This window comes from Halomonas alkalisoli, from assembly GCF_021412585.1.
In the GTDB taxonomy this organism is placed as follows: Bacteria; Pseudomonadota; Gammaproteobacteria; order Pseudomonadales; family Halomonadaceae; genus Halomonas; species Halomonas alkalisoli.
In genome coordinates, this window is the sequence record NZ_JAKCMI010000044.1 from 286,517 (window position 1) to 328,977 (window position 42,461).

At 63.3% G+C, this 42,461-nt stretch carries 41 protein-coding genes (1 of these 41 cut by a window edge); 21 read left to right on the top strand and 20 right to left on the bottom strand.

Features of this window, described 5'->3' with window-relative positions:
- The 11 genes from LY622_RS21345 to LY622_RS21395 form a co-directional block, all read right to left on the bottom strand.
- Positions 1 to 83, bottom strand: partial view of a sulfite exporter TauE/SafE family protein gene (locus tag LY622_RS21345; RefSeq protein WP_234292732.1) — the beginning only. Its footprint begins 685 nt before the window's first position; 83 of the gene's 768 nt are visible here — the first part of the coding sequence; it begins with the start codon at positions 81 to 83; its stop codon lies beyond the left edge, outside the window.
- Positions 84 to 305: 222 nt separating this feature from the next.
- Positions 306 to 1,721 (bottom strand): MmgE/PrpD family protein, encoded by a 1,416-nt coding sequence (locus LY622_RS21350; RefSeq protein WP_234292733.1) that lies wholly within the window; start codon positions 1,719 to 1,721, stop codon positions 306 to 308.
- A 79-nt stretch (positions 1,722 to 1,800) separates the two neighbouring features.
- Entirely contained in the window at positions 1,801 to 3,189 is a 1,389-nt protein-coding gene (locus tag LY622_RS21355; protein ID WP_234292734.1) for an MmgE/PrpD family protein, read from the bottom strand.
- 74 nt (positions 3,190 to 3,263) lie between these two features.
- Positions 3,264 to 4,703, bottom strand: a complete 1,440-nt coding sequence (locus LY622_RS21360) for an MmgE/PrpD family protein (protein WP_234292735.1) — start codon at positions 4,701 to 4,703, stop codon at positions 3,264 to 3,266.
- Entirely contained in the window at positions 4,700 to 5,491 is a 792-nt protein-coding gene (locus tag LY622_RS21365; RefSeq protein WP_234292736.1) for a phosphosulfolactate synthase, read from the bottom strand. Before LY622_RS21365 ends, LY622_RS21360 begins: the two co-directional genes overlap by 4 nt.
- Positions 5,491 to 5,685, bottom strand: coding sequence for a hypothetical protein (locus tag LY622_RS21370; RefSeq protein ID WP_234253735.1), 195 nt, complete (start codon positions 5,683 to 5,685; stop codon positions 5,491 to 5,493). The genes LY622_RS21365 and LY622_RS21370 overlap by 1 nt, the downstream gene beginning before the upstream one ends.
- Before the next feature lie 24 nt (positions 5,686 to 5,709).
- Positions 5,710 to 7,170: an amidase gene (locus tag LY622_RS21375; protein ID WP_234292737.1), complete on the bottom strand. Its 1,461-nt coding sequence runs from the start codon at positions 7,168 to 7,170 to the stop codon at positions 5,710 to 5,712.
- Between the two features lie 86 nt (positions 7,171 to 7,256).
- Entirely contained in the window at positions 7,257 to 8,771 is a 1,515-nt protein-coding gene (locus LY622_RS21380; RefSeq protein ID WP_234292738.1) for a tripartite tricarboxylate transporter permease, read from the bottom strand.
- Between the two features lie 12 nt (positions 8,772 to 8,783).
- The gene (locus LY622_RS21385; protein ID WP_234292739.1) at positions 8,784 to 9,290 is read right to left on the bottom strand and encodes a tripartite tricarboxylate transporter TctB family protein; all 507 of its coding nucleotides are present in this window, start codon (positions 9,288 to 9,290) and stop codon (positions 8,784 to 8,786) included.
- Between the two features lie 84 nt (positions 9,291 to 9,374).
- Positions 9,375 to 10,397 (bottom strand): Bug family tripartite tricarboxylate transporter substrate binding protein, encoded by a 1,023-nt coding sequence (locus LY622_RS21390; protein ID WP_234292740.1) that lies wholly within the window; start codon positions 10,395 to 10,397, stop codon positions 9,375 to 9,377.
- Between the two features lie 164 nt (positions 10,398 to 10,561).
- On the bottom strand, positions 10,562 to 11,332 hold the full coding sequence (locus tag LY622_RS21395) for an SDR family NAD(P)-dependent oxidoreductase (protein ID WP_234292741.1): 771 nt from the start codon (positions 11,330 to 11,332) through the stop codon (positions 10,562 to 10,564).
- Between the two features lie 340 nt (positions 11,333 to 11,672).
- On the opposite strand from LY622_RS21395, the gene LY622_RS21400 reads away from it, so the two are divergent.
- The 7 genes from LY622_RS21400 (at position 11,673) to LY622_RS21430 (ending at position 18,475) form a co-directional block, all read left to right on the top strand.
- A complete protein-coding gene (locus tag LY622_RS21400; protein ID WP_234292742.1) occupies positions 11,673 to 12,722 on the top strand; it encodes an AbrB family transcriptional regulator in 1,050 nt (349 codons plus the stop codon).
- Between the two features lie 123 nt (positions 12,723 to 12,845).
- Positions 12,846 to 14,231, top strand: coding sequence for a molecular chaperone (gene yegD / locus LY622_RS21405; RefSeq protein WP_234292743.1), 1,386 nt, complete (start codon positions 12,846 to 12,848; stop codon positions 14,229 to 14,231).
- 2 nt (positions 14,232 to 14,233) lie between these two features.
- The gene (locus tag LY622_RS21410; protein ID WP_234292744.1) at positions 14,234 to 14,641 is read left to right on the top strand and encodes a hypothetical protein; all 408 of its coding nucleotides are present in this window, start codon (positions 14,234 to 14,236) and stop codon (positions 14,639 to 14,641) included.
- 237 nt (positions 14,642 to 14,878) lie between these two features.
- On the top strand, positions 14,879 to 15,106 hold the full coding sequence (locus LY622_RS21415; RefSeq protein ID WP_234292745.1) for a hypothetical protein: 228 nt from the start codon (positions 14,879 to 14,881) through the stop codon (positions 15,104 to 15,106).
- Complete coding sequence (locus tag LY622_RS21420) at positions 15,093 to 16,601, top strand: amidase (RefSeq protein ID WP_234292746.1); 1,509 nt, start codon at positions 15,093 to 15,095, stop codon at positions 16,599 to 16,601. The genes LY622_RS21415 and LY622_RS21420 overlap by 14 nt, the downstream gene beginning before the upstream one ends.
- A 35-nt stretch (positions 16,602 to 16,636) precedes the next feature.
- Complete coding sequence (locus LY622_RS21425) at positions 16,637 to 17,431, top strand: methyltransferase domain-containing protein (RefSeq protein ID WP_234292747.1); 795 nt, start codon at positions 16,637 to 16,639, stop codon at positions 17,429 to 17,431.
- A 15-nt stretch (positions 17,432 to 17,446) separates the two neighbouring features.
- Positions 17,447 to 18,475 (top strand): methyltransferase, encoded by a 1,029-nt coding sequence (locus LY622_RS21430; RefSeq protein WP_234292748.1) that lies wholly within the window; start codon positions 17,447 to 17,449, stop codon positions 18,473 to 18,475.
- Between the two features lie 24 nt (positions 18,476 to 18,499).
- On the opposite strand, the gene LY622_RS21435 is transcribed toward LY622_RS21430, so the two are convergent.
- The 3 genes from LY622_RS21435 to greB are packed head-to-tail and all read right to left on the bottom strand — an operon-like array spanning position 18,500 to position 19,534.
- The gene (locus tag LY622_RS21435) at positions 18,500 to 18,754 is read right to left on the bottom strand and encodes a DUF2442 domain-containing protein (RefSeq protein WP_234279007.1); all 255 of its coding nucleotides are present in this window, start codon (positions 18,752 to 18,754) and stop codon (positions 18,500 to 18,502) included.
- A complete protein-coding gene (locus LY622_RS21440; protein ID WP_114477305.1) occupies positions 18,723 to 18,980 on the bottom strand; it encodes a DUF4160 domain-containing protein in 258 nt (85 codons plus the stop codon). Before LY622_RS21440 ends, LY622_RS21435 begins: the two co-directional genes overlap by 32 nt.
- Positions 18,981 to 18,994: 14 nt before the next feature.
- Positions 18,995 to 19,534: a transcription elongation factor GreB gene (greB, locus tag LY622_RS21445; protein WP_234292749.1), complete on the bottom strand. Its 540-nt coding sequence runs from the start codon at positions 19,532 to 19,534 to the stop codon at positions 18,995 to 18,997.
- A gap of 158 nt (positions 19,535 to 19,692) precedes the next feature.
- Here greB and LY622_RS21450 point away from each other — a divergent pair, with 158 nt between their 5' ends.
- The 11 genes from LY622_RS21450 to LY622_RS21495 all read left to right on the top strand — a co-directional run bounded on the left by LY622_RS21450 (position 19,693) and on the right by LY622_RS21495 (position 29,941).
- Positions 19,693 to 20,328 carry a tetratricopeptide repeat protein gene (locus tag LY622_RS21450; RefSeq protein ID WP_234292750.1) on the top strand — a complete coding sequence of 212 codons (636 nt, stop codon included), beginning with the start codon at positions 19,693 to 19,695 and terminating at the stop codon, positions 20,326 to 20,328.
- Between the two features lie 156 nt (positions 20,329 to 20,484).
- Positions 20,485 to 21,147: an NUDIX domain-containing protein gene (locus LY622_RS21455; RefSeq protein WP_234292751.1), complete on the top strand. Its 663-nt coding sequence runs from the start codon at positions 20,485 to 20,487 to the stop codon at positions 21,145 to 21,147.
- A 1-nt stretch (position 21,148) separates the two neighbouring features.
- Positions 21,149 to 21,595, top strand: coding sequence for a DUF1249 domain-containing protein (locus tag LY622_RS21460; protein WP_234292752.1), 447 nt, complete (start codon positions 21,149 to 21,151; stop codon positions 21,593 to 21,595).
- A gap of 33 nt (positions 21,596 to 21,628) precedes the next feature.
- Positions 21,629 to 22,351 (top strand): phosphodiesterase, encoded by a 723-nt coding sequence (locus tag LY622_RS21465; RefSeq protein WP_234292753.1) that lies wholly within the window; start codon positions 21,629 to 21,631, stop codon positions 22,349 to 22,351.
- 126 nt (positions 22,352 to 22,477) lie between these two features.
- Positions 22,478 to 23,452: a sulfate adenylyltransferase subunit CysD gene (gene cysD, locus LY622_RS21470; protein ID WP_234292754.1), complete on the top strand. Its 975-nt coding sequence runs from the start codon at positions 22,478 to 22,480 to the stop codon at positions 23,450 to 23,452.
- Entirely contained in the window at positions 23,452 to 24,894 is a 1,443-nt protein-coding gene (gene cysN, locus LY622_RS21475) for a sulfate adenylyltransferase subunit CysN (protein WP_234292755.1), read from the top strand. The genes cysD and cysN overlap by 1 nt, the downstream gene beginning before the upstream one ends.
- Positions 24,895 to 25,035: 141 nt before the next feature.
- Positions 25,036 to 26,406, top strand: a complete 1,371-nt coding sequence (gene chrA / locus LY622_RS21480) for a chromate efflux transporter (RefSeq protein WP_234292756.1) — start codon at positions 25,036 to 25,038, stop codon at positions 26,404 to 26,406.
- 273 nt (positions 26,407 to 26,679) lie between these two features.
- Positions 26,680 to 27,792, top strand: coding sequence for an App1 family protein phosphatidate phosphatase (locus LY622_RS21485; protein ID WP_234292757.1), 1,113 nt, complete (start codon positions 26,680 to 26,682; stop codon positions 27,790 to 27,792).
- A 103-nt stretch (positions 27,793 to 27,895) separates the two neighbouring features.
- Positions 27,896 to 28,570: a zinc metallopeptidase gene (locus tag LY622_RS21490; protein ID WP_234292758.1), complete on the top strand. Its 675-nt coding sequence runs from the start codon at positions 27,896 to 27,898 to the stop codon at positions 28,568 to 28,570.
- Between the two features lie 80 nt (positions 28,571 to 28,650).
- Entirely contained in the window at positions 28,651 to 29,037 is a 387-nt protein-coding gene (locus LY622_RS22520; protein ID WP_255762674.1) for an erythromycin esterase family protein, read from the top strand.
- Positions 29,015 to 29,941, top strand: a complete 927-nt coding sequence (locus LY622_RS21495; RefSeq protein WP_255762675.1) for an erythromycin esterase family protein — start codon at positions 29,015 to 29,017, stop codon at positions 29,939 to 29,941. The genes LY622_RS22520 and LY622_RS21495 overlap by 23 nt, the downstream gene beginning before the upstream one ends.
- A 119-nt stretch (positions 29,942 to 30,060) precedes the next feature.
- Here LY622_RS21495 and LY622_RS21500 read toward each other — a convergent pair whose 3' ends face one another.
- The 6 genes from LY622_RS21500 to LY622_RS21525 all read right to left on the bottom strand — a co-directional run bounded on the left by LY622_RS21500 (position 30,061) and on the right by LY622_RS21525 (position 38,643).
- Entirely contained in the window at positions 30,061 to 30,732 is a 672-nt protein-coding gene (locus LY622_RS21500; protein ID WP_234292759.1) for a haloacid dehalogenase type II, read from the bottom strand.
- 221 nt (positions 30,733 to 30,953) lie between these two features.
- Positions 30,954 to 32,405 (bottom strand): NAD-dependent succinate-semialdehyde dehydrogenase, encoded by a 1,452-nt coding sequence (locus LY622_RS21505; RefSeq protein ID WP_234292760.1) that lies wholly within the window; start codon positions 32,403 to 32,405, stop codon positions 30,954 to 30,956.
- A gap of 39 nt (positions 32,406 to 32,444) precedes the next feature.
- Positions 32,445 to 33,377: a 2-hydroxyacid dehydrogenase gene (locus tag LY622_RS21510; RefSeq protein ID WP_234292761.1), complete on the bottom strand. Its 933-nt coding sequence runs from the start codon at positions 33,375 to 33,377 to the stop codon at positions 32,445 to 32,447.
- A gap of 68 nt (positions 33,378 to 33,445) precedes the next feature.
- Positions 33,446 to 34,534, bottom strand: a complete 1,089-nt coding sequence (locus LY622_RS21515; protein WP_234292762.1) for a 2Fe-2S iron-sulfur cluster-binding protein — start codon at positions 34,532 to 34,534, stop codon at positions 33,446 to 33,448.
- A gap of 58 nt (positions 34,535 to 34,592) precedes the next feature.
- The gene (locus LY622_RS21520; RefSeq protein WP_234292763.1) at positions 34,593 to 37,157 is read right to left on the bottom strand and encodes a heavy metal translocating P-type ATPase; all 2,565 of its coding nucleotides are present in this window, start codon (positions 37,155 to 37,157) and stop codon (positions 34,593 to 34,595) included.
- A 79-nt stretch (positions 37,158 to 37,236) separates the two neighbouring features.
- Entirely contained in the window at positions 37,237 to 38,643 is a 1,407-nt protein-coding gene (locus LY622_RS21525) for an aminotransferase class III-fold pyridoxal phosphate-dependent enzyme (protein ID WP_234292764.1), read from the bottom strand.
- Between the two features lie 273 nt (positions 38,644 to 38,916).
- Between LY622_RS21525 and LY622_RS21530 the strand changes: the two genes are divergently transcribed.
- From LY622_RS21530 to LY622_RS21540, 3 genes are all read left to right on the top strand, one after another.
- On the top strand, positions 38,917 to 40,392 hold the full coding sequence (locus LY622_RS21530) for an ABC transporter substrate-binding protein (RefSeq protein WP_234289695.1): 1,476 nt from the start codon (positions 38,917 to 38,919) through the stop codon (positions 40,390 to 40,392).
- 109 nt (positions 40,393 to 40,501) lie between these two features.
- Positions 40,502 to 41,449: an ABC transporter permease gene (locus LY622_RS21535; RefSeq protein WP_234289696.1), complete on the top strand. Its 948-nt coding sequence runs from the start codon at positions 40,502 to 40,504 to the stop codon at positions 41,447 to 41,449.
- 43 nt (positions 41,450 to 41,492) lie between these two features.
- Positions 41,493 to 42,359 carry an ABC transporter permease gene (locus tag LY622_RS21540; protein WP_234289697.1) on the top strand — a complete coding sequence of 289 codons (867 nt, stop codon included), beginning with the start codon at positions 41,493 to 41,495 and terminating at the stop codon, positions 42,357 to 42,359.
- Positions 42,360 to 42,461: the final 102 nt, after the last annotated feature.

Below are 42,461 nucleotides of genomic sequence, written 5' to 3' on the forward strand. Positions count from 1 at the left end.
CCCAGGGTGCCGGCGACCAGTGCCGCGAGCAGGATGGCGATCAGTTCGCCGGCGCTGAAAGCTCCCAGGGCGAGAAAGTCCAAGCGAAAGGTACTCCGATCCGTTCAGGTGATGCCGGCGATCGATGCCTGGCCCATGATCGGGTTAGTGCAACCCCGAACTAGTACTGCCCGCGAGTCGCGGGCAGTTGACGGCTGAGCGTCACTCGGTGGTCAGCTCATTCATGTTGCTGGCCGGGTGGGTCATGCGCATTGCGTTCCCCTCCGGATCATTGCTCGGGGACGGTCTGCCATGGGGAGCGCGCCTCATGCCTCGTTGGCGACATTGGCCATCCAGTCGGTGAGGGCCGCGCTGTCGGCCAGCGTATCCACCGCCCAGATGGATGCGATGAGGGCCTTCTGGCTCTCTTCGTCCAACAGGCCCTGGGCGCAGACGCGGAATTTCTCCTCGACCTCACCATTCGTCATGGGGTTGCTCGGGCCGCCGCGATAGCGTTCATCGGCCCACTTCTCGAACGTCTTGCCATCCTTGGTCTGCAGCACGATGCGCGAGCGAATGCGGTCGAAGCCCATGGCCTCGATCTCGGGATCGAGATGGAGACTGATGCGCTTCTGCATGTCCTGCATGGGATCGCTGCTGACGAACTCATCGGTGAACTCCTTGGCGCCGGCTTGGCGACGCAGCACCAGCATGGCCAGCAGGGCATTCATGCAGAACTTGGCCTGGAGATGATTTTTGGCGATGGGGTAACGGATTGGTTCGAGGATATTGTTGGCTGCGTAGAAGTCGATCTTCTCAACCTGCTCCGGCTGAATATCGTGTTCGAGTACCAGGTTGCGCATGGCATCCATGGACTGATGGGTGACGATGCCGGAGGGGTAAGGTTTGATGCTGACGCCGGGCGAGACGATGGTGAAGGTCTTGCCGAAGCCTTGGCTCAGTTTCTCTTCGGAGTAGCCGCCACCCAGCACCTGGAGGAAGCCCCAGCGCCCATCGAGGGCGGTCGGGTCGGCGGTGAAGCCGCGCTTGGCCAGCATGGCCGCCGTCACCCCGTTCTCGGCGGCACGGCCCACATGCAGCGGCTTGGTCATGGTACCGAAGTTACAGCGGATGCCGGCGGCGAAGCTGGCGGCGATGCCCAGCGCATTGGCGAGCTGTTCGTCGGTCAACTCCAGTAGCTTGGCGGCGGCGGCGCAAGCGCCGAAGGTACCAACCGTACCGCTAGTGTGGTGACCGCGGCGGTAGTGGTCCGGCAGCATCCATTCGGAGATCTTGGACTCCACTTCGACGCCGGTCTGGAAGGCCAGCATCAGGGCTTCACCGGAGACGCCGCCCAGTTGCTGGGCCACGACCAGAGCGGCGGTCAGCGGTGGCACAGAGGGGTGGGTGAGCAGGCCGTACACGTGGCGTGGGTCATGGCTGACCTGGGTGTCATCCCAGTCGTGGGCATGGCCCGAGGTGCCCAGGATGCGGGCGGCAGCTGGGGTAGGAATACGCTGTCCCTCACCGGCCAGCAGTAGGGCGTCTTCTCGCCCCCCCTGGTAGACGGCTTCCTCCATCAGGATGTGCACCGAATGCTCGGTGGCGCCAGCGGCATATAGCCCCATGGTATCCAACATGCAGCGTTTGCCGATTTCCAGGGCTTCGGCGGGAAGGTCTGCAAAGGTCACGTTCTGGATGAACTGTACGGCATCCCGGGTGATGTTGGTTTCCGTGGTCATGGTTTAACTCCTTGCAGATGATGTGGCCATCCTGAGCCGCTGCATTCGGCGTCAGGGGGCATGCCGGAGTGGGCGTCGGTTACTTACCCAGCAGCTTGGCGGAGAAGGGGACGGCACTGCCGAACAGCTCGTCGGCAAAGGTCGACAGGGCGGCTGCGTCGGGGCCGGACCAGTTGCCGAACGTCAGGTTGGCCTGGCATTTGGCGAGCAGGTCATCTCGACTCATGGGTTCGTGCAGGCCGCCACGCAACTGGCCCTGGAACTCGGATACGGTTTCGCCGTTCTTGAGCCGTGCGGCAACATGGCCGGTGTAGTTACTGGGGTACTCGTTATCGGGGTCGACTTCGAAGCGCACTTTGGCAGCCAGCTCCAGCACCTCGGGATCACGGATAGATGTCTCGGTGAACTCGGCCAGGCCGGCATCGCCATAGCAGAACCCTGCTGCCACCGTATAGGGACCGCTGAACTTGGCCGCGTAGGGGGTTGGCGGGCGCTGCTTGTGGGCTAGCGGCTCCCAGAGACGGTGAACCGTACCTTCCCCGACCTGGCAGACGATTTCCTCGACGTCGGCGGCCTTGATATCGCGACGTGCCAGGCGCACGGCACAATCGATGTACGGCTGGGTCATGGTGCCACAGGCATAGGGTTTGAAGGCGACATTGGCGGCCTCCCAGTGCTGGCCCAAGCCGTCGACCAGGAGCGTGAGATCGGGCTCGATGGACGGGGCAAAGGCCTTGTAGAGGCCGTGCACGCCCTCGAAGACGCTGACCGGTCCATGAAAGCCGGCCCCGCCCATCGCCGCTGCCCGAATCCCGGATTGGGCGGCCCAGCCGGCATGCATGCGCTTGGTCCAGGAGCCGTCGGCGAGGTATTCGATGATGCCGGCCGACATGCTGGCCGAGACGCCCAGGGTATTCTTGAGCTGTTCGGCATCATGGCCCCGGGCGACACCGACGCCGATTGCCGCGGCCACGGTGCCCAGCACCGAGGTGGGATGGAAGCCGGCGGCATGAACCCCCTTCTTGGCGATCGCTCCCAGTCGGCACATCACTTCGATGGCCACCGCCATGCCCAGGGCAACCCGGCCCTCGGACAGGCCATAAGCCTCGCCGGCGGCGAAGAGGGCCGGGACCACGACGACCCCGGAATGCACTGGGCAGCCTTCATAGGTGTTGTCGAAGTCTTCGCCATGGCCGGTAGTGCCGTTGATCAGGGCGGCATCGTAGGGGCTGCGCGGCGTGTCGCTACCGAAGACGGTGCAATTGCCGGGTGTGTCGGCGGCTTGACTTACCGCCCGACCGTAATCGGTATCGAGCGAGGCGATGGCGAGCGCGACGGTATCCAGGACCGTGTTGGCTACGGCGCTGCGAACCGTGTCGGGAACAGCGTGTTCATCCAGATTGGCGGCCCACTCTGCCAATTGCTCGGATAGGGAGCGTGGAGCGCTCGCCGTCGATACTTTCGTCATGTTGGGCTCCATAATGATAATTTATATAAAATAAAAGAAAACATACCATAAGGCAACGAATACCACAGCCTTCGTCAACCCCTGAAGGTCGCTAAGCCTGTAAGATCACCTGCTTTAGGAAGTTCTTGCAGGTAGTCCAGCAGTTGCTCGCCGCGTTCGGCGGGCCAGCCGCCGTAGGCGACGTTGGCGCGATATTTGGCGATGATTGCCTCGAGGGTCAGCGGCTCGTGGACGCCGCCACGCATATGCGGCTGGTCCAGGGCGATCTGCTCGCCATTCTTGAGCCGCACCCGCAGGTGCCCGGAGTAGTTGCGTGGGTATTCGTTGGCCGGATCGATCTGGTAGGAGATCTTACGCGCGAGTGCCAGGATTCGCGGGTCCTTGGCCTTGGCGTCCGTGAACTGCTCGAGCCCGGCATCGCGCTCGAAAAAACCGACGGCCATGCAGTAGGGCATGCTGAACTTGGCGGCATAGCCGGAGGGGGGGGCATGTTTGGCGGCCAGGGGCTCCCAAAGCCGGTGGACCAGCCCCTCGCCCGTCGGGCACAGGATCGAGTCGATCTCGTCCGCGTCGACGCCCTGTTCGGCGAGGCGGATCATGCAGTCGATATAAGGGTGGATCATGGTGCCGCAGGCATAAGGCTTGAAGGCAATGCGTTCCATATAGAATGTTTTACCGAGGCCTTCCGCCACATGCCGGTAGTCCGGTGTCGCTGTGGGAGCGAAAGCACGGAAGAAGCTGTGCTCACCTTCCAGGATGGTGCGCGGCGCGAAAAACCCCTGCTGGGCTATCACTGCGGCGCGCACTCCGGATTGGGCGGCCCAGCCGGGATGAAGGCGCTTGGTCCAGGCCCCATCGGTCAGAAACTCGATGATGCCGGAAGAGAAGCTGCCGGCCACACCCATGGCCATTGCCAGCTGGCGGCGGTCGAGGCCGAGGGCGGTGCCGGCCCCCATGGCAGCGCCCAGCGCACCGATAACTCCCACTGGGTGAAAGCAGGCCTTGTGCATGTGGCCGGCCGCCACATGGTTGAGACGACAGACGGCCTCGGTGCCGGCGATGATCCCGGTGAGCACGCGCTCGCCGGACAGTTGGAAGCGCTCGCCCACCGCCAGCACGGCCGGTATGACCATGGCCCCTACACGGATAGGGGCACCCTCGAGAGTATCGTCGAAGTCCTCGCCATGGGTGGCGGTGCCATTGACGACTGCCGCGCCGGCGGTATCGAAGCCTCGCGCATGGCCGAAGGCCGTGCAGGGGCCGTCGCTGTCCCAGCCGGCGACCAGTTGTTGCACATACGGCTGCTGGCGTGCGGACACACACAGCCCGGCCATGTCGATGAGGTCCTTGGTCGCCACGGCCTTGGCCGTCTCCGGGAGGTTATTCAACGTCCACTGGCTAAAGGCCTCGGCCATCTGTTCAGATAGTGTCGGCCCCTCATGTTCTATGTGCTCCGCCATAGTTCCTCCCGTGGTATCGCTGTTGATTTGGGGTGTCGCCGTCGAGGCGGTCATAGACCGGACATGAGGCCGAAAACGCCACGCTTGCGCATCCCGCGGCGCCGGGACTCCAGGTCGAGGACCTGGTCGCTGTCCACGTCAAGGTTCACGCGCGCGCCGAAGGTGGTCAGGAACCAGGAGCGCAGGTCAGACTCCTTGGCCTGGAAGATGAGTGACTCCAGGCCGAATTCACCCACCAGGTCCTGGATCAGTGACTCGTTGACTTCCTCGACGCCTTCATTGAGGCCCTCGGCCTGGATCAGCACGCGGTGGGCACCGGCCGCCAGGCAAGCCTGGACCTCGGCGGCCACCAGGCGCTTGCTGCCGGCCCAGGACACTCCGCCCTTGCGCCCGCATTCGGCGATCACTTCCAGGCCGACCTCGCGCGCCTGGGCAATGAACTCGTATTTCTCGCGGATACCCATGGCGACCTGGGCGTTGGAGATCTCCACCCCCCAGCCGCCGAGATCGTGAATGGCCTGGTAGTAGTTGCCGGCCATCCCCTGCACGATCGCCAGTTCGGAGATCTCGCCGGCGAAGAAGGTCGGGATGTCATGGCGCGCGTAGCTCGCCAGCTTGGCGTGCAGCACCTCCGGGTCCAGCAGGCGTGCCACGCCCATGGCCAGCTTGGCGATGTCGATGTAGTCCGCCGCCAGCTCCAGCAGGTCATCCTGGGCGTGGCGTCCCAGGCCGCGGTCGGCGACGATGGTCAGACCGTCCTGGCGGGGCTTGGCGATGCGGCCGGGGAGGCGTACCACGCTCAGTGCCTTGCCTTCCAGGTGATCCACGAGCGGTGTGGCCATCAGAACTCCTCACGTGGGAAGACGGGGGGGATCGGGTCGACGGCATTCATCTGGTCACCGAGCTCGGCCTCGATCTGCTCCATGGCGGTCAGCCAGGTGGAGAGGCGAGTCGCGATATTGCTGAGTTCATCGTCGGGAATCGTCAGACCCTGTAGCTGTGCCATGACTTTGACTTGTTCGATGCTGAGGTTCATAGGTATCTCCAGTTCGCTATCGGTTCAGGCGACGCCCTTGAGCGTGGTGTCGAGGGCTGGATGGTGACGATGCCACGCGGAGGCTTGTTGGAAGGCATGGCCTACTCGGAACACGGTCGCCTCATCGAAGGGTCGCCCGGCAATCTGCAGGGCCAGGGGGAGGCCTTCGCTTGAGAAGCCGGCCGGCACTGAGAGCGCCGGTACGTTCGACAGGCTGAAGGGGTAGTGGCAGATGCGTCGCTCGATCAATCGGGCTACCACGTCCTGCTGGTCGCCATCGACCCGCTCCTGGGTGGCCTCGATGAGCTTGGGCGGCGTCACGTTGGTGGGGGTGATCAGGGCATCGTAGCGGCGCAGCGCATCCAGGACCTGTCGTCTCACCAGCACCCGGGCGCGCATGGCGCGATTGTAAACGCTGGCCGGTATCAAGCTTGCGGCGGCCAGCCGGGTGCGCGTGCCGACATCGAAGCGTTGGTAGCGGTCGCGAAGGTAGTTGGCCAGGAAGTAGGCTCCGACATCGGCATCGGCGCTCAACAGCTGCAAGGGAACCGCCCATTTCGCCAGCGGCAGGGAGACTTCCTCGACCACGGCGCCTTGTTCACGCAAGGTCTGGATGGCTTGTACCATGGCCTCGCGCACCTCGGGGTGGGTGGCCTCGCCCCAGGCGATCTCCTTGACCACCGCCAGCTTCAGCCCCTTCAGGTCGCGGCCTAGCCGGGCGCTGAAGTCCGGCACTTCGCGGGGTATGCACAGCGGATCCTTGGGATCATGCCCGGCAATGGCCTGCAGCACCGCGGCGCAATCTTCGACGCTGCGGGTCAGGGGGCCGAAGGTGTCGCTGGTATAAGCGGCCATCACACCCCCGTGACGGCTGACGCGGCCATGGGTGGGACGCAGCCCCACCACGCCGTTGCAGGAGGCCGGGCCGCGCACCGAGCCGCCGGTGTCCTCGCCGATGGAAAAACTGCACTGGCCCGCCGCCGTGGCTATGCCGGATCCGGTGGAGGAGCTAGAGGCCGTATGCGCGGGGTTCCAGGGGTTGCGGGGTTGGCCGTAGGGGAACTCGATGGTGCCGCCCTTGCCGAACTCGTGCAGGTTCTGCTTGCCGATCAGCACGGCACCGGCATCGCGCAGGCGGGTGATGATGGTGGCGTCATGGGGGGGCTGCATCTCTTCCGGATCCAGCACCTTGGTGCCCAGGGTGGTGGGCAGCCCCAGGGCATGCATCTGGTCCTTGACGCCATACGGCAGGCCATGGAGGGGGCCGCGGTAGTGGCCCTGGGCAATTTCCTGTTCCGCCTGGCGTGCCTGTTTCATGGCGAACTCGCGGTCGACAGTGATCCAGGCGCGTAGAGTGTCGTCATAGCACTCGATGCGATCCAGGTAGGTTTCCAGCAGCTCGACCGGTGACAGCTGGCCGGATTCAATCAGGCGGGCCTGCTCGGTGGCTGTCAGATAGTGAAGCTCGTTGTTTGGCGTGGACATGCTATCTCCTTGTTTCTGGTGTCAGGCGTGGTGGTAACAGGTGCCGTCAGTGCTCCCTGCTGCAACCTCGCGTTGAAATGTTCTGGCTAAGCGCTGCGGTTGCGAGTGCGCCACGCGGTGAACTTGCGCATGATCAGCGGCTGCAGCAGCGACAGCACCAGCAGGATCGCGAAGGCCATGGCCACCGGCCGGCCCAGGAAAAAGGCGAGTTCACCACCACCGCTGATCTGCCAGGTACGTATCAGTTCGCTCTCGACCATTCGTCCCAGCAGCAGGCCGACGACGCAGGCGGCGACAGGGTAGCCGTAGCGCTTCATCAACCAGCCCAGCCCAGCGAAGACGAACAGGGTGATCGGGCCGGCGTGATCGCCGGTTACCGCGAAGGAACCGATCAATGCTAGGACCAACACCGAGGGGATCAGGATAGTCAGCGGCACGCGAACGATGTTGCCGGCGACGGCCAGAAAACCTAGCCCGACGACCAGGAGTAGGGCGGCCTGGATGAAATTGCCGAAGATGATGGTGTAGACGATGTCCATGTTCTGGTTGATGAACTGAGGGCCGCCGGTGACGTTGTGCATGGCAAAGGCCGCGAGCAGCATGGCTGTGCCACCGCCACCGGGTAGGCCCAAGGCCAGCATGGTAACCATCGAGCCACCCTCCGAGCTGCTGTTGGCGGACTCGGCGGCCATGACTCCCTTGGGGTTGCCCTTGCCGTAGCTGTCGGGGTCCTTGTCAGTGCGCTTGGCCTGGGCGTAAGCGATCAGGTTGCCTACCGAGGAGCCCACTCCGGGGATGGCGCCGACGAAGACACCGATCAGGGTGCCGCGCAGCTGGAAGAACGGATAGCGCAGCACCGACAGGAAGCCTGACAGCACACGTCGGTAGTCGGCACGGCGTGCCGCCTTGTCCTTGATCAGGAATTGGCTGCCGACCAAGGTGAAGAGCTGGCTGGCGGCGAACATGCCCATCATGGCCGGTACCACGGGGATGCCGTCGAGCAGGAAAGGAATGTCCATGGTGCCGCGAACATAGCCACTAGTATTCATGCCGACGGTACCTAGTAGCAGCCCAAAGCCACCGGCGATCAAACCGCGGGACAATCGCTTGCCGCCCAGGGCGGCGATCATCGTCAGGCCCCACAGGGCGACCAGCAGCATCTCCGCCGGGCCTAGACGGATGACCCAGTTCCCCAGGGGCGCGACCACGAATAGCAGGATGATGTAGCCCACCAGTACGCCCAGAACAGAACTCATCAGCGCCAGGCCCAGAGCTTCGTTGTGCAGGCCCTTGCGAGCCATGGGGTAACCATCGAAGGTGGTGGCCACCGAGGAGGTGGTGCCGGGGATGCCCATGAGTATCGAGGTCACCGCCCCACCATAGCCACCACCGGTGAAGATGGCGGTGAGAAACATCACCGCCGGAAGGAAATCCATGTACAGGGTCAGGGGCAGGCAGATGGCCATGGCCATGGTGTTGGAAACACCGGCGATGGACCCGGCGATCAAGCCGATCAACAGGCCCGGGATGATCACCAGCCAGATATTGATGTCGCTGCCTAGCAGCGATATGGCGCCCAGGATAGCCGAGGAATCAAGCATGATGTGGCACTCTCAGAACAGCAGGGTCGGCAGGGGGTACGGCAGCAGCCTGGAGGCCCCCCCCACCACTACCGCGGTAAAGCTGGCGGCGTAGATCGGGACGAAGAGCCAGCCGCGAACGCCCAGCAACAACAGGGCGAAGATCATAAAGAGCAGGGTGGCGACGTCCAGTCCGATCAGGGGGTAGGACATCACCAGGGCCCCGACACCCAGTAACAGCAGGAAAGCGTGCAGCAGGTCCATGGGGGACTGCTCCTGCTCCAGCTCGTCCCGTTCGTGATTAGGAAGCTGAGTAGCACGCTTCTGCACAGGATGTTTTCGAAATCGGATACATTGCGTTACTACCAGCAGGCACAGTCCCAGTAGCAGCATTGCGAGTGGAACCACCAGGATGATGTTGTTGATGTTCCGGGAAACCTGCAGGGTATCGGCGAGATAGAAACCGGTTACCCCGGCAATCACGATAACCAGGGCTAGGTGTCCATACTCGACATCGATCTTCCAGGGGCCAAGGCGCATAGCGGCACCTCTCGGGGAGTGGGGTAGTGACTCGGGTAGTAACTAAGCAGAGAGACGCAGCCATGGCTGCGTCTCTTGCCTCACTTAGTTGGGCCGTACCAGTTCGAGAAGTTCCGGATCGCTGATCGCCTCGTGTTGGCGCAGCATCAATTCGCGGGATTCGTCCGGTCCAACCCAGTCGATCCCCAGGTCTTGACCCTCATGGTCCTCGATGGCCTCGGGGTTTTCGGACACCTTCTGGAAGGCTTCGACGATCTTGGCGTAGCGCTCAGGGTAGGTCTCCATCAGTTCGGTATGGACGAAGTAACCCTGTATATGCCCAGACACGATGCGGGGATACTCGATCCCTTCTGCTTCCGCCACCTCGAGGACATGGGGGGCATCCCAGACCTGGGAGGGTTCTTCGGAGAAGACCATTAGCGGCCGGAACTCGCCCTTGCGCGCCTGCATGCCCTGGTCGCCGATCGCTCCGACGTCGAACTGACCGCCGATGATGCCATTGCGCACCGGGCCACCGCTGTCATAGGTGACGACCCTCACATCGTCACGGTTTACCCCGATGGCCTCCAGGAAAATGGCCAGATTGATCATGTCCGTTGAAGTGGGCTGCACACCGATGCTGACGGTGCCGGGATTCTCGCGGATCTCGGCGATTAGTTCATCGATGTTGGAGAAGCGGCTGTCATTTGAGGTGGCGATGATGGAGGTGCCGATATCACTCAGATTCACCGGCTGAAAATCCTCGATCTCGAAGTCAGCCCCCTGGACCAGCTGGTTGACGGTCATGTAGGGGAAGGCCGTGGTGCGCATCAGGGTGTAGCCGTCGGCAGGCTGCTGGTGGAAATAGACGTGGCCCAGCATGTTACCGCCGCCAGGACGGTTGACTACCTGGATGGGTTGGCCCAGTTCTTCGGCCAGGTACCGCGAGATCAGGCGCGCGGCTCGGTCATTGGTGCCGCCGGTTCCCGCCGGGACGACCATGGTGAGCGGTCTGTCGGGGAACTCATCCGCGCTCACACTGTTGGCGCCGATGACCATGGCGCTTGCCATGGCGACTGCGGTGGCAAGCTTGCTCATTCTACGGGTGCGGTTGAATTTCAATTTCATCAGTACCCTCTCCTCTCGGGTGTGGCTGGCGGGCAGCCATCGATTGTCGTTGTGTGAGATCAGGCGTTTTGTTTGTATATTATATATAAGATACAAATTTTCAGCTGTCAAACTGATACTGCTAGTAATTCGTCGACTGCAGCCGATTGTTCATCTGTCGGCACTCAGTTGAGGTAGGTTCCCCCATTGACGTGCACAGTCTGGCCAGTCATGAAACGGCCATCCGGTCCGCACAGCATCTGCACGACCCCGGCAATCTCCGCGGCCGTACCACGACGCCCTAGCAGTGGCTTATGTATCGCATGATGCTTGGGCTTGGCGGCCACGGTGGAGGTGTCGCGTTTTGTCTCCACCATGCCTGGAGATACCAGGTTGGCGGTGACACCGTAGTCGGCCAGGTCCCAGGCCAGTGCCTTTGTGAGCCCCATCAGCCCGGCCTTGCCGGTGACTACATGAACCCTGTCGCTGCCACCGGAGCTGCCTGTCATGCCGCCGATGTTGACAATGGCGCCTGCGCTGCTCTTGATCAGGTGCGGAGTGGCCGCCCTGGCGCACAGGAAGGCGCCGTCGAGGATGATGGCCAGGATCTCCTTCCAGTCCTCCAAGCTCACGGTCTGCAGCTTGGCTTCCCGTCTCACCGCGGCATTGTTGACCAGGATGTCCAGGCCCCCAAATGTCTCGATTGCGCAACCGATCAGGCGCTCGACATCGCTTTCGTTGGTGACGTCGGCCAGGCAGCCGACTGCCTGGCCGCCGCTGTCATGAATCTCCTGGACGACCTGCTCGACCTGCTCACGGCTAGAGCGGGCGTTGACCACGACGGCGGCGCCCTCTGCAGCCAGGCGGACGGCAATGGCTTTCCCGATGTTCCTGGCGCTGCCGGTGACAATGGCAACGCGACCTTCCAGGGGGCGTTGTCCAGTTGACTGTGTCATTTTCTTCTCCTGGGTTGCGTAGGGGCCGCACGCGGTCTTGTGCAGGCGGCGGGATGGCGGGGGAGGTTCGACGGGGCGCAGGCCTCATTTGCCTCTCGCTTAATTTTATATATTATATAACTTTAAGAATGCAAGCCTTGGATTGACCACTTGCGCCGAAGGGGCGCGAAGGTGGCATGGGGCAGAGGCCTGATGGCTTCGAGGGCCGGCCGCTGCCTGTGTGGCGGGGTGAGGTCAATCAAGCAGCTCAAAGGGTTGCGACTGGAAAGGGTGAAAACCTTGGATACTCAATGGCTTCCAAATGCAAATCTGAATGCCTCGGCTTCCGGTGGGCGTTGACATGGGAAACCTGCAGAGAGGATGGCTGCGCACGCTTGGCATCGGGGGGATTGGAGGTGCGCTCTTCATGGTGCTGGGGCTGCCGGTGCCCTGGTTGCTCGGGGCCTTGTTTGCGGGCATCGTAGCCATGTTCCTGGGCGTGTGCTGGGAATCCCCGTGGCATGGACGGGCTCTCGGGCAGGTGCTGGTCGGCAGTACCCTTGGCTTTGCCTTTACTCAGGACGTGCTGGCGCAAGTGGTCGCCATGGCGGGCCCGATACTGCTGGGTGCCAGCCTTTCCATACTTTCGGGACTGGTGACGGCGGTTGTACTGAGGAGGACGCTGGTTGGCGACTGGGCAACGGCTTACTTCGCGTCGATGCCGGCAGGGCTTGCCGAGATGTCTCTGCTGGGCGCGCGTCATGGTGGCAATCCTGTGATCATCATTACCTGCCATGTGCTGCGTGTGGTGAGTATCGTCTGTCTCGTCCCCCTGGGCTTCGTCCTCTTATATGGCGGCGATTGGCAGGATATGACCATCGTTCGGCCCAATGGTGTCTCCCACCCCGGGTGGCTGCCCATCACCGTTGCAGGGGCCGTGCTGGTTGCCCTACTGTTCCAGCGCCTGCGCATCCCCAATGCACTGATTCTGGGCAGTATCTGTTTTGGTGCCAGCGTGCAGCTGATGGACATTCCGCTGCCGGCGATTCCCGAGGCATTGTTTGCCTTCGGGCAGGTGCTGCTGGGAGCCACCCTGGCCATGGAGTTTACCCGTGAGCGCATGTCGGCCCTGCAGACATATGCCTTACCGGCGGTCAGTGTCACGGCACTATTGATGTCGATGAGCCTGACAATTGCCCTGTATCTGAGCTGGCTATTCGATCTGGATGGGATCACATCGGTGATTGCCATGTCACCTGCCGGGTCGGTGGAAATGGCGGTCACCGCGGTATCGCTAGGTGCCGAATTCCAGCTGGTTATTGCCTTTCACCTTGCCAGGGTATTCATGATCAACGGCTTGATGGGGCCGATTTTTAGCGTCGTGCATTATTGGATCGCGCGGCGTGATTGAGGCGCTGAGAGGGGGCGGGGGCGTGCAAGCGAGCGGTGTGGCCCGCGGCAATGAGGCCGTCATCGACACCCGAAACTATTGCGAAAAGATTGGAAATGAGAGGGTAACGGGATGTATGCGGGTATGGATTTTGGCACTTCAAGCTGTGCCGTCGCCATTTGGCATCATGACGCACCCGAGTTGATTCCATTGGAGGATCACGGCACGCACATGCTTTCGGCCTTGCATTCGAGCAAGGGAGCCCTTCCCGTCCCCCATTTTGACCGGCAGGAAGTGCTGAGCGGGATAGGGGAAGCTGCCGATCGGCAGCGGGCCGAGGCAATTCAACGCGGGCTGATGCGTCGAGAGATGGCCGAGCGGGTCAGGCGACAGCAGGGTGATAATGCACCGCTGTACTTCGACCCCGACATCGTCTTCGGTCAGGCGGCATTGGCCAATTACCTGTTCGATCCCCAGCATGGGTTCTATGCGAAGTCACCGAAGTCGTTCCTGGGCGCCGACCTGCAAGGCCGGCACCTGGGCCTATTCACCGAGATCATCACGCGCCTGATGGCGCATATCAAGCAGCGGGCCGAGGTGTCTGCCGGGCAACCCCTCGACCGGGTCGTGGTGGGGCGCCCCGTCAATTTTCACGGTACCCGTGGGGAGCGGGGTAACCGGCAAGCCGTGCAGATTCTGGAGCAGGCCGCCACCGCGGCAGGCTTCGTCGAGACCGCCTTTCTCTACGAGCCGATAGCGGCGGCACTGGACTATGAGCGCACCCTGGAGAGGGATCGGATCGTCCTGGTGCTCGATGCCGGGGCCGGCACCACCGATTGCTCGATGATAAAGGTCGGCCCCAGCTACCGTCATCTCCGGGACCGGGCGTCGAGTTTGCTCGGCTCTTCCGGTACCCGTATCGGCGGTATCGATTTCGATATCAAGCTGGCGATGAATGCCTTGATGCCCAGTTTCGGCAAGGACGTGCTTCTCAACAATGGCCTGCCGTTCCCTAACCACTTTCTGTGGGATGCCCTGACGGTTAACGATATCAATGCCCAGGCGCGGTTCTATGCCAAGACGACGCCGCTCGAGCTGCAGGGGTATTGCAATATCTGCGCGGACAAGCAGAAGGTTGGGCGTCTGATCCGGTTGCGCGAAGAGCGTCTCAGCCATAGCGTGGTGCGTCACGCGGAACTGGCCAAGATCGCCCTGTCCGAGGCGGAGGGGGTCACCAGCCACCTGAGTGATATCGAGCGGGACTTGTCAGTGGCTGTCACCCGCAGTCAGCTGCGCGATGCGGTCGAGCTCGAACTCAGGAAGTTTGTCTCCTTGATGCGCGAAGTGGTGACTCAAGCGGGTGTTCGCCCCGATACTATCTATGTGACAGGTGGGACGGCCAAGTCACCCGTTGTGGCGGAGATGATCCGTCTCCATTTCGGAGGAACGGAGGTGGTCACTGGGGACTTTTTTGGTAGTGTGACATCCGGGTTGGCCACTTGGTCGCACCGGATGTTTGGCAAGGGGTAGGCATGGCAAGCTTGGATGATTTTCTGGAGGAGATGCAGGCTCAGGTCAGCCTGTCGGCGGCGGAGCGGCGTCGTCTGGCCGCGTTGTGGCCCGACGCCGAGCGTGCTGCCCGGGTTTGCCTTGCGAGGATGCCGGGTATCGGGGTGCTCTCCTTTTCACGTCGCGCCAAGGCCTTTCTTTTCGTCAGCCGGGCGCTCGATGATTATGTGGAAAAGGGAGAGTTGGATCAGGAGCAGGCGCAACTGGCACTGACGATCATGCGATTACAAAGCCGACGCTTTCGAAAAGCTGAGTCGATGTTTTCTGCTCGTGCATCTAGGTTCAGCCAGAATGAGTTGGCGTCCTTGCCCGAAACAGCACGGATTTTTCTGAAGGCCATGTGGCGCCATGATGGTCATCGCAGTGACTAGGAGCCTGTCGGACTTAACGCTGATCTACTGCGAGATCCGGTCTTTCGGCCAATTTCATTCGATCTGATTCGTTAAATAGCGGGCTATTCACCTCATCAGATCGATAAACTTGTCTCGAAATCCAAATCTCTCGTGACGATTGGTCAAATCCGACAGACTCCTAGGTGACCGTTATGATTCCCTACGACGATCACTTGCAAGCTTGCCCGGCATGCTCGATACCCAAGAGGTTATGCCTTGGAGGCGCCAGCAGCTGATCTACCGGGTCATCGCCTGGAGTTGATGTACGTCGTGCTGACCTGGGTCTTCGCTTCCTGGAGCCTGCCGCTGATCATCATGGCGATCACCCCCTTCTCGCTGATCGGGGCGCTGCTCTCCTGGCTGGAGCATGGCCGGGAGCGGTGGGCAGGGCGATACGCGCCACCCGTGACGACAAACGAGGAGAGTCCACATGGAAGTCGATGAGTACCGCCGTCATGACGGCCTGGGTCTGGCGGCGCTGATTCGCAGCGGTGAAGTGAGCCAGGGTGAGGTCTTCGAGGCGGCCTGTGCTGGCATCGAGGCCGACAACCCCAGCCTGGCGGCAGTGGTTCGCACCCGCTTCGAGCGGGCCCGGGCCGAGGGCCAGCAGGTTGACCCCGCGGCACCCTTTGCCGGGGTGCCGACCCTGGCCAAGGATCTGCTGATGGCGCTGGAAGGCGAGCCGCTGGCCTTCGGCAGTGCGTCTCTTGCCGACTGGAAAGCCCCGGTGGATTCGACCCTGGTCACCCGCCTGCGCGAGGCGGGTCTCTCCATCCTCGGTCAGACCGCCACGCCGGAGCTGGGGCTGATGGGCATCACCGAGCCGCGGGCCTTTCCCCATCCGCGCAATCCCTGGAATGCGGCACATTCCCCCGGTGGCTCCAGCGGCGGGGCGGCAGCGTCCGTGGCCGCTGGGCTGGTGCCGCTGGCCATGGCCGGCGACGGCGGCGGGTCGATTCGCATCCCCGCCAGCTACTGCGGCTTGTTTGGCCTCAAGCCTTCCCGGGGCAGGGTGCCGCTGGGCCCGATGCATGCCGAAGTGTGGCAGGGGGCGGTGGTGGAGCATGCCGTGACCTGCAGCGTGCGAGATAGCGCGGCGTTGCTCGATGCCACCAACGGCATGGACGAGGGTGCCCCCTATCCGGTGAGGCGCGAACAGGGCTTCCTGGCGGCACTGGCGCGGCCACCGGGGCCGCTGCGGGTGGCGGTCTCGCTGGGTGAGCCGCTGGGCAAGCCGATGGGTACCGTACTCGATCCCCAGGTGCGCCTGGCAGTGGAAGAGGCGGCCCGAACCCTCGAAGGGCTTGGGCATCACGTCGAGTGGGTGGAGCCGCCGGTGGATGGCGAGCGGCTGGCCGATAGCTACCTGACGCTCTACCTGGGCCATCTCACCGCCGATCTGGCCTGGATCAGCCAGCAGACCGACGTCGCCGTTTCCCGGCTCGACATCGAGCCATCGACCCGGGCCATCGCTCGGCTCGGCAGCTGCCTGCCGGTGCGGGACTATGAGCTGGCCAAGCGCTACTGGAACGAGGCGGCTCGCGCCATGGGCGACTTTCATCGGCGCTACGACATGCTGCTGATGCCGGTGGCCGCCGCGCCGGCGCCACGCCTGGGCGAGCTCTACCCGCCACCGGCCCGGGAGCGGCTGATGTCGCTGCTGGCGATTCCCGGCATCGCCAGGCTGGCGCTCAAGGCGGGTATGCTCAAGCGCCTGGCGCGAGACGCCTTGGCCCGCACCCCCTTCACCCAGCTGGCCAACCTCACCGGCCAGCCGGCCATGTCGCTGCCGCTGCATGTCACCCCGGCTGGCTTGCCGGTGGGGGTGCAAGTGATTGGTGCCATGGGTGACGAGCGACGGCTGCTGGCGCTGGCGGCCCAGGTCGAGGCCGAGGTGCAATGGCAACGGCACCTGCCCAGGCCGCTCGAAGGCAGGTAGAATGCCCGCCATATTCCGCCGTTGCCGAGCCCTGCATGCCTGATCGCGTTTCTCCCTTCTCGTCGGCCGGCGATCGCCACTTCGATGGACTGGCCGAAAAGTTTGCCGGTAGCCTCTATGGTGGCCCCCGCGGTGCGCTGCGCCTGGCCCTGCTCGATCGCCTGCTGCCGGAAATGCTCCATCTCGATGACCAGCCGGTGCTCGACGTGGGTGGTGGCCTGGGTCAGCTCTCCGGCTGGTTTGCCCTGCGGGGCCATGCGGTCACCCTGGTCGAGCCGGCCGCCGACATGCTCGATCATGCCCGCCAGGCACTGGCCGGGCAGCCGATCACCTTCGTGGAGGCATCGCTGCAGGCGCTATCGCAGCGTGCGGAGGGGCCCTGGTCGCTGATCGCCTGTCATGCGGTGCTGGAGTGGCTGCACGATCCCCGGGCGGCGCTGGCCACCCTGGCAGGACAGCTGGCGCCGGGAGGGCAGCTGTCGCTGATGGTGTTCAACCGCGATGCGCTGCGGATGTCCAACGTGGTCAAGGGCAATCTCGAGAAGGCGCTGGACGACCGCCTCGAGGGCACCGGCAAGCGCCAGCGGTTGACGCCGATCTCGCCGCTGACCCACGGCCAGATCGAGGCCTGGAGCGCCGAGAACGGCCTGGCCATCGAGGCAGTGGCGGGCATTCGTGTCTTTCACGACTACCTGCGCCACCCGCCGACCACGGAGTCCGACTGGACCCGGCTGGTGGCGCTCGAACAGCGCTACTGCCGCACGGAACCCCACTGGCGGCTGGGCCGCTACCTGCTCTATACGCTGGTTCGTACCGATACCGCCACCTGATCAAGGAGATCCTCGATGCCTGCCGAGACCCCGGTCTGCCAGTTGCTCGAACGCCAGGACGCCGACTACCGAGCTTGGCTGTGGGTAGCGCCACCCCGCGACGCCTGGCTCGAGGGTGGTGAGGGTGGGGCGGGGGAGGGCAGCGTGCTCAGCGCCGACCATGCGGTGCTGCAAGCCTGGCGGGCCCGAGGCCTTGCGGCCAACTCCCCCTTCGATGCTCCGGTGTCAGCCGAGCCCCCGGGAGTGGTGCTGTTCTGGCCCAAGGCGCACGCCCTGGGTGAGTGGTGGCTGCTTTGGCTTTGCGCCAACCTGCCGGCGGGAACGCGACTGCAGCTGGTGGGGGAGAACCAGGGCGGCATCAAGCGGGTACTCAGGGTACTGGCGGCGCTGGGGCTGGGCTGTCGCAAGCGCGATAGCGCCCGGCGCTGTTCGCTGTTCGAAACGCGGCTGGACCGAGTGGGTATCGATCCGGATGTGGCCTGGTCCTCCTTCGCGGTCGAGGGGCTGACCCTGGTCAGCCACCCGGGTGTGTTCGGCCACGGCAAGCTTGATGATGGCACCAGGCTGCTGCTCGAGCAGTTGCAGGATGTGCTGCCGGAAGGCGGGGCGAAAGGGGAGGGCGAGCTACTCGATATGGGGTGCGGCGACGGGGTGCTGGCGGCCTGGCTGGCGCGGCGCGGTCACCGGGTCACGGCGGTGGACGTCAATGGCTTTGCCGTCGAGGCGACCCGGCGCACCCTGGCCGCCAACGACCTGCAGGGCGAGGCGCTGGCCGGCGATGTCTACTCGACCCTGGGCGAGCGGCGTTTCGAGGTCATCGTCAGCAATCCCCCGTTCCACCAGGAGCGCAGCATCGACTACGGCCCGGCCGGGCGCCTGATCCGCGAGGCGCCCGAGCACCTGGTGCCGGGCGGCCAGCTCATCCTGGTGGCCAACGCCTTCCTGCCCTACCCGGATCTGCTGCAGAGCGCCTTCGGCGGCTTCGAAATCCTTGCCGACGACCGGCGCTTTCGGGTCTATCGAGCGGTGAAGGCGAGGCGCTGATTCTTCTGATATTCCGGCTAGCCTTCAGGCGACGCGTCCGTGGTGCTGGGTCGTGTCGCCGCGTCCGGCAATCAGGCCTTCGACGGAAATATCTTCATCGAGGTCGTCCCAGTGCAGCCCCTTTCCGGAATAGCTGATCCGGCACCGCTCGCGCTCCACGGGGCTGGCATGCAGCAAGCGGGGGAACCAGGCCAAGGGCACGCCCAAGGTTCGGCCGTCGCTGAGTTCGACCCACATGGTGTGCTCGTCAAAGCTGACGGTCTTGGCGGAAATGCTCATTCCAGGCCCTCTCGATCTCGCTGCGATGTGCTTCCACCAGCTGCATGAGCTGTGCAAGCTGCTTTCTATTGTAGCCACAGCTGTTGGCGATGGCGATTTGTGGCATGACCCAGATCTTGGCTTCGCCGTCTCCGCTCTCGGCATGGATATGCATGGGTTCCAGCGGGTTCCCTTCATTCGAGTAGAAGAAGAAACGAATTCCCTTGTAGCGGAATACCACGGGCATGGTGCCTCCATGCGTTACTGTTGTGGATCGCGGTAGGCGATATCCGTGATCACGTAGGTAGTGTCGCCGGCCGGTGCCTTCACCGTCACGTCGTCGTCCAGCGCCTTGCCCAGCAGGGCCTTGGCCAAGGGTGCGTCGACGCTGATCCAGCGCTTGGCGGTGTCGGTCTCGTCATGGCCGACGATGCGAATGCGCATCTCGTCGCCTTCCTCGTCTTCCAGGGTGACGAAGGCACCGAAATAGACCTTGTCGATCGCCGCCGGCAGCCGGTCCACCACCTGTAGTTCGTCGAGCCGCTTGGTCAGGTAGCGGATCCGCGCGATGACGCGGTTGAGCTCCTTCTTGTTGTAGGTGTAGTCGGCGTTCTCGCTGCGGTCCCCCAGTGCCGCCGCCTCACCCACCTTGGCCGACAGGGCCGGGCGCTTCACCCGGGAGAGGTGGTCGAGGATGCCGCGCAGGCGTTCCGCCCCCTCGAGGGTGATGAGGTTGCTCTTGGGTTCCTGGCGCGGATCCTTGGCCGGGTCGCGCCAGCGGGTCATGTTGCGGCCCTTCATGCCATTCCGCTCCTGTTTCGACTGAGAGTCGCAACATACGCCATTCTCCCGGTGCTGGCCAAGCGTCAGAACGGAAACTGGAAGTTCATTCAAACGTTCGTTACATTGCATGGACGACCCCGTCGTACCGTTCAAGAATAACCCCAAGGAGACCGGACATGATTCGACACCATCTACTTGCCGTTGCGCTGGGCATCGGCATCGCGCTGGCCCCACTCGGCAGCGCCGTCGCCTGGGAAGGTGACGTGGAAGCGCTGAAGCAGCGCTGGGAACAGATCAATACACAGCGCGCCGAGGGTGAACGCCGGCGTGCCCTGAAGTCGCTCGCCGACGAGGCCGAGCGCCTGGCAGAGGCCCATCCCGGGGAGGCCCAGCCGCTGATCTGGTATGGCATCATCGAGGCCTCTCATGCCCGTGAGCGCAGTGGTCTGGGCGCACTTGGCAGTGCGCGCAGCGCCCGCGACGCCCTGGAAAAGGCCATTGAACTCGATCCGGAAGGGGGTAACGGCTCTGCCTACGTGACACTCGGGGCGCTGTATGACCGCGCGCCGGGTCGTCCGGTCGGCTTCGGCAACAGCGATACCGCCGAGCGGATGTTCCAGCGTGCGCTGGAGATTCGACCGGACGGCATCGACGTGAACTTCTACTATGCCGCTTTCCTGGAGGATGAAGGGCGCCGCGAGGAGGCCCGCGAACATGCCCAGCGTGCCGTGGATGGCACGGCGCGTCCGGACCGGGAGACATCCGACGAGGCGCTGCGGGAAGAGGCCCGAGCCCTGCTGGGGACGCTCTGATCCTTTCTGCCTGACTCTTTCTTCCTCAACCCTTTTCCTCAAACCCTCCTCCTGGCCCTGCCCTTCGCTGCCGTGCCGGTCGCCCTGACCGCACGGTAGTTGGCATTTCGGGCCCCGGTCATGATAATGGTCGCCATTCGTCGATTGGAGAATGGCATGTCCAACAGCCACGACCAGAACCTCGACTACGACCAGAGTCGCGAGATCACGCTTCTCCCCGCATTTTCGGCGGACGATGTGGAGCTGCGCGAACGGCGCTGCCTGTATCAGGGCTTCTTTCGCCTGGAGGAGGTGCACCTTCGCCATCGGCTCTTCGACGGTGGCTGGAGCGGCGAGGTGGTGCGCGAGGTGCATTGCCGTCATGATGCCGTAGGGGTGCTGCTCTACGATGTGGAGCGGGATTGCGTCGTATTGGTGGAGCAGATTCGCGCGGGTGCCTTGGCTGACCCCGTTTCGCCCTGGAAGCTCGAAGTGGTGGCCGGCCTGGTCGAAGTGGGGGAGAGCCGGGCCGAGGTGGCTCGTCGCGAGGCCATGGAGGAGGCCGGTTGCCCCGTCGACGAAGTGATCGAACTGCATACCTACTACCCGAGCCCGGGTGCCTGCGACGAGCGGGTCACCCTCTACTGTGCCCTCGTGGACTCCGGGGGCCTGGGAGGCGTGCATGGGCTCGACGAAGAGCACGAGGACATTCGCGTTCACGTGCTACCGTTTACTCAGGCTTGGGAACTCCTGCAGGCTGGCCGACTCGACAATGCCATGTGTCTTATCGCCATTTACTGGCTGGCTGCCGAGCGAGCATCTCTGAGAGCGAGGAGGTAGCGTGGCAAGAACCGCCTATGTGACCGATCTGAAGGGCCTGCAGGGTGAATGCAGTGCCAACTACCTGCGCCTGACCCAGCTGCTGGGTGACCTGGGCGCGGGTGAAACCCGACAGCTGGAGCTGACCGGGCAGAACGGCCGCTTCGGCATCCTGCATCTTGAGATACTCGAGCAGGCGCCCTATACCACCATGGCGCGGGTGACCCAGAGCGGTCTCATGGAGGGGCTCATCGAGCCGCCGCGCATGCGGGTGCATCTCTATCATGACGTGCGCATGGCCGAGGTCACCGATTTTCAGCGCGAACGCCACTTCGACGGCCGCTACCGCTACCCCAACCTGCGCATGTTCCAGCCCGACGAAAAACTGCAGCTCAATCGCTTCCTTGGCGAGTGGCTGGCCCATGGCCTGGCGCACGGCCACCCCGCCGACCTGCCCGAACTGCCTTGAAGAGGGCGTTACCTTGATGAGCGAGCTGCCCTGATGCGTATCGTCCAGATCACCGACTGCCACCTCCATGCCGATCCCCGGGCACGCTCCCGGGCCGGCTTCCCCCTGCGCCAACTCGAGGCGGTGGTGAACGCCGCCATCGGTGAGCATCCCGATCTGGTGCTGGTCACCGGCGATATCAGCCAGGACGAGACCGCCGCCTCCTATGAGCTGGCCCATGGGGTGCTGTCGCGGCTGGATTGCCCCTGGTTCTGGCTGGCCGGCAACCACGACCAGCCCCAGTTGATGGAGCCGGTCAAGGCCATCCATCGGGAGGTCGATCTCGGCGGTTGGCGCCTGTTGACGGTGGATACCAGCGTACCTGGCCAGGCCCATGGCGAGATCGGGGAAACGCGTCTTGCCGAGCTGGTCGAGCGGCTGGGAGCGGACGACCGGCCCACGCTGCTGGCCATGCACCATCCGCCGCTTGTCCTGGGCTCGGAGTGGCTCGATGCCATCGGGCTAAAGGATCGCGACGTCCTGTGGCAGACGCTGGCCGACTTTCCTCAGGTGAAAATGATCCTCTGCGGTCACATTCACCAGGCGCTGGCCAGCCATCGGCAGGGGGTGGCCATCTACGGTACCCCCTCCACGACCGACCAGTTCCTGCCCGGCTCGGCTGATTTCGCCATCGACGAGGCCTCTCGTCCCGGCTATCGCATCGTGGAGCTGGCCGACGGCGAGTGGCTGACCTGGGTGGAGCGTGTCGACCTCTGATAGCGTAGCGTTATTCATATATCGACTAAAAAGATAGGCAATCATTCTTTTACGTTATTATGGTTCCGGCGTTAACCTGTGTCGCATGATCCTTCTTGCCCTTAGTCATGCGAGGTACCCGGGCCGATGACCAGTCTTCATGCACCCGCACGCGAGCCGTCCGCCCAGGCTGCCGGGACGGCGCAGGCGTCTCTTTCGACCCAGCGCCTGACCCATCTCCAGCAGTTGGAAGCCGAGTCCATCCATATCATTCGTGAGGTAGCCGCCGAGTTTGCCAATCCGGTGATGATGTATTCCATCGGCAAGGACTCCTCGGTGATGCTGCACCTGGCGCGCAAGGCCTTCTATCCCGGCCCGCCGCCGTTTCCGCTGCTGCACGTGGACACCACCTGGAAGTTCCGCGAAATGATCGAGTTCCGCGATCGCATGGCGGCTGAGGTGGGCATGGAGCTGCTGGTGCATACCAACGAAGAGGGGCGTGCCGCCGGCATCAACCCCTTCGACCACGGTTCCAGCGGCTATACCGACGTGATGAAGACCGAGGCCCTCAAGCAGGCGCTGAACAAGTATGGCTTCGATGCCGCCTTCGGCGGTGCTCGCCGGGATGAGGAGGCCAGCCGAGCCAAGGAGCGCGTGTTCTCCTTCCGCGACAAGTTTCACCGCTGGGACCCCAAGAACCAGCGGCCGGAGCTGTGGAACCTCTACAACGCCCGCATCAACAAGGGCGAGTCGATTCGCGCCTTTCCGCTCTCCAACTGGACCGAGCTGGACATCTGGCAGTACATCCATCTTGAGCAGATTCCCATCGTGCCGCTCTACTTCAGCGCCCCGCGCCCGGTCGTCGAGCGAGACGGCATGCTGGTGATGGTCGACGACGACCGCATGCCGCTGGCCGAGGGAGAAGTGCCCGAGGAGAAGTGGGTGCGCTTCCGTACCCTGGGCTGCTATCCGCTCACCGGTGCGGTGGAGTCCAAGGCAGCAACCCTGCCCGAGATCATCCAGGAGATGCTGCTGACCCGCACCAGCGAGCGCAGCGGCCGTGCCATCGATCACGACCAGGCCGGCTCCATGGAGAAGAAGAAGCGCGAGGGGTACTTCTAATGTCACACCAGTCCAACCTGATAGCCGAAAACATCGAGCAGTACCTTCACGAGCACGAGAACAAGGACCTGCTGCGCTTCATTACCTGCGGCAGCGTGGACGACGGCAAGTCGACCCTGATCGGCCGGCTGTTGCACGACTCCAAGATGATCTTCGACGACCACCTGGCGGCGATCACCCGGGACTCGAAGAAGAGTGGCACCACCGGCGAAGCGGTGGACCTGGCGCTGCTGGTCGACGGGTTGCAGTCGGAGCGCGAGCAGGGCATCACCATCGATGTGGCCTACCGCTTCTTCTCCACCGACAAGCGCAAGTTCATCATTGCCGATACCCCGGGCCACGAGCAGTACACCCGCAACATGGCCACCGGCGCCTCCAACGCCAGCCTGGCGATCATCCTGATCGATGCCCGCTACGGCGTGCAGACCCAGACCCGGCGCCACAGCTTCATCGCCGACCTGCTGGGCATCAAGCACCTGGTGATCGCGGTCAACAAGATGGACCTGGTGGGCTTCGAGGAGGCGCGCTTCAACGAGATCGTCGCCGACTATCGTCGCTTCGCCGAGCAACTGTCGGCCACCGACATCCGCTTCGTGCCGATCTCGGCGCTGGAAGGCGACAACGTGGTCAACCGCAGCGACCGCTCGCCCTGGTACACCGTCGAGGGTGAGCCCGGCCCGGCCCTGCTGGAGCTGCTGGAAACCGTCGAGGTGGCACGGGACCGCAACGTGGTCGACCTGCGCTTTCCGGTGCAGTACGTCAACCGCCCGAACCTGGATTTCCGCGGTTATGCCGGCACCCTGGAAGCGGGCGTGCTGCGCCCCGGGCTTGCGGTCAAGGTGCTGCCCTCGGGCAAGACCAGCCGCGTCGAGCGGGTCGTCACTTTCGACGGCGATCTGGAAGCCGCCTGGCCGGGCCAGGCGGTCACCGTCACCCTGGAAGACGAGCTCGATATCTCCCGTGGGGACTGGATCGTCGCCGAGGATGCCGATATCGCCCTGTCGAACAGTTTCGATGCCGATATCGTCTGGATGCACGAGCAGCCCCTGGCGCCGGGCCGTCAGGTAGACATTCGCCTGGCGGGACGCTCGGTCTCCGGCCAGGTGAGCACCATTCACCACCAGGTGGATGTCAACACCCTGGAGCGGCACGGCACCGCTCAGCTCGAGCTCAATGCCATCGCCCGCTGCCGCGTCGAGCTGACCGCCGCGGTGCCCCTGGACCCCTATGTGCAGAGCCCTGGCACCGGCAGCTTCATCGTCATCGATCGGCTGACCAACGTCACCGTGGGGGCGGGGATGATTCGCTCCATCGTGAAAGACGGTGCCAAGCCAAGCGGTGAGGTCGACTGGGCGGCCTTCGAGGCGGATCTCAACGCGCTGGTGCGCAAGCACTTCCCGCACTGGGAGGCGAAGGATGTGCGTGACCTGCTGAAACGCTGATCGCGTCATCCTGCTGTCTTCGAGGCCCTGCTAATACTGTCTTCGAAGCCTTGTTAATGCTATCTACGAAGCCCTGCTAATATAGCGGGGCTTCGTTTTTCGGCTGTCGAATCGCTTTTCCATACCAAACCAGGAACTCCTATGCCGCCCAATGCCGTCCCCCATGATGTTCCCTTCCGCGAGGCGGTGCATGTCTGGCTGCGTATCGCCCTGCTGAGCTTCGGCGGGCCCGCGGGCCAGATCGCGGTCATGCACCGTATCCTGGTGGAAGAGAAGAAGTGGATCGGCGAGAACCGTTTCCTGCATGCCTTGAACTACTGCATGCTGCTGCCCGGCCCCGAGGCGCAGCAGCTGGCGATCTACATCGGCTGGCTGATGCATCGCACCCGGGGTGGTCTCCTGGCGGGCACACTCTTCGTGCTGCCGGGGTTCATTGCTATCCTGGCACTCAGTTACCTCTATGCGGCACTGGGCAACGTGGGCCTGGTCGAAGGGCTCTTCTTCGGCCTCAAGGCGGCGGTGTTGGCCATCGTGGTCAACGCCGTGGTGCGGATCGGCAAGCGGGCCTTGAAGAACAACGTCATGCTGGGCATTGCCGCCGCGGCCTTCGTGGCTATCTTCTTTCTGGACATCGCCTTCCCCCTGATCATCGTTACCGCGGCCCTGATCGGCTACTTCGGCGGTCGGACGGGCTCGCCGCTGTTCCAGGTGGGGGGCGGCCATGGCGCCAACGGGGAGAGGGGGCTTGCCGACAGCGAGTCGCTGCTCGGCGAGCAGTTGCCGGATCATGCCCGCGTCAACCGGGCCTGGTCGCTCAAGGTCTCGGCCATCTTCCTCTCCCTGTGGCTCACCCCGGTGGTGCTGCTCATTGCCGTGCTGGGCTTCGACAGTGTCTTTACCCAGATCGCCACCTTCTTCAGCCAGATGGCCGTGGTCACCTTCGGCGGTGCCTATGCGGTGCTGAGCTACGTGGCCCAGGCGGCGGTTCAGAACTATGGCTGGCTGGCGCCAGGGGAGATGCTCGACGGGCTGGGCATGGCCGAGACCACTCCCGGCCCCCTGATCCAGGTGGTGCAGTTCGTCGGCTTCATGGGGGCATTTCGCGACGCGGGCACCCTGGACCCCTGGGTGGCGGCGACTTTTGCCGCGGTGCTGACCACCTGGGTGACCTTCGTGCCCTGCTTCCTGTGGATATTCCTCGGTGCCCCCTACGTGGAGCGGTTGCGCGACAACGCCGCCCTGAGCGGCGCGATGACGGCGATCACCGCCGCCGTGGTGGGTGTGGTGCTCAACCTGGCGGTGTGGTTCGGCATCCATGTGGTGTTCGGCGACGTGGGGGAGTGGCGCGGGGTGGGCCTGCGGCTGCTGATTCCCGACCTGGCTACCCTGGATCCATTGGCCCTGCTGCTCTCTGCCGGGGCCATGCTGGCGATCTTCCGTTACAAGCTGGGCATGCTCAAGGTGCTGGGCGCCTGTGCGCTGCTTGGCATGGTGTTTTCCCTGGTGAGTTAGGGAAACACTGCACAGATGCCTGCGCGAGCGAATCGCTGCGTTGTATGGACATACCGTGCCAGGGACGCCGACTGGCTTGATCTTGGGACGCAATGCTTCACACTGGCCAGTACGCCTTCCGGTTTATGGGCAGGGGCCAGGCACGCAGTGCGGGCAGGGAAGGACGGGGCTACACGGGCAGGACGACACGGGCAGGACAAGGAGAGCCATCATGCAGCTTGAACAGGCCGAGTCGAGACCATGGCGTGATGCTGTTGCCGGGCACTCCGCCTGATGGCTGATCGCCCCCGGGCACCGCAACGGATCCGGCGCCTGCTACGCGCCGTCGCCAGGCCGATGAAGAGCGACCGCGGCCGTGGCGGTCTCGTGGTCCATCCCTACCGTGGCTATGGCTCCGCCCGCGAGGCATTCCTGATGGGGCGTGTCTTCCGCCAGACCAGGCTGGGGCGTGTCATTCCTCGCTATGGTGCCCTGCGCGATGTCGCCGATGTGGCGCGGCGCATCGTCAGGCGAGGGCTGCCCGATGTGGAGGTGCACGTCACCCTCGGTGGCAACGACATCACCGTGACCACGGATCATGATGGCTATTTCAACGCGAAGCTCGTCTTGCATGAGCCGCTGCCACTGGACACCTCCTGGCATCGCGCCGACCTTCACGTCGTGACCCATGACGGGGCGGAGCCCATCCACAGCTTCACCGATGTCTATATTCCTCCGGAAGACACCGACCTGTTGGTGATCAGCGATATCGACGACACGGTGATGTATACCGGCGTGGCCGACAAGCTGCGCATGCTCTACCGGCTGTTCGTCAAGCAGGCCCACCAGCGTACCGCCTTTCCCGGCGTGGCTGCCTTCTACCAGGCGCTCTATATCGGCCAGAGTGAAGAGGCGCGTCGTCCGATCCTGTATGTCTCGCGGGGCCCCTGGAGCATCTACGAAATGCTCGAGGAATTCTTCCAGATGAATGACATTCCGGTGGGGCCGATCCTGTTCCTGCGTGAGTGGGGGATCACCTGGCGAAGGCCCTGGCCGCGGCGTGCCGAAGAGCACAAGTACGCCTTGATAACCCGCATGCTGGAACTTTTCGATGACCTGCCCTGCGTGCTGATCGGCGACAGCGGCCAGCACGACCCCGAAGTCTACACCCGCATCGTCAAGGAGCATCCCGGCCGGGTGAAGGCCATCTATATTCGACGCGTCGACAGCCGAGCCGACCGTGAGCGAGCCATCGACCTGCTGCGCGAGGAGATCGCCCATACCGACTGCGAACTTATGCTTGCTGCCGATAGCACGGCGATGGCGGTACATGCCCATGACCGGGGCTTCATCTCCGAGAAGGGCTTGCAGGCGGTGCGCCGGGATTCCCGCGAAGAGACGATCTGACGCTGATATTGCCAGTGCTTCCCTCTACACCGTGAAACCCGCTCTGGTAGGCTTGGTCAAACCCTGAGACGCCGTGATCTGTCCTGCCGGAGTGAGACCCTCGATGATCGTGCTGCTGATCGCCATGCTGCTGGCCATTTTCCTGCTTCCCAATGCCTGGGCCAAGTGGGTGCTGGCGCGTCACTCCCGCGGCCGGGACGACTATCCCGGTACCGGTGCCGAGCTGGCCGAACACCTGCTGCGGCGAATGGGCATCGAGGGGGTACAGGTGGAACTGACCGAGCACGGCGATCACTACGATCCCGAGGCGCGGCGGGTGCGTCTTTCACGCGATCATTACGAGGGACGCTCCCTCACTGCGGTGACGGTGGCGGCCCATGAGGTGGGGCATGCGATCCAGCATCATCAGGGCTACGCGCCGCTGATCGCCCGAGCTCGCCTGGTGGGCGTGGCGCAGAAGGCCGAGAAGATCGGCGCCCTGTTGATGATGGCGGCTCCCTTCCTGTTTATTCTGACCCGCTTGCCGGGTGGGCTGGCCATCGTGGTGGTGGCCGCGGTGATCAGCTTCGGCACGGCGGCCCTGGTGCATCTGGTGACCTTGCCGGTGGAATTCGACGCCAGCTTCCAGCGGGCCCTGCCGCTGCTCAAGGACTACGTCCCCCCCTACGACATGCCCGGCGCCCGCCATGTGCTGACCGCCTGCGCCTTCACCTACGTGGCGGCGTCGCTGGCGAGCATTCTCAACTTAGGGCGCTGGCTGGTGATACTGAGAAGGTGAGTTCAATCCCTTGAGTGAAAGCGGAGTCGGTTTCTACAGTTCTGGTAGTAGTCACCAGCCTTCATGGAGGAGGTGCGATCATGACGACTCCACAGGATTACATCCGTGACAACGCCAAGCCGCTCGACGGTCGCAGTGTCGATTACGACGACCTGCTGGATCAGGTGGGCGAGCGACCACTGGTGCTGCTTGGCGAGGCCTCCCACGGCACGGCCGAGTTCTACCGCATGCGCTCCGAGATCACCCGGCGGCTGATCCGCGAGAAGGGCTTCGAGGCGGTGATCGTCGAGGCAGACTGGCCCGATGCGTTGCGGCTCAATCGCTACGCCCACGGCGAAGGCGACGACACTCTGAAGAGCGCCTTCGACGACTTCCAGCACTTTCCGCAGTGGATGTGGCGCAACACCGAGGTTCGCGATTTCATCGGCTGGCTCGAGGAGCACAATGCCGCGAAGGGGGGGGCATGAACAGGTCGGTTTCCATGGCCTGGATATCTACAGCCTGCACCGCTCGGCGGAGGCGGTCATCGAGTATCTGGAAGGCATCGACCACGAGCAGGCGCGTCTCGCCCGCGAAGGATACGGTTGCCTCGATCATGGCGGCGACCCGGTTCGCTACGGCCACAACGCCGCCTTCGGTCTCAGCCGTGTCTGCGAAGATGCTGCCGTGCGCCTGCTTGCCGACCTGTTCGAGAAATCGACCGGCTACCTGCGTGAGGATGGCCGGCGCTCGCGGGACGAGCAGTTCTTCGCCGAGCAGAACGCCCGCGTGGTGGTCAGTGCGGAGCACTACTATCGGGCCATGTTCGGCTCGCGGGTGGACACCTGGAACCTGCGCGACGAGCACATGACCGACACCATCGTCGAGCTGCGTGAGCACCTGCGTCGCCAGGGCGGGCAGGGCAAGCTGGTGGTATGGGCGCACAACTCACACCTGGGCGATGCCGCCTTCACCGACATGGGCTGGCACCGCGGCCAGCACAATGTCGGCCAGCTGGTGCGCCATCGCTTCGGTGCCGACCAAGCGCTGCTGGTGGGCTTCACCACCCATACCGGCTTCGTCTCGGCGGCCCATGACTGGGACGGCCCGGTGGAGCATCGCAGGGTGCGGCCCTCAATGGAGGGCAGCATCGAGCGGCTGTTCCACGACAGCGGTGCCGGTGACTTCTACCTGCCCCTCGGCGAGCGCGCCGCGCCATTGAAGGAACCGCTGTGGGAGCGAGCCATCGGCGTGATCTATCGCCCCGAGTCGGAGCGCATCAGCCATTACTTCAAGGCATCGGTGGCCCAGCAGTTCGACGCCGTCTTCCACGTCGATGAGACCCAGGCCGTGGAGCCGTTCGACAAGGGCGATCTGTGGCGACCCGAGTAGGTGCCGGATACCTATCCCTTCGGGGTGTAGGCGGAACCCACACCACGTGATTCCTTCCTTTTCCGGTGTCGAATACCCGAGGCGTTGCCAATGGCATGCCTCGGGTAGCGGGTCGATAATCAGAGACCGACGAGTGCCGGAAGACCACGAATATCACGAATCTCGGTAGTGCCGTAGTCCTGGCAGTAGGGTTCGTGATTGCGATTGACGAACGCCTTGTTCTTGATACCCATCAGATGCGCCGGGATCAGGTCGTAGCGGAAGCTGGAGGAAACGTGAAGCAGCTCTTCCGGCGCGCAGCCAAGCGTGTCGATCATCGCCTCGAAGGCGGCGAAGCGCGGCTTGTAGACCTTGAATGTGTCGGCGGTGAAGACCTCGTGGAACGGCACCTCGAGCTTGGCGACGTTGGAGGCGATCTGGTCGTTGCTGGCATTGGAGTAGATGACCAGCGGAATCTTGCCGGCAATCTTCGATAGGCCTTCGATCACGTCCGGGTGCGGCCCCCAGCTCGGTACGGCGTCATAGTACTTCTGCCCAATCGTATCATCGTACTTGATGCCCCAGCGTGCGCAGGTACGTTCGAGAGCCGACTTGAGAACTTCGACGTAGGGCCGCCATTCACCCAATACAGAGTCATAACGATAGGCGCTGAAATCGTCGACGAAACGATCCATGCGTTCAGGCTCGGGAATCTGAGCGGCAAAGAACTCGCGCGTCAAGTTGCCCATCTGGAAGTTGGTCAGGGTACCGTAGCAGTCGAAGGTAATGAATTTGGGACGGAATATGCTCATGTCGTTATCCTTGTGCAAGGGGTTGATAGCGAGGTGGCCTTTGCGACTCGCATGAGTCGATTAGACCATCCAGGGGCTGGCAGATGATGTCTAATCGGTGGCCCGTGAAGCACAAAAATCCTTTTTGATGGGCCTCTCTGGCACAATTCGCGTCACGCTGTAAAAGCCGGAATTCCGCCCATTCCTCGCAGGCCCCTCGCTGCCGGGGCGTGCCTCTCGAGTCAACGAATACCGCCGACGCACAGATACTTGATCTCCACGTAATCGTCGATGCCGTACTTCGAGCCCTCGCGGCCGATACCCGACTCCTTGATGCCGCCGAACGGCGCCACTTCGCTGGAGATAATGCCTTCGTTCAAGCCGACGATGCCGAACTCCAGGGCTTCCGCCACGCGCCATGAACGTGCCAGGTCGCGGGTATAGAAGTAGCTGGCCAGACCGAAGGGCGTGTCGTTGGCCAGTGCTATCGCCTCTTCCTCGCTGTCGAAGCGGATCAGCGGCGCTACCGGGCCGAAGGTCTCCTCACGCATCAGCAAGGCACCTCGCGGAACGTTGGTGAGGATCGCAGGCTGCAGGAAGTTGCCGCCGCGCTCGTGCGCTACACCTCCCGTCAGCAGGTGGGCTCCGCGGGTGACGGCATCTTCTATATGCTCCCTGGCCTTGGCCACCGCTCGCTCGTCGATCAATGGCCCCAGGGTGACACCTTCCTCGAAGCCATCTCCGGCCTTGAGCGCTTCGACAGCCACCTTGAGCTTGTCGGCGAAGGCATCGTAGATGTCATTCTGCACGAATACCCGGTTGGCGCAGACGCAGGTCTGGCCGGTATTGCGGAACTTGGAGGCCATTACCCCGGCAACCGCGGCATCCAGGTCGGCATCGTCGAAGATGATGAAGGGAGCGTTGCCGCCCAGCTCCATCGAGACCTTCTTGACGGTATCGGCACAGCGCTGCATCAACTGTTTTCCGACCTCGGTGGAGCCGGTGAAAGTAAGTTTGCGTACCGCCGGGTTATCGGTCAGCTCGTTGCCGACTACCGCCGCCTGGCCGGTGACGATGTTGAGGACCCCTTTTGGCACGCCGGCCTGCTCAGCGAGTTCGGCTAGCGCCAGGGCCGAGAACGGCGTGGCGCTGGCGGGTTTGATGACGATACTGCAGCCCGCCGCCAGGGCGGCACCCGCCTTGCGGGTGATCATGGCATTGGGGAAGTTCCACGGCGTGATCGCCGCCACGACGCCGATCGGCTGCTTGAGCACCAGGGTGCGCCGACCGTCGCTCGTGCTGGGGATGATATCGCCGTAGACCCGCTTGGCTTCCTCGGCGAACCATTCGATGAAAGCGGAGCCATAGGCGATCTCGCCACGCGCCTCGGCCAGCGGCTTGCCCTGCTCCAGGGTCAACAATTGCGCCAGAGCCTCCTGCTGTTCCATGCAGAGCTCGAACCAGCGACGCAGGATGACGGCGCGTGCCTTGGCGGTCAACGCTGCCCAGGAGGCCCCGGCCACTTCAGCAGCGCGAATGGCGCCGCGGACCTCCTCTGCGGAGAGGCTGGGCACATGACCGATGGCCTCGCCGGTCGAGGGATTGTGCACAGTTAGGGTGCGGCCATTGGCGGCTGCGACCCAGGACCCATCGATATAGCACTGCTCACGCAAAAGGGTTGTCGCTTGGTTCATGTCGGTTCCTTTTTTTCTCGTTAGTGAGTCGTGGGGTGCTCAATAGCCACGCTGACGGTCGACGAGTCCGATCATCTCGCGACCCTCTCGATGGCGGGCGATATTGTCCAGCACCATGTCTACTGCACCTTCCGGCTGGGTCATGCTGGCTATATGGGGTGTCATCAGGACTCGAGGGTGATGCCACAGCGGGTGATCGGCAGGCAGGGGCTCGGGGTCGAATACATCCAGCACTGCCGCCGACAGCTGACCGCGCTCCAGGGCATCGAGTAGATCCGATACGACCAGATGTGGGCCACGGCCGACATTGACCAGCGAGGCGCCATACGGCAGCTGGGCGAACAGCTTGGCATTGAGAATGCCGCGGGTCCGGTCGGTCAACGGCAAAAGACAGACCAGCACCTGGCTCTTGGAGAGGAACGTTGTCAGCTCGTCGTCACCGGCGAAACACTCCACACCCTCCAAATGGCGGCGGGTTCGACTCCAACCATGGCAGGCAAAGCCCAGGCTGGTCAGCCGCTGTGCCACGGAGGTACCCAACTGGCCCAGGCCTAGGATGCCCACGCGGCACTGCGAGGCGGGACGCACCCGCAAGGCCTGCCAGGTCGCACTGCGCTGCTGGCCGATGTAGTCGATCAGGTTGCGGTGCAGCGCCAGCACCGCCATGGCGACATACTCCTGCATGGTGGCGGCGATGCCTGGTTCTTGCATGCGTAGCAGTGGCACATGGTCGGGGATGGCTTTCAGGTCGAACTGGTCGACGCCGGCACCAATGGAGAACGCCAGTTCCAGGTTGGGGAAGCGCTCGGCAAGGTTCTCCGGGGGTTGCCACATCGCGAGATAGCGCACGGCCTCAGGGTCCCCGGTCTCGGGCCATATAGAAAAGGCCAGCTCGGGGGCTTTCTCGGCGAACAGCCGTGACCAATCGCGGCCACGCTCAGGGTCTGCCTTGTAAACGAAGCTTGTCGCCATTTCCTTTCCACTCCTGTGCGTTCCAGGCCGCCGGCTGGCGCCAGGTCCGTGATTCGGTACTGTAATAGCTACGAGGAGGCGGTGTGACAGCATGAACAAGCACTCTTGGCATTGTCCGGGCTGGCCGGCTCTGCTGTCGTCGTGGGCTCGCGGTCGGCCGAGGTGTAGAAAGCGTCCGCGTGAATGCTATCCGCCGGTATGCCGTGGGCCAGCAGCAGCTCGCTGGCCGCTTCTACCATGGGTGGGGGGCCTGCCAGGTACGCCCGGCAGCCGCTCACCCGGTCCCATTGGGCTGCCAGCACCTCTGTCACCAGGCCGGTGCTGCGCTCGGTGGTGCCGCTGGGTGCCGAGAGCACGACGTCGAACTGCAGGTTGTCGTGGTTCACGGCCAGCTCCTGGAAATAAGATGCCAGGTAGACGTCACGCTCATCCCGTACCCCGAAGTAGAAGTGGATCGGCTGACGCATGCCGGCGGCCAATGCCGTTTCCAGAATCGACTTTACCGGCGCCAGACCCGAGCCGCCGGCCACTATCAGGATGGGGCCGCTGTGGGCCTCGCGCAGATAGGAGTCCCCGAAAGGGCCCTCCACCCGGACGGGGTCGCCTACAGCCAGCTCCCGAGCTACATGGGCACTGGTGGCACCGCCGGAAACATGCCGGATGTGAAACTCGAGTACTGACTCATCCGGCCGGTTGGCCATGGAGTACTCCCGCGGCGGGCAGCCAGGAAAAGTCACCTGGGCATACTGACCGGCAGTGAAGGCGAGAGGGAGGTCGCCTTCTACACGCAGGCGTACCCGCTTGATGTCATGGGTGAGATCGTCGAGTTCGTCGACGACGCAGTGCAGCTGTTGCAGCGGATGAGTGGCGAGCGCTTCGTCGTTTTTGAGCCAGGAAATGGTGCAGTTGCTGCGTGGGAGTGCGCGACAGGCGAGTACCAGGCCGGCATCACGCTCCTCCTCGGTGAGCGAGAAACGAGTATGCGGCAACAGCTCGACCTCACCTTCCACCAGCCGGGACTTGCAAGCGCCGCAACGACCGGCGCGGCAGCTGTGGGGGTAGGCGATGCCCGCCATGATGGCGGCATCGAGGATGGTATCGCCATTCTCCACGCTGACGGCCTTGCCGGCTGTCGCTATTTGAACGTCATAGGGCATGTTGTTGTTCTCCAAATGTCATTTGCGCGCCCCCGCCATGCCGGGGGCGCGGGGGCATTCAGGCAGCCTGCGGCACCTGCTGCTTCGGTGCCGCGGCCTCATCCGCCGCGATCGCGATCGGCGGCCGGAATCCCTTGAGGCGCAGGGCATTGGTGAGTACGCAGATGCTCGAGGCGGCCATGGCCACGGCGGCGAAGACCGGCGAGAGCAGGATACCGAAGGCAGGGAACAGCACGCCGGCCGCCACCGGGATCAGCAGCGTGTTGTAGGCGAAGGCCCAGAACAGGTTCTGCTTGATGTTGCGCAGCGTGGCCCGGGACAGTGCAATGGCATTGGGCACGTTGCGCAGGTCGCCGGACATCAGCACCACCTCGGCGGACTCGATGGCGATGTCGGTACCGGTACCGATGGCGATGCCCACGTCGGCCTGTGCCAGCGCCGGGGCGTCATTGATGCCGTCGCCGACGAAGGCCACCACGCCGCCCTCGGCCTGCAGACTCTTCACCGCATCCACCTTGCCGTCGGGGAGCACCTCGGCCACCACCTTGTCGATGCCCAGGCGGCGGGCGATGGCCTCGGCGGTGCGCCGGTTGTCGCCGGTTATCATCGCCACCTGCAGGCCTTCGGCGTGCAGGGCGCGGATGGCGGCCGGTGTGGACTCCTTGATCGGATCGGCAACGGCGATGATCGCGCCCAGACGTCCATCGATGGCGGCATAGAGCGGGCTCTTGCCCTCGTCGGCGAGACGATGCGCGGCCTTGGCGAAGACGTCCACGTCCAGCCCCAGCTTGCGCATGTAGCGGTCGGCACCGACCTCTACACGGCGGTCGTTGACCAGTGCTGCGACGCCGTAGCCGGGATCGGCCTCGAAATGCTGAACGGTATCGGACTCCATCCCGCGTGCCTTGGCGGCGTTGACGATGGCCTCGGCGATGGGATGTTCCGACTGGCGCTCCACGGAGGCCACCAGTTGCAGCACCTCGGCCTCGGCGAAATCACCGGCCACCACCAGGTCGGTGAGCTCTGGCCGGCCCTTGGTCAGGGTCCCGGTCTTGTCCAGGGCGATGACCGTGGCGTCACGCAGCGACTGGAGCGCTTCGCCCTTGCGGAACAGTACGCCCATTTTCGCGGCCTTGCCGGTGCCCACCATGATGGATGTGGGGGTGGCCAGGCCCATGGCGCAGGGGCAGGCGATGATCAGCACCGCCACGCCATTGACCAAGGCGAAGGTCAGCGCGGGGGCCGGGCCGAAGATCAACCAGATGGCGATGGTCGCCAGGGCCACGGCGATCACGGCCGGCACGAAGTAGTTGGTGACCTTGTCCACCAGGGCCTGGATGGGCAGCTTCGAGCCCTGGGCCTGCTCGACCATGCGCACGATCTGCGCCAGCAGGGTGTCGGCACCGACGTTGGTCGCCTGGAAGGTGAAGCTGCCCACCTTGTTGATGGTGCCGCCCACTACCTCGGCACCGGCCTCCTTGCGCACCGGCACGGGCTCGCCGGTGATCATCGACTCATCGACGAAGGAGCTGCCGTCGGTAACCTGGCCGTCCACCGGGACCTTGTCGCCGGGCCGTACCAGCACCATGTCGCCCTGGCGCACCTCGTCGATGGCGATCTCCATCTCCTCGCCATCACGGACCACGCGGGCCGTCTTGGCCTGGAGCTTCATCAGCGCCTTGATCGCCTCGCTGGTGCGGCCCTTGGCGATGGCCTCGAAATAGCGGCCGACGAGGATCAGCGTGATGATCACCGCCGAGGCCTCGAAGTAGACGTTCACCGTGCCGGCCGGCAGCACCTGGGGCAGGAAGGTGGCCACCACCGAATAGCCCCAGGCGGCGGAGGTACCCAGCATCACCAGGGAGTTCATGTCCGGGCCGCCGCGCATCAGCGCCGGCCAGCCCTTCTTGTAGAAGCGCAGGCCGGGGCCGAACTGCACCACCGACGCCAGTACGAAGAAGAGATAGAAGAGGTTCTGCTGGCCCACGGTCATATGCAGCCAGTGATGCATCATGGGGATGAAGTGTGAGCCCATGTCCAGCACGAAGATGGGCAGGGTAAACAGGGCCGCCACGGTCACTGCACGCTTAAGCTCGCCGATCTCCTGGTCGCGGGCCACACGCTCGCGGTCGCTGCGATCCTGCGTGTCGCCTACCGCCTCGGCATCAAAGCCCGCATTTACGATGGCCTTGGTCAAGGCGGCGGGAGTGGCAGTATCGGCGACGACACGGACGGTTGCCGTCGATGTGGCGAGGTTGACGTTGGCCTCGAGCACGCCGGGCACGCCGGCGAGCTTGCGTTCCACCCGACCGACGCAGGAGGCGCAGGTCATGCCCTTGACCGTCAGTTCGATGGTGTCGGTCGCGGCGGGATAACCGGCGGCACCGACCGCTTGGGCGACCCCGGCGATGTCCGCCTTGTCGGTGGCGAACGTCACCTGGGCGCGCTGGGTGGCCAGGTTGACGGCAACCTCGTCGACGCCCGCTACGTTGAGAATGGCTTTTTCGACCCTGCCCACGCAGGAGGCACAGCTCATGCCTTCGATGCCCAGGGAGTAGGAGGCGCTGGTATCAGGAGCTAACTGGGCAGTCGACCCTGTCGAGCTGACTTGGTTGCTTGGCATGGTCTAAGTTCCTCTCATGTGCCGTAGTTGTTCGTGTATTTAGAAACATAGACCTTCCCATCATTGGAAGGTCAAGGGGCTATGCGGCTGGCACTGATCCAAGGGGGCGGTGAAGCGCTTTCTGGATGTCCGGCTGAGCTAATGCCGCATCCAGCGTCGCAGACAGGCGATCAATAAGCAGATCGATATCCTCGTGGGTACAGCACAGTGGTGGCGCAAAGCCCAGGATGTCGTCAGCGAAAGCGCGAAAGATCAGCCCGCGCTCCTTGGCCATCGTCAGGAGTCGGCCTGCCAGGTCGAGTGACGCTGCCGGTTTGGTTTTGTTCACCTTGTCGGTGACCAGCTCCAAGGCACCCAGGAGGCCCCGTCCACGCACCTCACCAACCAGCGGATGGTCCGCGAGTTCGGCCAAGCGTTGCTGAAAGTGGGCGCCCACCTGTCGGCCATTGGCAAGCAGCCCGCCTTCTTCGTAGATTCGCAGCACCTCCAGCCCGACAGCACAGCTCACGGGATGGCCAGAGTAGGTGAAACCGTGGCCGATGGGCTTGCCCTCGGGAGCGTTGTCAGCAATACCCCGGTAGACGCGCTCGCTCATCACCACGGCACCCAGCGGGGCATAGCCCGAAGTGAGGCCCTTGGCCATGGTCATCAGGTCCGGCACGACGTCTTCTTCCTCCAGTGCGAAAAGCGGGCCTGTGCGACCGAAGCCCGTAATGACTTCGTCCACCACCATCAGAACACCATATTCCCGGCACACGCCATGTATCGCTTTTAGCCAGCCCTTGGGGGGCACGATGATGCCCCCCGAACCCTGGATGGGCTCGCAGAAAAATGCTGCCACGTTCTCGGCTCCAAGGCGTTCGATGGCGGCGCGTAGTGTCCGAACTGATTCCGTGATGATGGCATCCGGGTCGGGACCGATGGGATTGCGATAGGGATAGGGAGAAGGGATGTAGTGCTGGAACGACGATGGCCCATCGAAATTGTCGTGGAAGACAGGCAGGGCGGTCAGCCCTGAGCCGGTGCTGGTGGAGCCGTGGTAACCCCGTTCAAGGGCGATGAAATGCTTGCGCTGCTGTGCTCCGGTGACGCTGTGATAGTACCGAATGAAGCGCACTGCACTATCGACTGCGTCGGACCCGCCCAAGGTGAAGTACACATGGTTCAAGTCCCCCGGTGTACGCCGGGCGATGGCCTCGGCGAACAGGATGGATGGTTCGCTGGCGTAGTGGAAGTAGCCGGTGGCATAGGGCAGGCGCTGCATCTGCCGAGTCGCCGCTTCCACCACGCTCTGGTGACCGTAACCGATATTGACGCACCATAGGCCGGAAAAGCCGTCGAGGTACTCATGCCCCTCCTTGTCACGTAGGTAGGCGCCACTGCCGGACTCCAGAACCGTGGACCCCCGGCGCTCCTGCTCGCTCCATGAGGCCACCGGATGGACCAGGTGCGCGCGATCCAGCTCCTCTAGATAGTCGTTTTCCATGCTGTGCTTTCCTCGTGACTGCTGTACCTAGGTGTGCTTTGACATCATCATCTGTGGTTTACAAAATATTGTTTACAACATACCTTAGTCAATATATCTTTTACCCTATGACGAAGCAAGAATCAGGAGAATGATGGGCGGGATGCCCGCTGGTGAGTCCGTGGCGACGCGCTACATGGCAACAACAACAAATATGAGGGCTAGGCAATAATGAGCATTCGAAACTGTTTGAAGGTGACTCCCCCCTTCCTTAAAGGAGCGGTGGTCGCTGCCATGATCGGTCCGATATCCGCTTCCGCCTTGGCAGCCCCCGACGGGAAGGTCGTCTTCGGCGAGCTCTTCACCCCGGCGTCGGGCTGGGCGCTGGAGACCATCGACTCCTACATACTCTCGCGGGCCGGCTGCCTGGAATCGCTCACGTACATGGACTACGACGCCTCGATAAAGCCGGCGCTGGCCGAGTCCTGGGAACAGGTGTCGCCAACGGAATGGGAGTTCCAGTTGCGTGAGGGAGTGGCATTTCAAGATGGCACTGCCTTGACGCCGCAAGTGGTTAGCGATTCGCTCAACCGAGTGTTGAACGCATCGTCTCCGCCGCGAAGCTTCAATCCCGGTGTGATCGACTCCGTCGAGCCAGCCGGTGAGCGTGCCGTGCGTATTACCACCAATGAGCCGGACGTCTTCGTGCCCAACCGTCTGGCCAGTACTGAAACCGGCTTCCTCGCACCAGCGGCATTCGTCGACGATCGCATCAACCCGGTGGGGCACTGCACCGGGCCGTTCGAGATTGTTCGCGAGATTCCCCGCCAGGGCCTGGAGCTCAAGCGCAACGACGGCTATTGGGGCGGCGAGGTGCAACTGGCCGAAGCGGAGGTGCGCTACATTCCTGACGGGCAGGTGCGTTCCGTGATGGTGGAAACCGGCGAGATTCACATCGCTCGCCAGGTGCCGGCCTCAGCGTTGGAGCAATTGGAGCGCTCGGAGCGAGTGGAAGTGAAGACCATCGAGGCGCCGCGGACCACCTCGCTCTATCTCAACAATCGTGCCGCGCCACTGGACAACATGCAGGTTCGTCAGGCTATCCAGAGCGCCATCGACCTGACAGGCATCGCCGAGGCGGTCTATGAAGGCTCGGTCAACCCGGCAGTGGGCCAGTTCTCTCCGAACACGCCCTGGGCGCCGGAGAATGCCGCTGCCATGCCTCAGGACCTGGAGCGTGCTCATCAGTTGCTGGCGGAATCGGGCGTGCCGGCAAGTGAGTTGCAGTTCGAACTCCTGGCTTATGTAGAGCGGCCGGTGCTGGCCGACCTCGCCGCCGTCATTCAGTTCCAGCTCCAGCAGTTGGGGATAAGAGTGAATATTCGAGTCTCGGAATATGGCGCTATCGAACCACAGCTGCTTGCGGGTGATTTCGACATGGTTTTGATGTCGCGAGGTTACCTGACCGATGTGGGGGATCCGGCCGGCGTGCTGGTCGCGGACTACAGTTGTGACGGTGGTTACAATCTAGCCGGGTTTTGCGATCCGGAAGTGGATGCCCAGTTGGAACGAGCGAGCGGCATGGTGGACCCTGAGGAGCGTAACGTCATCTACCAGGATCTCGCGGCACGCTTGCAGGAGGAGGCGGTGAATGTGTTCCTGATCCACGAGACCATCAGCGAGGCGGTCGCCAGGAACGTAGAGAACTATCAGGTGCATGCCTACGAGCGCACCGCCTTGCACAAGGACCTGAAGCTCAACTCCCAGTAATGACACTCCTGGAGGGAAACGCTGGCGAGCACAGCATATCGGCGTTTCCCGAACCACTGTGCCGCGCTGAAGTGCGGGGTTCATTCGATCATTGGAGAGGGCTGACAGAATGCCTATTTTCATATTGCGCCGACTCGCGGTGCTTGCACTGGCGCTGCTGGTCGTATCGTTTCTGGTCTTCCTGATTCCCTACATAGGAGACACGGATCCGGTACGGGCACTGGCCAGGGCGCGCTTCGGTCGCCTGGATCTGGATGCGGCCGCCATCGAGGCGCTGCGCATCGAATTGGGAATGCACAAGCCGCTGCTGGTGCAGTATCTGGACTGGCTGGGCAAAGCTGTGACCGGAGATTTTGGCAATTCGTACATGAGTCGTGAGCCGGTCATCGAGCAGGTCTGGTCGGCGCTCAAGGTATCCATCGTCCTGACCCTTTCTGCTCTGGGCTTCGCTTTCGCGGTGGCTGTTCCTGTCGGCAGCATCGCTGCCCTGCGGCAAGGCGGTTCTTTCGACACGACGGTCAAATCGCTTAGCCAGGCGTTTGTGGCGGTACCCGAATACTGGCTCGCCCCCATGAGTATCCTGGTCTTCGCCCTCTATCTGGGATGGTTGCCGTCGGCAGGTTGGCGGGGGCCGGAGTCGGTGATCCTGCCGGCCCTGGCCCTGTCGCTGCGTCCCATGGGCTATTTCACCCAGGTCATGCGGGCATCAATGGTCGATGTCCTTAATTCACCTCATATCGTGGCGGCGCACAGCCGCGGCCTGAGCGTCCGGCGCACGCTGATCGCCCATGGCCTGCGCAATGCCCTGCTGCCCGTGATCACGCTGTTCTCCATGTGGATGGCCGGGTTGCTGGGCGGTGCGGTCGTCATCGAGGTGATCTTCGCAGTGCCCGGCATGGGGCGGTTGGTCTATACGGCGATCGTCAATGGCGACCTTCCGGTCCTTCAGGCAGGTCTGGTCGCTATCGTCACCTTTGCCGTGCTGATCAATACGCTCACGGACTTGGCCTACACCGTACTCAACCCGGTAGTGAGGTTCGACAATGCCGCAGCTTGATACCCCCATGTCCCCGGGAGGTGTGCAGGGCCTGAGGTCCAGAATGGGCAACGTCCACTTGGCGTGGTCCTTCCTCGTCCACCTCTCCCGGCACAACCGTACGCTGCTGCTGGCCAGCATCGTGTTTGCCACGGTGATCGCCCTGTTGCTTCTCACGCCCTGGCTGGCTCCGCATGATCCTTCGAGCATGACTCTCTCGGGTCGCTTCTCGGGCCCCAGTGCAGAGCACTGGCTGGGGCTCGATCATCTGGGCCGGGACGTCTTCAGCCGTCTGCTCTACGGCGGCCAGTTCTCGGTCTCCATTACGGCCATCACCCTGGTGATTTCGGCCGTCGTTGGAACCTTGCTGGGCGTGATCAGTGCCCGGGTCGGCGGCGCCGTGGACGAATTCCTGATGCGCCTCGTGGATCTGATGATCTCGTTTCCGGATGTGCTGGTGGCCCTGTTCCTGGTCGCCATCCTGGGGCCGGGTTATGGCACGCTGATCCTGGCGCTCACCCTGACCGGCTGGACGCCGTTTGCCCGCATGACGCGCGGGTTGGCCCTGGAGATCAACTCCAAGGATTATATCCGGGCAGCGGAGATACTCGGTTGCTCACGTACCTTCATTATCGTGTACCACGTGATTCCCAATGTCCTGAGGCCGCTTGCCACGATTGCGTTCCTGCGATTCGGCCACAAGTTGATCACGGTGGGAAGCCTCTCCTTCCTGGGGCTCGGGGTGCAGCCGCCCGACACGGATTGGGCCGCGATGCTCGCGGAGGCGCTGCCCTACCTGGATCGTGCCCCGGCCCTGGTGTTGATTCCCGGTCTGGCGATCTTCATTACCGCGCTGAGTGTCACCCTGATCGGTCAAGGCCTGGAGGCGCATATGGATGCAAAAATGAAGTGGCGTCATGATGACAAGTGATTGAGATTATTATGATGATGAGGAGCACGCCATGATGAAGCTACATGCAGGTCCAAAACCTGTCCTTCGCTCGACCATGTCGAGCATGGTCACCGAACAGAT

Excerpts from the sequence above, each read along its gene's own strand:
- LY622_RS21350 (WP_234292733.1), bottom strand. The coding sequence starts at position 1,721 with ATGACCACGGAAACCAACATCACCCGGGATGCCGTACAGTTCATCCAG.
- LY622_RS21355 (WP_234292734.1), bottom strand. The coding sequence starts at position 3,189 with ATGACGAAAGTATCGACGGCGAGCGCTCCACGCTCCCTATCCGAGCAA.
- LY622_RS21360 (WP_234292735.1), bottom strand. The coding sequence starts at position 4,703 with ATGACCGCCTCGACGGCGACACCCCAAATCAACAGCGATACCACGGGA.
- LY622_RS21365 (WP_234292736.1), bottom strand. The coding sequence starts at position 5,491 with ATGGCCACACCGCTCGTGGATCACCTGGAAGGCAAGGCACTGAGCGTG.
- LY622_RS21370 (WP_234253735.1), bottom strand. The coding sequence starts at position 5,685 with ATGAACCTCAGCATCGAACAAGTCAAAGTCATGGCACAGCTACAGGGT.
- LY622_RS21375 (WP_234292737.1), bottom strand. The coding sequence starts at position 7,170 with ATGTCCACGCCAAACAACGAGCTTCACTATCTGACAGCCACCGAGCAG.
- LY622_RS21380 (WP_234292738.1), bottom strand. The coding sequence starts at position 8,771 with ATGCTTGATTCCTCGGCTATCCTGGGCGCCATATCGCTGCTAGGCAGC.
- LY622_RS21385 (WP_234292739.1), bottom strand. The coding sequence starts at position 9,290 with ATGCGCCTTGGCCCCTGGAAGATCGATGTCGAGTATGGACACCTAGCC.
- LY622_RS21390 (WP_234292740.1), bottom strand. The coding sequence starts at position 10,397 with ATGAAATTGAAATTCAACCGCACCCGTAGAATGAGCAAGCTTGCCACC.
- LY622_RS21395 (WP_234292741.1), bottom strand. The coding sequence starts at position 11,332 with ATGACACAGTCAACTGGACAACGCCCCCTGGAAGGTCGCGTTGCCATT.
- LY622_RS21400 (WP_234292742.1), top strand. The coding sequence starts at position 11,673 with ATGGGAAACCTGCAGAGAGGATGGCTGCGCACGCTTGGCATCGGGGGG.
- yegD (WP_234292743.1), top strand. The coding sequence starts at position 12,846 with ATGGATTTTGGCACTTCAAGCTGTGCCGTCGCCATTTGGCATCATGAC.
- LY622_RS21410 (WP_234292744.1), top strand. The coding sequence starts at position 14,234 with ATGGCAAGCTTGGATGATTTTCTGGAGGAGATGCAGGCTCAGGTCAGC.
- LY622_RS21420 (WP_234292746.1), top strand. The coding sequence starts at position 15,093 with ATGGAAGTCGATGAGTACCGCCGTCATGACGGCCTGGGTCTGGCGGCG.
- LY622_RS21425 (WP_234292747.1), top strand. The coding sequence starts at position 16,637 with ATGCCTGATCGCGTTTCTCCCTTCTCGTCGGCCGGCGATCGCCACTTC.
- LY622_RS21430 (WP_234292748.1), top strand. The coding sequence starts at position 17,447 with ATGCCTGCCGAGACCCCGGTCTGCCAGTTGCTCGAACGCCAGGACGCC.
- LY622_RS21435 (WP_234279007.1), bottom strand. The coding sequence starts at position 18,754 with ATGAGCATTTCCGCCAAGACCGTCAGCTTTGACGAGCACACCATGTGG.
- LY622_RS21440 (WP_114477305.1), bottom strand. The coding sequence starts at position 18,980 with ATGCCCGTGGTATTCCGCTACAAGGGAATTCGTTTCTTCTTCTACTCG.
- greB (WP_234292749.1), bottom strand. The coding sequence starts at position 19,534 with ATGAAGGGCCGCAACATGACCCGCTGGCGCGACCCGGCCAAGGATCCG.
- LY622_RS21450 (WP_234292750.1), top strand. The coding sequence starts at position 19,693 with ATGATTCGACACCATCTACTTGCCGTTGCGCTGGGCATCGGCATCGCG.
- LY622_RS21455 (WP_234292751.1), top strand. The coding sequence starts at position 20,485 with ATGTCCAACAGCCACGACCAGAACCTCGACTACGACCAGAGTCGCGAG.
- LY622_RS21465 (WP_234292753.1), top strand. The coding sequence starts at position 21,629 with ATGCGTATCGTCCAGATCACCGACTGCCACCTCCATGCCGATCCCCGG.
- cysD (WP_234292754.1), top strand. The coding sequence starts at position 22,478 with ATGACCAGTCTTCATGCACCCGCACGCGAGCCGTCCGCCCAGGCTGCC.
- cysN (WP_234292755.1), top strand. The coding sequence starts at position 23,452 with ATGTCACACCAGTCCAACCTGATAGCCGAAAACATCGAGCAGTACCTT.
- chrA (WP_234292756.1), top strand. The coding sequence starts at position 25,036 with ATGCCGCCCAATGCCGTCCCCCATGATGTTCCCTTCCGCGAGGCGGTG.
- LY622_RS21485 (WP_234292757.1), top strand. The coding sequence starts at position 26,680 with ATGGCTGATCGCCCCCGGGCACCGCAACGGATCCGGCGCCTGCTACGC.
- LY622_RS21490 (WP_234292758.1), top strand. The coding sequence starts at position 27,896 with ATGATCGTGCTGCTGATCGCCATGCTGCTGGCCATTTTCCTGCTTCCC.
- LY622_RS22520 (WP_255762674.1), top strand. The coding sequence starts at position 28,651 with ATGACGACTCCACAGGATTACATCCGTGACAACGCCAAGCCGCTCGAC.
- LY622_RS21495 (WP_255762675.1), top strand. The coding sequence starts at position 29,015 with ATGCCGCGAAGGGGGGGGCATGAACAGGTCGGTTTCCATGGCCTGGAT.
- LY622_RS21500 (WP_234292759.1), bottom strand. The coding sequence starts at position 30,732 with ATGAGCATATTCCGTCCCAAATTCATTACCTTCGACTGCTACGGTACC.
- LY622_RS21505 (WP_234292760.1), bottom strand. The coding sequence starts at position 32,405 with ATGAACCAAGCGACAACCCTTTTGCGTGAGCAGTGCTATATCGATGGG.
- LY622_RS21510 (WP_234292761.1), bottom strand. The coding sequence starts at position 33,377 with ATGGCGACAAGCTTCGTTTACAAGGCAGACCCTGAGCGTGGCCGCGAT.
- LY622_RS21515 (WP_234292762.1), bottom strand. The coding sequence starts at position 34,534 with ATGCCCTATGACGTTCAAATAGCGACAGCCGGCAAGGCCGTCAGCGTG.
- LY622_RS21520 (WP_234292763.1), bottom strand. The coding sequence starts at position 37,157 with ATGCCAAGCAACCAAGTCAGCTCGACAGGGTCGACTGCCCAGTTAGCT.
- LY622_RS21525 (WP_234292764.1), bottom strand. The coding sequence starts at position 38,643 with ATGGAAAACGACTATCTAGAGGAGCTGGATCGCGCGCACCTGGTCCAT.
- LY622_RS21530 (WP_234289695.1), top strand. The coding sequence starts at position 38,917 with ATGATCGGTCCGATATCCGCTTCCGCCTTGGCAGCCCCCGACGGGAAG.
- LY622_RS21535 (WP_234289696.1), top strand. The coding sequence starts at position 40,502 with ATGCCTATTTTCATATTGCGCCGACTCGCGGTGCTTGCACTGGCGCTG.
- LY622_RS21540 (WP_234289697.1), top strand. The coding sequence starts at position 41,493 with ATGGGCAACGTCCACTTGGCGTGGTCCTTCCTCGTCCACCTCTCCCGG.